Annotated in this window: 61 protein-coding genes and 4 tRNA genes; 53 read left to right on the forward strand and 12 right to left on the reverse strand. The window is 65.4% G+C overall.

Translation table 11 applies throughout. The features are described from left to right. Positions 1-306 precede the first annotated feature (306 nt). The 48 genes from istA to rplQ all read left to right on the forward strand — a co-directional run bounded on the left by istA (position 307) and on the right by rplQ (position 35,789). Positions 307-1,830 carry an IS21 family transposase gene (gene istA, locus GRB96_RS01690; protein WP_161430162.1) on the forward strand — a complete coding sequence of 508 codons (1,524 nt, stop codon included), beginning with the start codon at positions 307-309 and terminating at the stop codon, positions 1,828-1,830. Then, entirely contained in the window at positions 1,823-2,596 is a 774-nt protein-coding gene (gene istB, locus GRB96_RS01695; RefSeq protein WP_161430163.1) for an IS21-like element helper ATPase IstB, read from the forward strand. Before istA ends, istB begins: the two co-directional genes overlap by 8 nt. Before the next feature lie 217 nt (positions 2,597-2,813). Further along, on the forward strand, positions 2,814-3,797 hold the full coding sequence (locus GRB96_RS01700) for a biotin--[acetyl-CoA-carboxylase] ligase (RefSeq protein ID WP_161430164.1): 984 nt from the start codon (positions 2,814-2,816) through the stop codon (positions 3,795-3,797). Continuing rightward, entirely contained in the window at positions 3,794-4,633 is an 840-nt protein-coding gene (locus GRB96_RS01705; RefSeq protein ID WP_161430165.1) for a type III pantothenate kinase, read from the forward strand. The genes GRB96_RS01700 and GRB96_RS01705 overlap by 4 nt, the downstream gene beginning before the upstream one ends. A 122-nt stretch (positions 4,634-4,755) precedes the next feature. Next, positions 4,756-4,839 (forward strand) — tRNA-Tyr (locus GRB96_RS01710). 51 nt (positions 4,840-4,890) lie between these two features. Beyond that, a tRNA-Gly gene (locus GRB96_RS01715) sits at positions 4,891-4,964 on the forward strand. 23 nt (positions 4,965-4,987) lie between these two features. Then, positions 4,988-5,062 (forward strand) — tRNA-Thr (locus GRB96_RS01720). 149 nt (positions 5,063-5,211) lie between these two features. Beyond that, positions 5,212-5,287, forward strand: a tRNA-Trp gene (locus GRB96_RS01725). Positions 5,288-5,359: 72 nt separating this feature from the next. Continuing rightward, positions 5,360-5,728, forward strand: coding sequence for a preprotein translocase subunit SecE (secE, locus tag GRB96_RS01730; RefSeq protein ID WP_161430166.1), 369 nt, complete (start codon positions 5,360-5,362; stop codon positions 5,726-5,728). A gap of 8 nt (positions 5,729-5,736) precedes the next feature. Next, a complete protein-coding gene (gene nusG / locus GRB96_RS01735) occupies positions 5,737-6,270 on the forward strand; it encodes a transcription termination/antitermination protein NusG (RefSeq protein ID WP_161430167.1) in 534 nt (177 codons plus the stop codon). Between the two features lie 84 nt (positions 6,271-6,354). Then, a complete protein-coding gene (rplK, locus tag GRB96_RS01740) occupies positions 6,355-6,786 on the forward strand; it encodes a 50S ribosomal protein L11 (protein ID WP_132044070.1) in 432 nt (143 codons plus the stop codon). 2 nt (positions 6,787-6,788) lie between these two features. After that, positions 6,789-7,481, forward strand: coding sequence for a 50S ribosomal protein L1 (gene rplA, locus GRB96_RS01745; RefSeq protein WP_161430168.1), 693 nt, complete (start codon positions 6,789-6,791; stop codon positions 7,479-7,481). Between the two features lie 273 nt (positions 7,482-7,754). Then, positions 7,755-8,258, forward strand: coding sequence for a 50S ribosomal protein L10 (gene rplJ / locus GRB96_RS01750; protein ID WP_161430169.1), 504 nt, complete (start codon positions 7,755-7,757; stop codon positions 8,256-8,258). Positions 8,259-8,347: 89 nt separating this feature from the next. Further along, positions 8,348-8,719, forward strand: a complete 372-nt coding sequence (rplL, locus tag GRB96_RS01755) for a 50S ribosomal protein L7/L12 (RefSeq protein WP_161430170.1) — start codon at positions 8,348-8,350, stop codon at positions 8,717-8,719. Positions 8,720-8,954: 235 nt separating this feature from the next. Then, positions 8,955-13,034 (forward strand): DNA-directed RNA polymerase subunit beta, encoded by a 4,080-nt coding sequence (rpoB, locus tag GRB96_RS01760; RefSeq protein ID WP_161430171.1) that lies wholly within the window; start codon positions 8,955-8,957, stop codon positions 13,032-13,034. An 85-nt stretch (positions 13,035-13,119) separates the two neighbouring features. Further along, a complete protein-coding gene (gene rpoC, locus GRB96_RS01765; RefSeq protein WP_161430172.1) occupies positions 13,120-17,337 on the forward strand; it encodes a DNA-directed RNA polymerase subunit beta' in 4,218 nt (1,405 codons plus the stop codon). 181 nt (positions 17,338-17,518) lie between these two features. Continuing rightward, complete coding sequence (gene rpsL / locus GRB96_RS01770; RefSeq protein WP_161430173.1) at positions 17,519-17,893, forward strand: 30S ribosomal protein S12; 375 nt, start codon at positions 17,519-17,521, stop codon at positions 17,891-17,893. A gap of 130 nt (positions 17,894-18,023) precedes the next feature. Next, positions 18,024-18,494 (forward strand): 30S ribosomal protein S7, encoded by a 471-nt coding sequence (gene rpsG, locus GRB96_RS01775; RefSeq protein WP_161430174.1) that lies wholly within the window; start codon positions 18,024-18,026, stop codon positions 18,492-18,494. Positions 18,495-18,537: 43 nt separating this feature from the next. Further along, on the forward strand, positions 18,538-20,658 hold the full coding sequence (fusA, locus tag GRB96_RS01780; protein ID WP_161430175.1) for an elongation factor G: 2,121 nt from the start codon (positions 18,538-18,540) through the stop codon (positions 20,656-20,658). A 29-nt stretch (positions 20,659-20,687) separates the two neighbouring features. Then, positions 20,688-21,881, forward strand: a complete 1,194-nt coding sequence (gene tuf / locus GRB96_RS01785; protein WP_161430176.1) for an elongation factor Tu — start codon at positions 20,688-20,690, stop codon at positions 21,879-21,881. A gap of 162 nt (positions 21,882-22,043) precedes the next feature. Next, positions 22,044-22,355: a 30S ribosomal protein S10 gene (rpsJ, locus tag GRB96_RS01790; protein ID WP_021819602.1), complete on the forward strand. Its 312-nt coding sequence runs from the start codon at positions 22,044-22,046 to the stop codon at positions 22,353-22,355. A gap of 148 nt (positions 22,356-22,503) precedes the next feature. Further along, positions 22,504-23,142: a 50S ribosomal protein L3 gene (gene rplC, locus GRB96_RS01795; protein WP_161430177.1), complete on the forward strand. Its 639-nt coding sequence runs from the start codon at positions 22,504-22,506 to the stop codon at positions 23,140-23,142. Between the two features lie 14 nt (positions 23,143-23,156). Continuing rightward, complete coding sequence (rplD, locus tag GRB96_RS01800; protein WP_161430178.1) at positions 23,157-23,762, forward strand: 50S ribosomal protein L4; 606 nt, start codon at positions 23,157-23,159, stop codon at positions 23,760-23,762. Beyond that, positions 23,759-24,055, forward strand: a complete 297-nt coding sequence (gene rplW, locus GRB96_RS01805; protein WP_027962352.1) for a 50S ribosomal protein L23 — start codon at positions 23,759-23,761, stop codon at positions 24,053-24,055. The genes rplD and rplW overlap by 4 nt, the downstream gene beginning before the upstream one ends. 17 nt (positions 24,056-24,072) lie before the next feature. Next, positions 24,073-24,900 carry a 50S ribosomal protein L2 gene (rplB, locus tag GRB96_RS01810; RefSeq protein ID WP_161430179.1) on the forward strand — a complete coding sequence of 276 codons (828 nt, stop codon included), beginning with the start codon at positions 24,073-24,075 and terminating at the stop codon, positions 24,898-24,900. A 22-nt stretch (positions 24,901-24,922) separates the two neighbouring features. Then, complete coding sequence (rpsS, locus tag GRB96_RS01815) at positions 24,923-25,198, forward strand: 30S ribosomal protein S19 (RefSeq protein WP_084286553.1); 276 nt, start codon at positions 24,923-24,925, stop codon at positions 25,196-25,198. Positions 25,199-25,216: 18 nt separating this feature from the next. Then, positions 25,217-25,549 (forward strand): 50S ribosomal protein L22, encoded by a 333-nt coding sequence (gene rplV / locus GRB96_RS01820; protein ID WP_010626471.1) that lies wholly within the window; start codon positions 25,217-25,219, stop codon positions 25,547-25,549. 11 nt (positions 25,550-25,560) lie between these two features. Then, on the forward strand, positions 25,561-26,259 hold the full coding sequence (gene rpsC, locus GRB96_RS01825) for a 30S ribosomal protein S3 (RefSeq protein WP_161430180.1): 699 nt from the start codon (positions 25,561-25,563) through the stop codon (positions 26,257-26,259). A gap of 15 nt (positions 26,260-26,274) precedes the next feature. Next, positions 26,275-26,688, forward strand: a complete 414-nt coding sequence (rplP, locus tag GRB96_RS01830) for a 50S ribosomal protein L16 (RefSeq protein ID WP_023007545.1) — start codon at positions 26,275-26,277, stop codon at positions 26,686-26,688. Continuing rightward, positions 26,688-26,879: a 50S ribosomal protein L29 gene (gene rpmC, locus GRB96_RS01835; protein ID WP_161430181.1), complete on the forward strand. Its 192-nt coding sequence runs from the start codon at positions 26,688-26,690 to the stop codon at positions 26,877-26,879. Before rplP ends, rpmC begins: the two co-directional genes overlap by 1 nt. 1 nt (position 26,880) lies before the next feature. Beyond that, entirely contained in the window at positions 26,881-27,141 is a 261-nt protein-coding gene (gene rpsQ / locus GRB96_RS01840) for a 30S ribosomal protein S17 (protein WP_023007543.1), read from the forward strand. Positions 27,142-27,180: 39 nt separating this feature from the next. Continuing rightward, positions 27,181-27,552 carry a 50S ribosomal protein L14 gene (rplN, locus tag GRB96_RS01845; protein ID WP_027962358.1) on the forward strand — a complete coding sequence of 124 codons (372 nt, stop codon included), beginning with the start codon at positions 27,181-27,183 and terminating at the stop codon, positions 27,550-27,552. A 14-nt stretch (positions 27,553-27,566) separates the two neighbouring features. Beyond that, on the forward strand, positions 27,567-27,881 hold the full coding sequence (gene rplX / locus GRB96_RS01850) for a 50S ribosomal protein L24 (protein ID WP_161430182.1): 315 nt from the start codon (positions 27,567-27,569) through the stop codon (positions 27,879-27,881). 18 nt (positions 27,882-27,899) lie between these two features. Next, positions 27,900-28,439: a 50S ribosomal protein L5 gene (gene rplE / locus GRB96_RS01855; protein ID WP_161430183.1), complete on the forward strand. Its 540-nt coding sequence runs from the start codon at positions 27,900-27,902 to the stop codon at positions 28,437-28,439. An 11-nt stretch (positions 28,440-28,450) separates the two neighbouring features. Continuing rightward, positions 28,451-28,756, forward strand: a complete 306-nt coding sequence (rpsN, locus tag GRB96_RS01860) for a 30S ribosomal protein S14 (RefSeq protein WP_161430184.1) — start codon at positions 28,451-28,453, stop codon at positions 28,754-28,756. A 29-nt stretch (positions 28,757-28,785) separates the two neighbouring features. After that, positions 28,786-29,178, forward strand: coding sequence for a 30S ribosomal protein S8 (rpsH, locus tag GRB96_RS01865; RefSeq protein WP_161430185.1), 393 nt, complete (start codon positions 28,786-28,788; stop codon positions 29,176-29,178). Between the two features lie 9 nt (positions 29,179-29,187). Then, positions 29,188-29,718, forward strand: coding sequence for a 50S ribosomal protein L6 (gene rplF / locus GRB96_RS01870; RefSeq protein WP_161430186.1), 531 nt, complete (start codon positions 29,188-29,190; stop codon positions 29,716-29,718). Positions 29,719-29,727: 9 nt separating this feature from the next. Next, positions 29,728-30,078, forward strand: a complete 351-nt coding sequence (gene rplR / locus GRB96_RS01875) for a 50S ribosomal protein L18 (RefSeq protein WP_161430187.1) — start codon at positions 29,728-29,730, stop codon at positions 30,076-30,078. Between the two features lie 11 nt (positions 30,079-30,089). Beyond that, positions 30,090-30,590: a 30S ribosomal protein S5 gene (gene rpsE / locus GRB96_RS01880; protein WP_161430188.1), complete on the forward strand. Its 501-nt coding sequence runs from the start codon at positions 30,090-30,092 to the stop codon at positions 30,588-30,590. Between the two features lie 5 nt (positions 30,591-30,595). Continuing rightward, positions 30,596-30,778 carry a 50S ribosomal protein L30 gene (gene rpmD / locus GRB96_RS01885; protein ID WP_132044109.1) on the forward strand — a complete coding sequence of 61 codons (183 nt, stop codon included), beginning with the start codon at positions 30,596-30,598 and terminating at the stop codon, positions 30,776-30,778. 3 nt (positions 30,779-30,781) lie between these two features. Next, positions 30,782-31,216: a 50S ribosomal protein L15 gene (rplO, locus tag GRB96_RS01890; protein WP_161430189.1), complete on the forward strand. Its 435-nt coding sequence runs from the start codon at positions 30,782-30,784 to the stop codon at positions 31,214-31,216. Further along, the gene (gene secY, locus GRB96_RS01895; protein WP_132044113.1) at positions 31,217-32,548 is read left to right on the forward strand and encodes a preprotein translocase subunit SecY; all 1,332 of its coding nucleotides are present in this window, start codon (positions 31,217-31,219) and stop codon (positions 32,546-32,548) included. A 72-nt stretch (positions 32,549-32,620) separates the two neighbouring features. Beyond that, positions 32,621-32,734 (forward strand): 50S ribosomal protein L36, encoded by a 114-nt coding sequence (gene rpmJ / locus GRB96_RS01900; protein WP_031384759.1) that lies wholly within the window; start codon positions 32,621-32,623, stop codon positions 32,732-32,734. Positions 32,735-32,859: 125 nt separating this feature from the next. Continuing rightward, positions 32,860-33,216, forward strand: a complete 357-nt coding sequence (rpsM, locus tag GRB96_RS01905; RefSeq protein WP_161430190.1) for a 30S ribosomal protein S13 — start codon at positions 32,860-32,862, stop codon at positions 33,214-33,216. A gap of 39 nt (positions 33,217-33,255) precedes the next feature. Next, entirely contained in the window at positions 33,256-33,642 is a 387-nt protein-coding gene (gene rpsK / locus GRB96_RS01910) for a 30S ribosomal protein S11 (protein ID WP_132044117.1), read from the forward strand. A gap of 12 nt (positions 33,643-33,654) precedes the next feature. Then, on the forward strand, positions 33,655-34,275 hold the full coding sequence (gene rpsD, locus GRB96_RS01915) for a 30S ribosomal protein S4 (protein WP_161430191.1): 621 nt from the start codon (positions 33,655-33,657) through the stop codon (positions 34,273-34,275). Between the two features lie 86 nt (positions 34,276-34,361). Next, positions 34,362-35,360 carry a DNA-directed RNA polymerase subunit alpha gene (locus GRB96_RS01920; RefSeq protein ID WP_161430192.1) on the forward strand — a complete coding sequence of 333 codons (999 nt, stop codon included), beginning with the start codon at positions 34,362-34,364 and terminating at the stop codon, positions 35,358-35,360. 39 nt (positions 35,361-35,399) lie between these two features. Beyond that, positions 35,400-35,789 (forward strand): 50S ribosomal protein L17, encoded by a 390-nt coding sequence (gene rplQ, locus GRB96_RS01925; RefSeq protein WP_161430193.1) that lies wholly within the window; start codon positions 35,400-35,402, stop codon positions 35,787-35,789. 237 nt (positions 35,790-36,026) lie between these two features. Here the strand turns inward: rplQ and uvrA are convergent, their stop codons facing one another. Further along, positions 36,027-38,888, reverse strand: a complete 2,862-nt coding sequence (gene uvrA, locus GRB96_RS01930) for an excinuclease ABC subunit UvrA (protein WP_161430194.1) — start codon at positions 38,886-38,888, stop codon at positions 36,027-36,029. Between the two features lie 175 nt (positions 38,889-39,063). On the opposite strand from uvrA, the gene GRB96_RS01935 reads away from it, so the two are divergent. The 4 genes from GRB96_RS01935 (at position 39,064) to GRB96_RS01950 (ending at position 42,917) form a co-directional block, all read left to right on the forward strand. After that, a complete protein-coding gene (locus GRB96_RS01935) occupies positions 39,064-40,452 on the forward strand; it encodes an MFS transporter (protein ID WP_161430195.1) in 1,389 nt (462 codons plus the stop codon). Between the two features lie 143 nt (positions 40,453-40,595). Next, positions 40,596-41,243, forward strand: a complete 648-nt coding sequence (ssb, locus tag GRB96_RS01940) for a single-stranded DNA-binding protein (protein ID WP_161430196.1) — start codon at positions 40,596-40,598, stop codon at positions 41,241-41,243. 40 nt (positions 41,244-41,283) lie between these two features. Beyond that, complete coding sequence (locus tag GRB96_RS01945) at positions 41,284-42,171, forward strand: sugar nucleotide-binding protein (RefSeq protein ID WP_161430197.1); 888 nt, start codon at positions 41,284-41,286, stop codon at positions 42,169-42,171. Further along, complete coding sequence (locus tag GRB96_RS01950; protein ID WP_161430198.1) at positions 42,168-42,917, forward strand: lysophospholipid acyltransferase family protein; 750 nt, start codon at positions 42,168-42,170, stop codon at positions 42,915-42,917. The genes GRB96_RS01945 and GRB96_RS01950 overlap by 4 nt, the downstream gene beginning before the upstream one ends. A 116-nt stretch (positions 42,918-43,033) precedes the next feature. On the opposite strand, the gene fabB is transcribed toward GRB96_RS01950, so the two are convergent. From fabB to GRB96_RS02005, 11 genes are all read right to left on the reverse strand, one after another. After that, positions 43,034-44,251 (reverse strand): beta-ketoacyl-ACP synthase I, encoded by a 1,218-nt coding sequence (gene fabB, locus GRB96_RS01955; protein ID WP_161430199.1) that lies wholly within the window; start codon positions 44,249-44,251, stop codon positions 43,034-43,036. Positions 44,252-44,264: 13 nt separating this feature from the next. Beyond that, a complete protein-coding gene (fabA, locus tag GRB96_RS01960) occupies positions 44,265-44,780 on the reverse strand; it encodes a 3-hydroxyacyl-[acyl-carrier-protein] dehydratase FabA (protein ID WP_161430200.1) in 516 nt (171 codons plus the stop codon). A 96-nt stretch (positions 44,781-44,876) separates the two neighbouring features. Then, positions 44,877-45,401: a DUF2878 domain-containing protein gene (locus tag GRB96_RS01965; RefSeq protein ID WP_161430201.1), complete on the reverse strand. Its 525-nt coding sequence runs from the start codon at positions 45,399-45,401 to the stop codon at positions 44,877-44,879. Then, positions 45,394-46,665, reverse strand: a complete 1,272-nt coding sequence (locus tag GRB96_RS01970) for a class I SAM-dependent methyltransferase (RefSeq protein WP_338073998.1) — start codon at positions 46,663-46,665, stop codon at positions 45,394-45,396. The genes GRB96_RS01965 and GRB96_RS01970 overlap by 8 nt, the downstream gene beginning before the upstream one ends. Positions 46,666-46,676: 11 nt before the next feature. After that, positions 46,677-47,441: a DUF1365 domain-containing protein gene (locus GRB96_RS01975; protein WP_161430202.1), complete on the reverse strand. Its 765-nt coding sequence runs from the start codon at positions 47,439-47,441 to the stop codon at positions 46,677-46,679. Next, a complete protein-coding gene (locus GRB96_RS01980; protein WP_420841780.1) occupies positions 47,438-48,760 on the reverse strand; it encodes an NAD(P)/FAD-dependent oxidoreductase in 1,323 nt (440 codons plus the stop codon). The genes GRB96_RS01975 and GRB96_RS01980 overlap by 4 nt, the downstream gene beginning before the upstream one ends. Before the next feature lie 62 nt (positions 48,761-48,822). Then, a complete protein-coding gene (locus tag GRB96_RS01985; RefSeq protein WP_161430203.1) occupies positions 48,823-49,608 on the reverse strand; it encodes an SDR family NAD(P)-dependent oxidoreductase in 786 nt (261 codons plus the stop codon). A gap of 42 nt (positions 49,609-49,650) precedes the next feature. Further along, a complete protein-coding gene (locus GRB96_RS01990; RefSeq protein ID WP_161430204.1) occupies positions 49,651-50,091 on the reverse strand; it encodes a nuclear transport factor 2 family protein in 441 nt (146 codons plus the stop codon). A 22-nt stretch (positions 50,092-50,113) separates the two neighbouring features. Next, the gene (gene phrB, locus GRB96_RS01995) at positions 50,114-51,529 is read right to left on the reverse strand and encodes a deoxyribodipyrimidine photo-lyase (RefSeq protein WP_161430205.1); all 1,416 of its coding nucleotides are present in this window, start codon (positions 51,527-51,529) and stop codon (positions 50,114-50,116) included. A gap of 23 nt (positions 51,530-51,552) precedes the next feature. After that, positions 51,553-52,473 carry a MerR family transcriptional regulator gene (locus tag GRB96_RS02000; RefSeq protein WP_161430206.1) on the reverse strand — a complete coding sequence of 307 codons (921 nt, stop codon included), beginning with the start codon at positions 52,471-52,473 and terminating at the stop codon, positions 51,553-51,555. Then, positions 52,470-53,558: an NAD(P)/FAD-dependent oxidoreductase gene (locus GRB96_RS02005; protein ID WP_161430207.1), complete on the reverse strand. Its 1,089-nt coding sequence runs from the start codon at positions 53,556-53,558 to the stop codon at positions 52,470-52,472. Before GRB96_RS02005 ends, GRB96_RS02000 begins: the two co-directional genes overlap by 4 nt. 83 nt (positions 53,559-53,641) lie before the next feature. Between GRB96_RS02005 and GRB96_RS02010 the strand changes: the two genes are divergently transcribed. Continuing rightward, positions 53,642-54,547: a TIGR01777 family oxidoreductase gene (locus GRB96_RS02010; RefSeq protein ID WP_161430208.1), complete on the forward strand. Its 906-nt coding sequence runs from the start codon at positions 53,642-53,644 to the stop codon at positions 54,545-54,547. Positions 54,548-54,550: the final 3 nt, after the last annotated feature.

Raw genomic sequence — 54,550 nt, forward strand, 5'->3', positions numbered from 1 at the left:
GTAGGTCATCGTCAGGCACTTATTCAGAAACCCCAGCCCATGGCTGGGGTTTCGTCGTTCCAGGGGTCTCCCCATGGCCCGTTTGTCGGGAACAAACGGGAACCGCTTCAGCGGGCCCGAAGGGCGAGTCTCAGGATGAGACGAGTAAAGTCCCGGAGTGCCGGCCCCCGGAGCGCCGGCCGGATCATCCTCAGGCACTTATTCAGAAAAGCTATAGAGCGACAATTACTCTGGCCGGCCGACGACAACTATTGTGGCCGGTTGCCCTAAGCTTGACCGCTTGTCCCGACCCACCAGGGAGCCGGTATGGCGGTCACCAGCCAACAGGTCACGCTCTATATGTCGCAACGCCAACAAGGCCAGACCCAGGAGGTCGCCGCCGCCAAGGCCGGCCTCTCCGTCAGAACCGCTCGCCGCCTCGAACGCCGGGCCGAGTCCTCTGAGCTGCCGGCACCACGGCACTGGCGAACCCGATCCGACCCCTTCGCCGATGTGTGGGAGACCACGCTCATCCCCCAGTTGGCCGCTGCCCCGGGCTTGCAGGCACTGACCCTGCTGGAGTGGCTGCAGGAGCAGCACCCCGGCCAGTATCCGGACAGCCTGCTGCGCACCCTGCAGCGCCGGGTCAAGGGCTGGCGGGCCGCGCACGGCCCGGAGAAAGAGGTGATGTTCCCGCAAACCCATGGCCCCGGGCTGCGCGGCCTCTCCGACTTCACCGAACTCAAGGGGATCGTCATTACCGTGGCAGGGGAGCCGCTTGATCACCGGCTCTACCACTTCCGCTTGGCCTACAGCGGCTGGTGTGATGTGCGGGTGGTGCTCGGTGGAGAGAGCTACCCGGCGCTGGCCGAAGGCCTGACCCGCGCGCTGGAGCGTCTTGGCGGTGTCCCCGCGGAGCACCGCACCGACAGCCTGTCGGCGGCCTTCCGCAACCTGGGCCGGGAGACGGAAGCCGACCTCACCGTGCGTTATGCCGCCCTGTGCGCTCACTACGGCATGACGGCCACCCGCAACAACCCGGGGCGCGGCCATGAAAACGCCAGCATCGAGTCGCCGCATGGTCACTTCAAGCGGCGCCTGCAGCAGCGCCTGGCGCTGCGTGGCTCCCAGGACTTCGCCAGCCTCGATGACTATCAGGCGTTCCTCGATGAGGTGGCCGCCGCGATCAACCGCCGCAACGCGGCCCGCATCACCGTCGAGCGTGGCGCGCTGCAGCCACTGCCCAGCCGGCCCGGTACCGACTACAGCGAGGTGACGGTGCGCGTCACCACCTCCAGCACTATCCAGGTGCGCAAGGTGCTCTACTCGGTGCCGTCCCGGTTGATCGGCGAGCGGCTGCGTGTACACCTCTACGACGATCGCTTGGTGCTGCATCACGCACAGCAAGCATTGCTGACGCTGAGGCGGCTGCATGCCACGCCGGAGAGCGGCCGGCTGCGGGTCATCGACTACCGCCATGTGATCGGCTGGCTGGTCCGCAAGCCCCGGGCGCTGGCGGGGCTGACGTTCCGCGACGACCTGTTGCCGAGCGCGGACTGGCGCGAGCTGTACGCCCGGCTGATCGCCGCCTTGCCGGTCGCCGAGGCCTGCAAGCGCATCGTCGGCGCCTTGGCGCTGGCCGCCGAGCAGGACCAGGCCGAGGCGATCGCCCGCTACTGGCTGGGCGCCCTGGCGCGCGGGAAGAGCCCAACGCTGGCTGAGCTTCAGGCCCGCTTCGCCGCCACCCCGAGCCACACGATCGCGTTCCCCCAGGTGACTCAGCATGAGATCGCCAGCTACGACCATCTGGTGCCCAGCGTGCCGGCCACGGAGGTGCGCTGCCATGCCTGATGCCCAGACCCTGCCACTGCTGCTGCGACAGCTCCGCCTACCCACCATGGCCGCCTGCTGGACCCAGCTGGAGACCCGCGCCCGGGCCGAGAACTGGAGCCTGCCACAAACGCTGGCCGCCCTGTGCGAGCACGAACTGGCCGAGCGTGAGCGACGCCGGCTGGCCCGGCACCTCAAGGAGGCTCGGCTGCCGGTGGGCAAAACGCTGGAGACCTTTGAGTTCGCTGCCATCGCGGCGGAGCAGCGCCGGCAGCTGAGCACCCTCGCGGGCGACACGCAGTGGGTCGACCAGGCCCACAACCTGCTGCTGTTCGGGCCCTCCGGCGTCGGCAAGAGCCACGTGGCGGCCGGGCTCGGCCATGCGCTGGTCGACCAGGGCTACCGGGTGCGCTACGCCACCGCCTCAAGCCTGGTCCAGGAGCTCCAGGCTGCCAAGCAGGCACTGCGCCTGAGCGACGCCCTGATCAAGCTCGACAAGTACGCCGTGCTGGTGATCGACGATATCGGCTACGTCCAACGCAGCGAGGCCGAGACGTCAGTGCTGTTCGAGCTGATCGCCCATCGCTACGAGTCGGCCAGCCTGATCATCACCGCCAACCAGCCGTTCAGCGCCTGGGACAGTATCTTCCCCGACAGCATGATGGCAGTGGCTGCCATCGACCGGTTGGTGCACCACGCCACGCTGATGGAGCTGAGCGGGGAGAGCTACCGTAAGCGTGCTTATCAACGACAATTACAAGGAGGAAAAGCTGGGTCGTCGGACTGACGACAACTACCCCACCCAACCGGCCATTTTAATTGTCGCCAAGCGGCCAAAGTAGTTGACGTCGCATAAAAGCCCCGATCATCGTGAGATGGTCGGGGCTTTTTGCGTTCGGGGTGTGCAGAAACGGGGCCGCGGGGCGCGGTTTCTGGGCAGTTACGTTTCCGGGGTGGCGCCGCATCCGATAGAATGAGGGCTTTTCCGGTCCGGGATCCCACGCATGACCATTGGTGACCTCATCCGCCTGCTCGGCGACGGCGAGTTCCACTCGGGCGAGCAGCTCGGTGAACAGCTCGGCGTGTCCCGTGCTGCGGTATGGAAGCAGCTACGCAAGCTCGAGTCCCTGGGGATCACCATGGAGGCGGTCAAGGGACAGGGCTATCGACTCGCCGAGCCCCTGGAGCTCCTCGACGGCCCGCGCATCATCGCGGACCTCTCGCACCAGGCGCGCACTCATCTGACTCGGCTCTTCGTCGAGGAGACCCTGCCATCCTCCAATGCCTTCCTGCGCGAGCGCTTCGAGCAGGGAGCGGGGCACGGCGAGGTATGCCTGGTGGAGCAGCAGAGCGCCGGGCGTGGCCGCCGTGGACGCGTCTGGTCCACCCCCTGGGGCCGCAGCCTGATGCTCTCCATGGGGTGGCGGGTGGAGTCTGGCATCGCGGCCCTGGAGGGGCTGAGCCTTGCCGTGGGGGTGGTGTTGGCCCGGGTACTGGAGAGTCATGGGGTGTCGCCGCTGCTCAAGTGGCCCAACGACGTCCTCCTGGCGTTGCCCGACGGAGGGTACGGCAAGCTGGCGGGTATCCTGGTAGAGGTCAGCGGTGACGCCTCGGGTCCCTGCGAAGTGGTGATCGGCATGGGGATCAATGTCTCCCTGCCCGAGAGCTTTCGCAGCACCCTGGAGCAGCCGGCCGCTGCCATCGAGGATCAGGCTGCCGGCGTGTCCCGCAATGCCCTGGCGGTCGACCTGCTGGAGGCGCTCCTGCCGCTGGTGGCGGAATTCGAACGCGATGGCTTTGCACCCTGGCGCGACGCCTGGAACGCGCGGCACGCCTTCGCCGGACGCGAGGTGGATGTGCTGAGCGGCGCTGCACAAGAGGTGGCGGTGGCCGACGGTGTCGATAGCTCCGGCAACCTGGTGGTGACCCAGGAGGGGCGGCGTCGCTGCCTGGCGGGTGGTGAAATCAGCCTGCGTGTGCGCTCATGATCCTCGATCTCGATATCGGCAATACCCTCTCCAAGTGGCGTCTCAAGGATGTCGACAGCAGCGAGATCCGCTCACGTGGTGCGGTGTGGACCCGGGAGGAGTGGCGGCCGGGTGCCGATATTCCCAACCTCGATGTGGTCGAGTCGGTGCGTATCTCCAGCGTGGCGCGACGCAGCGTGCTCGAGGAGACCGTTCAGCTACTACGTCAGCGTGTGGGTGCCGTGCACGTGGCCCGCTCTAGCCCCGAAGCGCTGGGTGTCACCAACGGGTATGAAGAGCCCGAGCGGCTGGGTGTCGATCGCTGGCTGGGGGTGCTGGCCGGTTACCAGCTGGTGGGAGGCTGCTGTGCGGTGGATTGCGGCAGTGCCATTACCATCGATTTCGTGCTGCCCGGCGGTCGCCACCTGGGGGGGTATATCCTGCCGGGGCTACGCCTGATGAAGGAGAGTCTGAAACTCGGCACGCGCAACGTGGCTATCGATCCCGACAGCGAGCCGGAGGAGCTGCTGGTTCCCGGCCGACGGACGGTGGAGGCGGTGAATCATGGCATCTACATGGCGGCGGTCAGCGCCATCAATCGTGTCTACGCCGAAGTCTGCGACAGTGAGGGGGTCGCGCTGCCGTTGATGCTGACCGGTGGTGATGCCCGTGTCGTCTCCCGGGGGCTACAGGTCCCCCACGCGGTCTGGTCCGACATGGTCTACGGGGGGTTGGAGGCCAGTTTTCCGTTGACTGCCGCTGAGCGGGCAGGGCGAATGGCAGGGGCTCCCCGCGTGCCGACACCTGTGGCACTGGAAAAGATTCGCGCCGGGCTTGCATTCTCCATGCTGCTTTGACACAATGCGCCGCGTTCCGAGGCGAAGGGCGGCGCTGCGAGTGGTGCTCCTTCGAGGCTGAAGAAGCTGATAAAACAGCGACTTGACAACCGGAGCAGCGGTGTTAAGATATGCCGCCAGTTGGAGGGGTTCCCGAGTGGCCAAAGGGAGCAGACTGTAAATCTGCCGCGAAAGCTTCGAAGGTTCGAATCCTTCCCCCTCCACCAGAATCAGATCGCGATGATCGATTTATCATCGGGGTCGCAATGAGTGGGTAGGCGGGCATAGTTCAATGGTAGAACCTCAGCCTTCCAAGCTGATGATGCGGGTTCGATCCCCGCTGCCCGCTCCAGCATCTCAGGATGCACAGGTTAGGCTCATGTAGCTCAGGGGTAGAGCACACCCTTGGTAAGGGTGAGGTCGACGGTTCAAATCCGTCCATGAGCTCCACATTGAAAAGGCGAGCCTAGGCTCGCCTTTTCTCTTTCTCGCCGCTGGGTCGATCATGGTGGCGAGAGGGGTTGCCAGGCGAAGCGGCTTTCGCTATGATGGCGCCCGCTGTTGAAGGCCGCCTGCAAAGGGCGGAGCAAGGCAGATACAGGCCAGTAGCTCAATTGGCAGAGCAGCGGTCTCCAAAACCGCAGGTTGGGGGTTCGATTCCCTCCTGGCCTGCCAGCCTTCCCCAGGCTGGTGCGTTCCCAGAAGATTTCACGTTTCGATTGCCGCGCCCTGAGGAGTCTCGTTTTCATGAAACATAACGCCGAGGTGCAGGAGTCGCGCCACGACGGGCTCAAGTGGGCGGTTGTCGTCACTCTGCTGGTCCTGGCCGTGGTAGGCAACACCTACTTTGCCGATCAGGCCCTGCTCTACCGTGTGCTGGGTGTCGTGGCGCTGAGTGCGCTGGCCGCTGTGGTGGCGTTTACCACTACCAAGGGCCGCGAACTCGCCGAACTGGCCCGTGCCGCCAAGAAAGAGATTCAGCGCGTGGTATGGCCGACTCGGCCCGAGACCATCCAGACCACGGTCATCGTGCTGGTCGCCGTGCTGGTGGTCGGCCTGATGCTGTGGCTGATCGACACCCTTCTTGGCTGGGCGATGTCCGGCGTTATCGGTTAGGAGCCCCCATGTCCAAGCGTTGGTATGTCGTTCACGCCTACTCCGGCTTCGAGAAGCATGTCATGCGCTCCCTCAAGGAGCGCGTGAAGATGTATGGCATGGAGGATCGCTTCGGCGAGATCCTGGTGCCGACCGAGGAAGTCGTCGAGATGCGTGACGGCAAGCGCCGCAAGAGCGAGCGCAAGTTCTATCCCGGCTATGTGCTGGTCGAGATGGAGATGGACGACGAGACCTGGCACCTGGTCAACGAGACCCCCCGCGTGATGGGGTTCATCGGTGGTACCAAGGAGAAGCCGGCGCCCATCACCCAGAAAGAGGCTGACGCCATCCTGCGCCGTGTCCAGGATGGGACCGACAAGCCCAAGCCCAAGACCCTGTTCGAGCCGGGTCAGTCGGTGCGCGTCATCGATGGCCCCTTCGCCGACTTCAACGGCGTCGTCGAGGAGGTCAACTACGACAAGAGTCGCGTTCAGGTCAGTGTGCTGATCTTCGGGCGCTCGACACCTGTCGAACTGGAATTCGCTCAGGTCGAGAAAGAGTAACGCTCGACCGATGCAGGCAGGGCCGCTGCGGCGGCCGCAACACCGGGGAGCCGCAAGGCGTTATTACCCAACTGGAGTCCTATCATGGCCAAGAAAGTACAGGCTTACATCAAGCTGCAGGTCGCAGCTGGTAAGGCTAACCCGAGTCCCCCCGTGGGCCCCGCGCTGGGTCAGCACGGCGTGAACATCATGGAGTTCTGCAAGGCGTTCAACGCCGCGACCCAGGAGATCGAGCCGGGTCTGCCCACTCCCGTGGTGATCACCGTCTATTCCGACCGCAGCTTCACCTTCATCACCAAGACCCCGCCCGCGGCGGTCCTGCTGAAGAAGGCGGCTGGTATCAAGTCCGGCTCCGGTGAGCCGAACAAGAACAAGGTCGGTACCGTGACCCGTGAGCAGCTCGAAGAGATCGCCAAGACCAAGGAGCCGGATCTGACGGCTGCCGATCTCGACGCCGCGGTGCGTACCATTGCCGGTAGTGCCCGCAGCATGGGCCTGAACGTGGAGGGTCTCTGATCATGGCCAAGCTGTCCAAGCGCGCACAGATGATTAGCGAGAAGGTCGACTCCACCAAGGTCTACTCTCTCGAGGAAGCCGTGGCCCTGCTCGCCGAGCTGTCCACGGTCAAGTTCAAGGAGTCCCTGGACGTCGCCATCAACCTGGGCGTCGATCCGCGGAAATCCGACCAGGTGGTTCGCGGTGCGACCGTGATGCCCAACGGCACCGGCAAGGACGTTCGCGTCGCCGTGTTCACCCAGGGTGCCAACGCCGACGCCGCCAAGGAAGCCGGTGCCGATATCGTCGGCATGGACGATCTGGCCGAGCAGGTCAAGAAGGGCCAGCTCGACTTCGACGTGGTGATCGCCTCGCCGGACGCCATGCGCGTCGTCGGCCAGCTGGGTCAGATCCTCGGTCCGCGCGGCCTGATGCCGAACCCCAAGGTCGGCACCGTGACTCCGGACGTCGCCACCGCGGTCAAGAACGCCAAGGCCGGTCAGGTGCGCTTCCGTACCGACAAGAACGGCATCATCCATACCACCCTTGGCAAGGTCGACTTCGACGCTTCCGCCATTCAGGGCAACCTGGATGCACTGGTCGCCGACCTGAAGAAGCTCAAGCCGAGCACCTCCAAGGGCATCTATTTCAAGAAGGTCACCCTGTCCACGACCATGGGCCCGGGTGTGACCATCGACCACTCTGGCCTGGTCTGACCGGTCAGCGGGTCGAGCAACTAGCAGTAACTTTGCGGTCCCCGTGTCGAGTCACGACTCGCCGGCGGGGCACCGTCAAAGACCGCAGGCGCCGCCTCTCTTCGGAAGGGCGGCTTAATCATCCCTTCGGGGCTGGCCTGCGCAGATGGTGTTGCCGCCAGGCTTCTGGTGAGCACCATCACCCAGGACTTCCGGCTCGCCCTCGGGCGGTCGGAAGAGATGGTAACCACCGGAACCCTCATCGCGAGGTTCCGGCACGAAGGAGTGATCACTGTGCCACTAGCACTCGAAGGCAAGAAGGCGATTGTTGCCGAGGTCAGTGAAGCGGCCAAGGATGCTCTCTCCGTCGTAGTTGCCGATTCTCGCGGCGTTACGGTCAGCAAGATGACCGACCTGCGCAAGCAGGCCCGCGAGAATGGCGTCCAGATCCGTGTTGTCCGCAACACCCTGGCACGCCGCGCCCTGTCCGGAACTCCCTGGGAGATCCTGGACGAGACCTTCTCGGGTCCGACCCTGCTGGCCTTCTCCTATGAGCACCCGGGCGCCGCTGCCCGCCTGTTCAAGGAGTTCGCCAAGGAGGAGAAGAACTTCGAGGTCAAGGCGCTGGCCTACGAAGGTGAGCTGATCCCGGCCACCGATCTCGACCGTCTGGCGACGCTGCCGACCTACGACGAGGCGATTGCCAAGCTGATGTCCGTCATGAAAGAGGCATCCGCCGGCAAGCTGGTCCGTACCCTGGCCGCCCTGCGCGACCAGAAGCAGGAAGAAGCCGCCTGAACGGCGAACTCCTGCAGGCAGCCTGAATCGAATATTGAATCCCGAGTCGACGCTCAAGTTCGACTCCCGCAAAGTTAGGAAACGTGACAATGGCACTGACCAAAGAAGACATCATCAACGCCGTCTCCGACATGTCCGTCATGGAAGTGGTCGAGCTGATCGAGGCCATGGAAGAGAAGTTCGGCGTGTCTGCCGCTGCCGCCGTCGTGGCCGGCCCGGCTGCCGGTGGTGAAGCCGCTGCCGAAGAGCAGACCGAGTTCGACCTGGTGCTGACCAGCGCCGGCGACAAGAAGGTCAACGTGATCAAGGTTGTCCGCGAGATCACCGGCCTGGGCCTGAAGGAAGCCAAGGGTGCCGTCGACGGCGCGCCGGCGACCATCAAGGAAGGCATGTCCAAGGAAGACGCAGAAGCGGCCAAGGCCAAGCTGGAAGAAGCCGGCGCGGGCGTGGAGCTCAAGTAAGTCCTTGAGCGACATGGCTTCACGCGCTGCGTAAGCTTCCACGGCTGGTGGCGGGACACCCGCTGCCGGCCTTTTTCTGTTGTCACTGGCCGCTGCCACGGCAGCCCGGCCAGCCGAATTCCAGAAGGCGAGCGACCCTCGAGGCGCTTGCCTTCATCGCCTGACGGAGCCGCATCCCGTCGGGTGGCGCCGACCACGCATCGGTCACCCATGGTGAACAAGCTGGGGAATACAGATGGCTTACTCATACACTGAGAAAAAACGCATCCGCAAGGATTTCGGCAAACTGCCCCAAGTGATGGATGTGCCCTACCTGCTGGCGATCCAGCTTGATTCCTATTACGACTTCCTCCAGCAGGACCGTGCGCCCGAGGAGCGTCTCGAGGTCGGCCTTCACGCCGCCTTCCGGTCGGTGTTCCCGATCGAGAGCTTCTCCGGCAATGCCGCCCTGGAGTACGTCAGCTACCGCTTCGGCACTCCGGCCTTCGACGTCAAGGAGTGCCAGCTGCGTGGCGTCACCTACTCGGCTCCCCTGCGCGTCAAGGTTCGCCTGATCATCTATGACAAGGAGTCATCCAACAAGGCGATCAAGGACATCAAGGAGCAGGAAGTCTACATGGGGGAGATCCCCCTGATGACCGAGAACGGTACCTTCGTGGTTAACGGTACCGAGCGTGTCATCGTCTCCCAGCTGCATCGTTCGCCCGGCGTGTTCTTCGACCATGACAAGGGCAAGAGCCACTCCTCAGGCAAGCTGCTCTACTCCGCCCGGGTGATCCCCTACCGTGGCTCCTGGCTCGACTTCGAGTTCGATCCGAAGGACAACGTCTTCGTCCGTATCGACCGTCGCCGCAAGCTGCCGGCCACGGTGCTGCTGCGCGCACTGGGCATGAGCGCCGAGGAAGTTCTCGACGAGTTCTTCGCGACCAGCACCTTCCACATCGAGAAGAACGGCTTCTCTGTGGAGCTGGTGCCGTCACGCCTGCGCGGCGAGACCGCCACCTTCGACATCAAGGATGCCGATGGTGGCATCATCGTCGAGGAAGGGCGTCGCATCACCCAGAAGCATATCCGCCAGCTGGAGAAGGTCGGCCTCGAGCGTCTCGAGGTGCCGATGGAGTACCTGTTCGGCAAGACCCTGGCCAAGGACCAGGTCGATCCCAACACCGGCGAGCTGATCTGCCCCTGCAACACCGAGATCACCCCGGAGCTGCTCGAGCGCGTCGGTCAGGCCGGTATCACCAGCCTCGAGACCCTCTACACCAACGACCTCGATTGCGGGCCCTTCGTCTCCGATACCCTGAAGCTAGATACCACCGGTTCCCAGCTCGAGGCGCTGGTCGAGATCTACCGCATGATGCGTCCCGGCGAGCCGCCCACCAAGGAGGCCGCCGAGACCCTGTTCAACAACCTGTTCTTCAGCGAGGACCGCTACGACCTCTCCGGCGTCGGTCGCATGAAGTTCAACCGCCGCCTGCGTCGCGACAGCGACACCGGTGCCGGCGTGCTCGACCGTCGCGATATCCTCGACGTGCTCAAGGAGCTGATCTACATCCGTAACGGCTACGGCGAGGTGGACGATATCGACCACCTGGGCAACCGTCGTATCCGCTGCGTGGGCGAGATGGCCGAGAACCAGTTCCGTGTCGGCCTGGTGCGCGTCGAGCGTGCGGTCAAGGAGCGTCTCTCCATGGCCGAGAGCGAGGGCCTGATGCCCCAGGACCTGATCAACGCCAAGCCCGTCGCCGCGGCGGTCAAGGAGTTCTTCGGTTCCAGCCAGCTCTCCCAGTTCATGGACCAGAACAACCCGCTCTCCGAGGTCACCCACAAGCGCCGCGTCTCCGCGCTCGGCCCGGGCGGCCTGACCCGTGAGCGGGCCGGCTTCGAGGTGCGTGACGTCCACGTCACCCACTACGGCCGTCTGTGCCCGATCGAGACCCCGGAAGGTCCCAACATCGGCCTGATCAACTCCCTGGCCACCTACAGCCACACCAACAGCTACGGCTTCCTCGAGACGCCGTACCGCAAGGTCGTGGATCGCAAGGTGACCGACGATGTGGTCCACCTCTCGGCCATCGAGGAGGGCGACTTCGTCATCGCCCAGGCCTCCGCCACCGTGGACGAGGCCGGCCAGCTGATCGATGACCTGGTGCAGGTGCGTCACAAGGGCGAGACCACCTTCATGCGTCCCGAGCAGGTGACGCTGATGGACGTCTCGCCGCGCCAGGTGGTCTCCGTGGCCGCGGCGCTGATCCCGTTCCTCGAGCACGATGACGCCAACCGCGCCCTGATGGGTGCCAACATGCAGCGTCAGGCGGTACCCACCCTGCGCGCCGACAAGCCGCTGGTCGGCACCGGCATGGAGCGTTTCGTGGCCCGCGACTCCGGCGTCTGCGCCGTGGCACGTCGTGGCGGCGTGATCGACTCCGTGGATGCCAAGCGCATCGTGGTGCGCATCAACGAGGACGAGATCATCGGCGGCGAGGCCGGCGTTGATATCTACAACCTCACCAAGTACGTGCGCTCCAACCAGAACACCTGTCAGAACCAGCGTCCGATCGTGCGTCCCGGCGACTCCGTGGCCCGTGGCGACATCCTGGCCGACGGTCCTTCGGTGGACATGGGCGACCTGGCCCTGGGCCAGAACATGCGCATCGCCTTCATGCCGTGGAACGGCTACAACTTCGAGGACTCCATCCTGCTCTCCGAGCGGGTCGTCCAGGAGGACCGTTTCACCACCATCCATATCCAGGAGCTGACCTGCGTCTCCCGCGACACCAAGCTGGGGCCGGAGGAGATCACCTCCGACATCCCCAACGTGGGCGAGTCGGCGCTCTCCAAGCTGGATGAGGCCGGTGTGGTCTACATCGGTGCCGAGGTCGGTCCGGGCGATATCCTGGTCGGCAAGGTCACGCCCAAGGGTGAGACCCAGCTGACGCCGGAAGAGAAGCTGCTGCGCGCCATCTTCGGCGAGAAGGCCAGCGACGTTAAGGACACCTCCCTGCGTGCCCCCACCGGCATGAAGGGTACCGTCATCGACGTCCAGGTGTTCACCCGCGACGGCGTGGAGAAGGACTCGCGTGCGCTCTCCATCGAGCAGATGCAGCTCGACGAGGTCCGCAAGGACCTCCAGGAGACCTACCGCATCGCCGAGGACGCCACCTTCGAGCGCCTCAAGCGGACCCTGAGCGGCCAGGCCGTCAACGGCGGGCCCCAGCTCAAGAAGGGTGATGTGCTCTCCACGAGCTACCTCGAGGAGCTGCCGCGTCAGCAGTGGTTCAAGCTGCGCCTGCAGGACGAGGCCCTCAACGAGCTGCTGGCCCAGGCCGACGAGCAGCTGGAGACGCGTCGCAAGGAGATGGACGAGCGCTTCGAGGACAAGAAGCGCAAGCTGACCCAGGGCGACGACCTGGCGCCCGGCGTGCTCAAGATCGTCAAGGTCTACATGGCGGTGAAGCGTCGCCTGCAGCCGGGCGACAAGATGGCCGGCCGCCACGGTAACAAGGGTGTCATCTCGGCGATCATGCCCATTGAGGACATGCCCTTCGACGACCAGGGTGAGCCGGTGGACGTGGTGTTGAACCCGCTGGGCGTGCCGTCGCGCATGAACGTGGGGCAGATACTGGAGACCCACCTGGGCCTCGCCGCCTGGGGGCTGGGTCGCAAGATCGACGGCCTGCTGCGCGATGCCCGCGAACAGCAGGTGGCCGAGATCCGCGACTTCCTGGGGCAGGTCTACAACTCCACCCCGGGCACCCGTGTCGAGGAGCTCGAGTCGCTCTCCGATGACGAGGTGATCGCCCTGGCCAAGAACCTGAAGGCGGGCGTGCCGATGTCCACGCCGGTGTTCGATGGTGCCGACGAGCACGAGATCAAGCACCTGCTGCGGCTGGCCGAGCTGCCGGATTCCGGTCAGATGACGCTCTACGACGGCCGTACCGGTGACGCCTTCGATCGTCCGGTGACCGTCGGCTACATGTACATGCTCAAGCTCAACCACCTGGTGGACGACAAGATGCACGCGCGCTCCACCGGCTCCTACTCGCTGGTCACCCAGCAGCCGCTGGGCGGCAAGGCGCAGTTCGGTGGTCAGCGCTTCGGTGAGATGGAGGTCTGGGCCCTGGAGGCGTACGGCGCCGCCTACACCCTCCAGGAGATGCTCACCGTCAAGTCCGACGACGTGGAGGGTCGCACCAAGATGTACAAGAACATCGTGGATGGCGACCACGCCATGCAGGCGGGCATGCCGGAATCCTTCAACGTGCTGGTGAAGGAGATCCGCTCGCTGGGCATCGACATCGAGCTCGAGAGCTGAGGCGGCCGACGCTTCACATTATGACGGTCCGCGGGGGCGGCAGCAGTGCCCCCGCCCATGACAACTCCGCAGCGGAGCCGACCCCATGAAAGATTTGGTGAAAGTCCTCAAATCGCAGTCTCAGTCCGACGAGTTCGACGCGATCAAGATTACCCTGGCGTCCCCGGACATGATCCGCTCCTGGTCGTTCGGCGAGGTCAAGAAGCCCGAGACCATCAACTACCGTACCTTCAAGCCGGAGCGGGACGGCCTTTTCTGCGCCAAGATCTTCGGCCCGGTGAAGGACTACGAGTGCCTGTGCGGCAAGTACAAGCGCATGAAGCACCGTGGGATCATCTGCGAGAAGTGCGGCGTCGAGGTGACCAAGGCCGCCGTGCGTCGCGAGCGCATGGGCCACATCGAGCTGGCAAGCCCGGTCGCCCATATCTGGTTCCTGAAGTCGCTGCCCTCGCGCATCGGCATGTTCCTGGACATGACCCTGCGTGATATCGAGCGCGTGCTCTACTTCGAGAGCTTCGTGGTCATCGATCCGGGCATGACCACGCTGGAGCGTGGCCAGCTGCTCAACGACGAGCAGTACTTCGAGGCCCTCGAGGAGTTCGGTGACGACTTCGACGCCCGCATGGGTGCCGAGGCGGTCCAGGCGCTGCTCAAGGACATCGACATGCTCGAGGAGATCGAGCGCCTGCGCGAGGAGATCCCGCAGACCAACTCCGAGACCAAGATCAAGAAGCTCTCCAAGCGGCTCAAGCTGCTGGAGGCCTTCCAGGGCTCCGGCAACGACCCGGCGTGGATGGTCATGGAGGTGCTGCCGGTACTGCCGCCGGACCTGCGTCCGCTGGTGCCGCTGGACGGTGGCCGCTTCGCCACCTCGGATCTCAACGACCTCTACCGTCGTGTGATCAACCGCAACAACCGCCTCAAGCGGCTGCTCGACCTCAATGCGCCCGACATCATCGTGCGCAACGAGAAGCGCATGCTGCAGGAGGCGGTGGATGCACTGCTGGACAACGGCCGTCGCGGCCGGGCCATCACCGGCTCCAACAAGCGCCCGTTGAAGTCCCTGGCCGACATGATCAAGGGCAAGCAGGGTCGCTTCCGCCAGAACCTGCTGGGCAAGCGCGTCGACTACTCCGGCCGCTCGGTCATCACCGTGGGCCCGACCCTGCGCCTGCACCAGTGCGGCCTGCCCAAGAAGATGGCGCTGGAGCTGTTCAAGCCGTTCATCTACTCCAAGCTGCAGTCGCTGGGGCATGCCTCCACGATCAAGGCCGCCAAGAAGATGGTCGAGCGCGAGACGGCGGAGGTGTGGGACATCCTCGCCGACGTCATCCGCGAGCACCCGGTGCTGCTCAACCGCGCCCCGACCCTGCACCGCCTCGGCATCCAGGCCTTCGAGCCGCTGCTGATCGAGGGCAAGGCGATCCAGCTGCACCCGCTGGTGTGTGCCGCCTACAACGCCGACTTCGACGGTGACCAGATGGCGGTCCACGTGCCGCTGACCCTGGAGGCCCAGCTCGAGGCGCGCACGCTGATGATGGCGACCAACAACGTGCTGTCGCCGGCCAACGGCGAGCCGATCATCGTGCCCTCCCAGGACGTGGTGCTGGGTCTCTACTACATGACCCGCGAGAAGATCAACGCCAAGGGCGAGGGCATGGTGTTCTCCGACCTCAACGAGGTGGAGCGTGCCTTCAACACCCAGCATGTGGCGCTGCATGCCCGCATCAAGGTGCGCCTGGACGAGGTGCTGATCGACGAGGAGAGCGGCGAGAAGACCCACCAGCGCGTGCTGCGCGACACCACCGTGGGTCGTGCGCTGCTGTTCCGCATCCTGCCGGAGGGCGTGCCCTTCGAGCTGGTCGACCAGCCGATGAAGAAGAAGGCGATCTCGGGCCTGCTCAACGAGGTGTATCGCCGCGCCGGCCTCAAGCCGACGGTGATCTTTGCCGACCAGCTGATGTACACCGGCTTCCGCCTGGCCACCTGGTCCGGCGCCTCCATCGGCGTCAACGACTTCGTCATCCCGGACGCCAAGGCCGAGATCGTCGAGGGTGCCGAGGAGGAGGTGAAGGAGATCGAGGACCAGTTCTCCTCGGGCCTCGTCACCGCCGGCGAGAAGTACAACAAGGTGATCGACATCTGGTCCAAGGCCAACGACAAGGTGGCCAAGGCGATGATGGCGGGCATCTCCAAGGAGACCGTGGTCGACCGCGAAGGCAAGGAGGTCGAACAGGACTCCTTCAACAGCGTGTTCATCATGGCCGACTCCGGTGCCCGGGGTAGCGCCGCCCAGATCCGTCAGCTGGCCGGCATGCGTGGCCTGATGGCCAAGCCGGATGGCTCGATCATCGAGACGCCGATCGTCGCCAACTTCCGTGAGGGCCTGAACGTACTCCAGTACTTCATCTCCACCCACGGTGCCCGTAAGGGTCTAGCGGACACGGCACTCAAGACCGCCAACTCCGGTTACCTGACCCGTCGCCTGGTCGACGTGGCCCAGGACATGGTGATCACCGAGAAGGACTGCGGCACCGAGCGTGGCCTGACCCTGCACCCGGTCATCGAGGGCGGCGATATCATCGTCTCCTTGGCCCAGCGCGTGCTGGGTCGTGTGGTCGCCCAGGACGTCATCGACCCGGCCAGCGACGAGGTGCTGATTCCGCGCGGCACGCTGCTCGACGAGAAGTGGTGCGCCGAGCTCGACACCATGGGCGTCGACGAGATCGTGGTGCGCAGCGCGATCAGCTGCCAGACCGCCCATGGCGTCTGTTCGGCCTGCTACGGCCGCGACCTGGCGCGTGGCCACGAGGTCAACATCGGCGAGTCCGTGGGCGTCATCGCCGCCCAGTCCATCGGTGAGCCGGGTACCCAGCTGACCATGCGGACCTTCCACATCGGTGGTGCGGCCTCGCGGGCCTCCGCGGTGGACAGCGTCCAGGTCAAGCACGGCGGCAAGGTGCGTCTGCACAACATCAAGTACGTGGAGCGCGCCGACGGCAAGCTGGTGGTGGTTTCCCGCTCCAGCGCCCTGGCCGTCGCCGACGACCATGGTCGTGAGCGCGAGTACTACAAGCTGCCCTACGGCGCGGAGCTCTCCGTGCGCGACGGCGACAGCGTCGAGGCCGGCCAGGCGGTGGCCAAGTGGGACCCGCACACCCACCCCATCGTCGCCGAGGCCGAGGGTGCCGTGCAGTACGCCGACATGGACGAGGGCGTCACCATCCACCGCAGCGTGGACGAGATGACTGGCCTCTCCTCCATCGAGGTGATCGAGGCGGCGGCGCGTCCCATGGCCGGTCGCGACAAGCGCCCGATGATCCTGCTCAACGACGAGACCGGCCAGCCGGTCACCGTCACCGGCTCCGACACCCCGGTACAGTACCCGCTGCCCGGCAAGTCGATCGTCACCGCCGACAACGGCGCGAAGATCGGTGTCGGTGAGGTGGTCGCACGCATCCCGGTGGAGGCGTCCGGCAACAAGGACATCACCGGTGGTCTGCCGCGGGTTGCCGACCTGTTCGAGGCGCGCAAGCCCAAGGAACCGTCGATCCTCGCCGAGATCAGCGGCGTGATCAGCTTCGGCAAGGAGACCAAGGGCAAGCGTCGCCTGACCATCACCCCGCAGGACGGCGACCCCTACGAGGCGCTGATCCCGAAGTGGCGTCAGATCGCCGTCTTCGAGGGTGAGTCGGTGGAGAAGGGCGAGGTCATCTCCGATGGCCCCAGCAACCCCCACGATATCCTGCGTCTGCTGGGTGTGGAGGAGCTGGCCAAGTACATCAGCGCCGAGATCCAGGAGGTCTACCGCCTCCAGGGCGTGGGCATCAACGACAAGCACATCGAGGTGATCGTGCGTCAGATGCTGCGCAAGGTGGAGATCACCGATGCCGGTGATTCCGACTTCATTCCCGGCGACCAGGCCGAGCTGGTCCGCGTGCTCGAGCAGAATGCGCGCCTCGAGAAGGAAGAGAAGTTCCCGGCCAAGTACCAGCGCGTGCTGCTGGGTATCACCAAGGCCAGCCTGGCCACCGAGTCGTTCATCTCCGCGGCCTCCTTCCAGGAGACCACGCGAGTGCTGACCGAGGCGGCGGTGACCGGCAAGCGCGACTACCTGCGCGGCCTGAAGGAAAACGTGGTGGTGGGACGTCTGATCCCGGCCGGTACCGGCCTGACCCACCACGCCGAGCGGCGCCGCCGGCGCGATGGCGTGGTGGAGCCCGCCGCGCCCTCGGCCCACGATGTCGAGCAGGAGCTGGGCGCCCAGCTCACCGCGCTGGACTCGGACGACGACGAGATCTGACATCCACCGACCCGGGTCCGGCCGCCATGGCGGTCGGGCTTGACGGTCGGGGGCGTCAGCCAGTAGAATGCGCAGCCTTTAACAGTGGGGCGGGTGCGCCCGCACCCGCTGGTGAGGCAGCGCAGTACAGGAAAGCGAGCGGCTACCTCGCTTCCGCCAAGGCAACCCATTGGAGCAATAGATGGCAACGATCAATCAGCTGGTGCGCAAGCCGCGCAAGCGCCCCGTCACCAAGAGTGACGTGCCGGCGCTGCAGGCCTGCCCGCAGAAGCGCGGCGTCTGCACCCGCGTCTACACGACCACCCCTAAGAAGCCGAACTCCGCACTGCGTAAGGTGTGCCGTGTTCGTCTGACCAACGGCTACGAGGTCTCCTCGTACATCGGTGGTGAGGGTCACAACCTCCAGGAGCACTCCGTGGTGCTGATCCGCGGCGGTCGAGTCAAGGACCTTCCCGGTGTGCGTTATCACACCGTGCGTGGCGCCCTGGACACCTCCGGCGTTCAGAACCGTAAGCAGGGCCGTTCCAAGTACGGTGCCAAGCGTCCCAAGGCCTGATCGGCCCGGATCGCGATTAGACCACCAATTGATACCGGTCTGATAAGAGTAAGGTCGGGCGTCGCGGCTTCGAGAGGAGTGTGCGGGAGTCCCGGGTTTACCTGAAGGACCCTTCAACAGAGGGCTTATCATGCCTAGAAGAAGAGTTGCGGCCAAGCGCGAGATCCTGCCGGATCCCAAGTTCGGAAGCGAGCGCCTGGCGAAGTTCATGAACCACCTGATGATCGGCGGCAAGAAGTCCGTAGCTGAGCGCATCGTCTATGGTGCGCTGGACAGGGTTGCCGAGCGCAGTAACGAAGAGCCGCTGGAGATCTTCGACAAGGCGCTGGAAAGCATCCAGCCCATGGTCGAGGTGAAGTCTCGCCGCGTTGGCGGTGCGACCTATCAGGTGCCGGTCGAGGTGCGCCCGTCGCGCCGTCAGGCGCTGGCCATGCGTTGGCTGGCCGATGCGGCGCGTCGCCGTGGTGAGAAGACCATGGTGCTGCGTCTCGCCGGCGAGATGCTCGACGCCGCCGAGGGCAAGGGTTCTGCGGTCAAGAAGCGTGAAGACGTGCACCGTATGGCAGAAGCCAACAAGGCCTTCTCTCACTACCGGTTCTGATCAGCGCTTCCAAACGCATCGCCAACCAACGGGGAGTTCCACCGTGGCTCGCAAAACTCCGCTAAAACGCTATCGCAACATCGGGATCGTCGCCCACGTCGATGCCGGCAAGACCACCACGACCGAGCGCGTGCTGTTCTACACCGGTATCAACCACAAGCTGGGCGAGACCCACGAAGGTGCCTCCACCACCGACTGGATGGAGCAGGAGCAGGAGCGTGGTATCACCATCACCTCCGCTGCCGTGACCACCTTCTGGAAGGGCATGAACCACCAGTTCGATGAGCACCGCGTCAACATCATCGACACCCCCGGACACGTCGACTTCACCATCGAGGTGGAGCGCTCGCTGCGCGTACTCGACGGTGCGGTAGTGGTGCTGTGTGGCTCTTCCGGTGTGCAGCCGCAGACCGAGACCGTCTGGCGTCAGGCCAACAAGTACGAAGTCCCGCGCATGGTGTTCGTCAACAAGATGGACCGCACCGGTGCCGACTTCTTCATGGTCGTCGACCAGCTCAAGGATCGCCTGGGTGCCAACGCCGTGCCGATCCAGATCAACTGGGGCACCGAGGAAGACTTCAAGGGCGTCATCGACCTGATCGAGATGAAGGCCATCCTGTGGAACGAGGCCGACCTCGGTGCCACCTATGACCTGGTCGATATTCCCGCCGAGCTTCAGGAGACCGCGGAGAAGTACCGCGAGGAGATGGTCGAGGCCGCCGCCGAAGCCTCCGAAGAGCTGATGGACAAGTACCTCGAGGGCGGTGAGCTCACCAAGGAAGAGATCAAGGCCGGTCTGCGTCGTCGTACCCTCGACAACGAGATCGTGCTGGTCACCTGTGGCTCCGCGTTCAAGAACAAGGGCGTGCAGGCCGTACTGGACGCCGTGGTCGAGTACCTGCCGTCGCCCACCGAGGTCAAGGCCATCGAGGGTGAGCTGGACGACAAGGAAGGCACTATCGAGACCCGCGAGGCGGACGATAGCGCTCCCTTCGCTGCCCTGGCGTTCAAGATCGCCACCGACCCCTTCGTCGGCACCCTGACCTTCATCCGCGTCTACTCCGGCGTCCTCAACTCCGGCGACAGCGTCTACAACTCCGTCAAGCAGAAGAAGGAGCGTGTGGGTCGTATCGTCCAGATGCACGCCAACTCCCGCGAGGAGATCAAGGAAGTGCGCGCCGGCGATATCGCCGCCTGTATCGGCCTCAAGGACGTCACCACCGGTGACACCCTGTGCGACCTGAACGACAAGATCGTTCTCGAGCGCATGGAGTTCCCGGATCCGGTCATCTCCGTGGCCGTCGAGCCGAAGTCCAAGGCCGACCAGGAGAAGATGGGTGTCGCACTGGGCAAGCTGGCCCAGGAAGATCCCTCCTTCCAGGTGCGCACCGACGAGGAGACCGGGCAGACGATCATCTCCGGCATGGGCGAGTTGCACCTCGATATCCTCGTCGACCGCATGCGTCGCGAGTTCAAGGTCGAGGCCAACATCGGCAAGCCGCAGGTGGCCTACCGCGAGACCATTCGCGGCAAGGTGGAGCAGGAAGGCAAGTTCGTGCGCCAGTCCGGTGGTCGCGGCCAGTACGGCCACGTCTGGCTGCGCATCGAGCCGCTCACCGCGGAAGACAAGGGCGAAGATGAAGACATGCACTTCAAATTCGCTTCAGAAATCGTCGGCGGCGTGGTTCCCAAGGAATACGTGCCGGCCGTCGAGAAAGGGGCCTACGAGCAGCTGCAGAACGGTGTCATCGCGGGCTACCCGATGATCGACGTCAAGGTTACGCTGTACGATGGTTCCTACCACGACGTGGACTCCAACGAGACCGCGTTCAAGGTCGCTTCTTCCATGGCGGTCAAGGAAGGCGCCAAGAAGGCCAAGGCGGTACTGCTCGAGCCGGTGATGAAGGTCGAGGTCGTGACTCCCGAGGACTTCATGGGTGATGTCATGGGCGACCTGAACCGCCGTCGCGGTCTGGTATCAGGCATGGATGACTCGTCCATGGGCAAGATCATCCGCGCCAGGGTTCCGTTGGCTGAGATGTTCGGTTACGCGACCGATCTGCGTTCTCAGACCCAGGGACGCGCAAGCTACGTCATGGAGTTTGCGGATTACGAAGAGGCGCCGTCCAGCGTCGTTGAAGCCGTCATCAACCAAAACGGTTAACCGTTAGCTAACGTAAAGAGGTTATAGCAGTGGCTAAGGAAAAATTTGAGCGTTCCAAACCGCACGTCAACGTCGGCACCATCGGTCACGTCGACCACGGCAAGACCACTCTGACTGCGGCCCTGACCCGTGTCTCCGCCGAGGTGTTCGGTGGCGACTGGAGCGAGTTCGACGCCATCGATAACGCTCCGGAAGAGCGTGAGCGTGGTATCACCATCGCCACCTCCCACGTGGAGTACCAGTCCGAGACGCGTCACTACGCCCACGTCGACTGCCCGGGACACGCCGACTACGTCAAGAACATGATCACCGGTGCTGCCCAGATGGACGGCGCTATCCTGGTCGTGTCCGCCGCCGACGGCCCCATGCCGCAGACCCGCGAGCACATCCTGCTGTCGCGTCAGGTCGGCGTGCCGTACATCGTCGTGTTCCTGAACAAGGCCGACATGGTCGACGACGAAGAGCTGCTCGAGCTGGTCGAGATGGAAGTTCGTGAGCTCCTCGACGAGTACGACTTCCCGGGCGACGACACCCCGATCATCACCGGTTCCGCCCTGATGGCCCTGGAAGGCAAGGACGACAACGGCATGGGTACCACCGCCGTTGCCAACCTGATCAAGGCCCTGGACGACTACATCCCGGAGCCGGAGCGTGCCATCGATCAGCCGTTCCTGATGCCGATCGAGGACGTGTTCTCCATCTCCGGTCGCGGCACCGTGGTTACCGGTCGTGTCGAGCGCGGCATCGTCAAGGCTGGCGAGGAAGTCGAGATCGTCGGTATCAAGGACACCGTCAAGACCGTCGTCACCGGCGTCGAGATGTTCCGCAAGCTGCTCGACGAAGGTCGTGCCGGTGAGAACGTCGGCGCCCTGCTGCGTGGCACCAAGCGTGACGACGTCGAGCGTGGTCAGGTCCTGGCCAAGCCGGGCACCATCACCCCGCACACCAAGTTCGAGGCCGAGGTGTACGTGCTGAGCAAGGACGAGGGTGGTCGTCACACTCCGTTCTTCAAGGGCTACCGTCCGCAGTTCTACTTCCGTACCACCGACATCACCGGTACCTGTGAACTGCCGGAAGGCGTCGAGATGGTCATGCCGGGCGACAACGTCAAGATGGTTGTCACCCTGATCGCGCCGATCGCCATGGATGATGGCCTGCGCTTCGCCATCCGCGAAGGCGGCCGCACCGTCGGCGCCGGCGTCGTGGCCAAGATCATCGAGTAAGCGTTTCGCTGCTTGAACGATCGAAGGGGGCTCCGCGAGGAGCCCCCTTCTGCGCACCGGTAACGAGTGTTTGACTCTCGTCGCCGGCGTGCCTATAATGCGCATCCTTTGAATGCGTGGGTTGACGGCTCGCGCCGTCAGAATCCATTGGAGTTAGGGCAAATGCAGAACCAGAAGATTCGCATTCGGTTGAAGGCCTTCGACCATCGCCTGATCGACCAGTCCGCCGCGGAGATTGTCGAAACCGCCAAGCGTACCGGCGCCCAGGTTCGTGGTCCGATTCCTCTGCCGACCAACCGCGAGCGCTACACCGTGCTGATCTCGCCGCACGTCAACAAGGACGCGCGCGACCAGTACGAGATCCGCACGCACAAGCGCGTGCTCGATATCGTCGAGCCGACGGAGAAGACCGTCGATGCCCTGATGAAGCTCGATCTCGCCGCCGGCGTGGACGTGCAGATCAAGCTCGACTGATTTTTACACTAGACACGCGGCCCAGCGCTCGGCAAGCCGTTCGAGCAGCAGCCGCCGCGCCGTGAGGCGCCACACAACGTGCTAGTGGAATGCTCTGGAAAGGGCAGCCATAGCGGGTGATAGCCCCGTACACTATAGGAGACTGAGAATGACTATCGGTTTAGTCGGCAAGAAGGCCGGGATGACCCGTGTCTTCACCGAAGATGGCGCCTCCGTGCCCGTGACCGTGATCGAGGTTGAGCCTAACCGCGTCACTCGCGTCAAGACCGTCGAGAGCGACGGCTACGCAGCGGTTCAGGTCACAACCGGCTCCCGCAAGGCCAAGCACCTGTCGAAGGCCCAGGCTGGGCAGTTCGCCAAGGCAGGTATCGAGGCCGGTCGTTCACTGATGGAGTTCCGCCTGACAGAAGGCGACGAGGCTCCGGAAGTGGGCGGCGAACTCACCGTATCCCTCTTCGAAGCTGGTCAGATTATCGATGTGACCGGCAGCTCCAAGGGCAAGGGCTTCCAGGGCGCAGTCAAGCGCTGGAACTTCCGCACCCAGGACAACAGCCACGGTAACTCCCTGTCGCACCGCGCGCCGGGTTCCATCGGCATGTGCCAGACCCCTGGACGAGTGTTCAAGGGCAAGAAGATGGCCGGCCAGATGGGCAACGTGCGTTGCACCGTCCAGAGTCTCGAAGTCGTCCGCGTCGATGCCGAACGTAACCTGCTGCTGGTCAAGGGCGCCGTGCCCGGTGCCACTGGCAGTGACGTCATCGTGCGCAGCGCCGTGAAAGCTGGCTGAAGGGGAACTTACCGATGAATCTGAATCTTGCTGCCGGCGCCGGCACCGTCGATGTGTCCGACGCCACCTTTGGCAAAGAATTCAATGAGGCGCTCGTGCACCAGGTCGTCACCGCCTATCTGGCCGGTGGTCGTCAGGGTACTCGCGCTCAGAAGAACCGCTCCGACGTGCGTGGCGGCGGCAAGAAGCCGTGGCGTCAGAAGGGCACCGGTCGCGCTCGCGCCGGCACCATCCGCTCTCCGCTGTGGCGCAGCGGCGGCGTGACCTTTGCGGCTCGTCCCCAGGACTACACCCAGAAGGTCAACCGCAAGATGTACCGCGCGGCGATGCGCTCCATCCTCTCCGAGCTGGTGCGTCAGGATCGTCTGGTGGCCGTCGAGGAGATCACCGTCGACGCTCCCAAGACCAAGCAGCTGGTCGCCAAACTCAACGAGCTGGGCCTGGACAAGGTGCTGATCGTCACCGAGGAAGTCGACGAGAAGCTCTACCTGGCCGCCCGCAACATCCCCAACGTGGATGTGGTCGATGTGGCCGCCGCCGATCCGGTGAGCCTGGTCGCCTTCGACAAGGTGCTGGCCACCGTCTCCGCCCTGCGTAAATTCGAGGAGAAGCTGGCATGAACCAGGAGCGTGTATTCAAGGTGCTGCTCGGTCCGCACGTGACCGAAAAGGCCGCCATGGCTGCCGAACGCAACCAGTACGTGTTCAAGGTGGCCGGCGACGCGACCAAGCCCGAGATCAAGAAGGCCGTCGAGGCCCTGTTCGGCAAGAAGGTCGACCGCGTTCAGGCGTTGAACGTCAAGGGCAAGACCAAGCGCACCGCGCAGGGTCTGGGTCACCGCAAGGGGTATCGCAAGGCCTACGTTACGCTGGCCGCCGGCGAGACCCTTGAAGACTTCTCTGGCGCCGAATAAGGGCAGGAGTACGGATAATGGCAATCGTCAAGACCAAACCCACATCCGCCGGTCGTCGCCACCTTGTCAAGGTCGTGAACGACGAGCTGCACAAGGGTGCTCCCTATGCGCCCCTGCTCGAGAAGCAGTCGCGCAGCGGTGGACGTAACAACAACGGTCGCATCACCACCCGCCACGTGGGCGGTGGTCACCGTCAGCACTACCGGATCATCGACTTCAAGCGCACCAAGGATGGCGTTCCGGCCATCGTCGAGCGTCTTGAGTACGATCCGAACCGCAGCGCCAACATCGCGCTGCTCAAGTACCTGGACGGCGAGCGCCGCTACATCATTGCCCCCAAGGGCGTGAGTGCAGGCGACCGTCTTGAGTCCGGCGTCAACGCGGCGATCAAGAAGGGCAATGCGCTTCCGCTGCGTAACATCCCGCTGGGTTCCACCGTGCACTGCATCGAGCTCAAGCCCGGCAAGGGCGCCCAGATCGCTCGCAGCGCCGGTACCAGCGCCCAGCTGGTCGCCCGTGAAGGCAACTACGCTACCCTGCGCCTGCGCTCCGGCGAGATGCGCAAGGTGCTCAGCGAGTGCCGCGCGACCCTGGGGGAAGTGGGCAATTCAGAGCACAGCCTGCGTCAGCTTGGCAAGGCCGGTGCGAAGCGCTGGAAAGGTGTGCGTCCGACCGTTCGCGGCGTGGCCATGAACCCGGTGGATCACCCGCACGGTGGCGGTGAAGGCCGCACCAGCGGTGGTCGTCATCCGGTGTCTCCGTGGGGTATCCCCACCAAGGGCCACAAGACCCGCAAGAACAAGCGCACCGACAAGCTGATCGTTCGTCGCCGCAAGGCCAAGTAACACACTTTAAGAGGTAACGGCTGTGCCACGTTCACTGAAGAAAGGTCCCTTTATTGACCTTCATCTGTTGAAGAAGGTTGAGGCTGCAGTGGAGAAGAGCGACCGCAAACCGATCAAGACCTGGTCGCGTCGCTCCATGATCCTGCCCAACATGGTCGGGCTCACCATTGCGGTCCATAACGGTCGCCAGCACGTCCCGGTGCACGTCTCCGAGGAAATGGTTGGCCACAAGCTGGGCGAATTCGCTGCTACCCGCCTTTATCGCGGTCATGCGGCGGACAAGAAAGCCAAACGGTAAGCCAGAGAGGATTGAGAGATGGAAGTCACAGCTAAGCTGCGTGGCGCTCGTTTATCCGCCCAGAAGGCCCGTTTGGTGGCTGACCAGGTGCGCGGTAAACCGGTCGCCGAGGCACTGGACCTGCTGACCTTCTCACCGAAGAAGGCTGCCAAGCTGGTCAAGAAGGTGCTGCAGTCCGCCATCGCGAATGCGGAAGAAAATAACGGCATGGATATCGACGAGCTGCGTGTCTCGACCATCTGCGTCGATGAGGGCATGACGCTCAAGCGTATCAAGCCGCGTGCCAAGGGGCGCGCGGATCGTATCTTGAAGCGCACCTGCCACATCACCGTCAAGGTAGCCGAGAAGTAGGAGTCGACCAGATGGGTCAGAAAGTCAATCCAACAGGCATCCGCCTGGGTATCGTCAAGGACCATACCTCGGTGTGGTACGCCGAGCGCGGCGCCTATGCCGACAAGCTCAACAGCGACCTCGAGGTGCGCCGCTTCCTGGAAGAGCGTCTGAAGAACGCTTCCGTAAGCCGCATCACCATCGAGCGTCCGGCCAACAACGCCCGTATTACCATTCACACCGCCCGTCCGGGCATCGTGATCGGCAAGAAGGGCGAGGACGTTGACCGGCTGCGTCGCGAGGTCACCGCGATGATGGGCGTGCCCGTGCACGTCAACATCGAGGAAGTTCGCAAGCCCGAGCTGGACGCCATGCTCGTGGCCCAGAACATCGCTGGCCAGCTCGAGCGCCGTGTGATGTTCCGTCGTGCCATGAAGCGTTCCGTGCAGAACGCCATGCGCCTGGGCGCCGGCGGCATCAAGGTGATGCTCTCCGGTCGTCTCGGCGGCGCGGAAATCGCCCGCACCGAGTGGTATCGGGAAGGTCGTGTTCCGCTGCACACGCTGCGTGCGGACATCGACTACGCCACCTACGAGGCCAAGACCACCTACGGCATCATCGGTGTCAAGGTGTGGGTCTTCAAGGGTGAAATCCTCGGGGGCATCGAGGAGGTCCGCGCCAAGGCTAAACAGCCGCAGGCAGCGCCCTCCAAGAAGAAAGGTTCCAGGTAAGGGGAGAGCGAGTCGATGTTACAACCCAAGCGTATGAAGTTCCGCAAGATGCAGAAGGGCCGCAACCGTGGCCTGGCGCATCGCGGAAGCAAGGTCAGCTTCGGCGAATATGGCCTCAAGGCCACAGGCCGTGGCCGCATCACCGCCCGTCAGATCGAGGCCGGTCGTCGTGCGATCACCCGTCACGTCAAGCGTGGCGGCAAGATCTGGATCCGGGTGTTCCCGGACAAGCCGATCTCCAAGAAGCCCCTCGAAGTCCGTATGGGTAAGGGGAAGGGCTCCGTCGAGTACTGGGTCGCACAGATCCAGCCCGGCCGGATCCTCTACGAGATCGAAGGCGTGTCCGAGGAGCTCGCCCGCGAGGCCTTCGGCCTGGCGGCGCAGAAGTTCCCGGTCTCCACCACCTTTGTGAAACGGACGGTGATGTGATGAAAGCCCAGGAAATCCGTGAAAAGTCAGTCGACGAGCTGAACAATCAGCTCCTCGAACTCCTCCGCGAGCAGTTCAACCTGCGCATGCAGAAGGCCACCGGCCAGCTCAGCCAGACGCACTTGCTCAAGCAGGTTCGTCGGGACATCGCCCGGGTGAAGACTGTGCTCAACGAGAAGGCAGGTGACTGAGATGGCCGAAGAGAAGAAAACCCGTACGCTCACCGGCAAGGTGGTGAGCGACAAGATGGACAAGTCCATCGTCGTGATGATCGAGCGCCGTGTGCGTCATCCGATCTACGGCAAGTACGTTAAGCGCTCCACCAAGCTGCACGCCCATGACGAGGCTAACCAGGCGAAGGCCGGTGATACGGTCTCCATCCAGGAGTGCCGTCCGCTGTCCAAGACCAAGTCCTGGACGCTGGTCGAGGTGGTCGAGCAGGCCAAGGGCTAAGCCCCACACCTGCTGTCAGATTAGGTTTGGAGAAAACCGATGATTCAGACTCAGACAATGCTGGATGTCGCCGACAACAGCGGGGCGCGCCGGGTGCAGTGCATCAAGGTGCTGGGCGGTTCACACCGTCGCTACGCCCATGTTGGTGACATCATCAAGGTCACGGTGAAGGAAGCCATCCCGCGCGGCAAGGTCAAGAAGGGCCAGGTCCTCAAGGCGGTGGTGGTACGTACCCGCAGCGGTGTCCGTCGTTCCGACGGCTCGCTGATCCGCTTCGACGGAAATGCGGCTGTTCTGTTGAACAACACCAACGATCAGCCGATCGGCACCCGTATCTTCGGGCCAGTGACCCGTGAGCTTCGCAACGAGAAGTTCATGAAGATCATTTCCTTGGCGCCTGAAGTGCTGTAAGGAGCGAGGCGGTTATGCAAAAGATCAAACGTGACGATGAAGTGATCGTCATCGCCGGCAAGGACAAGGGCAAGCGTGGCACGGTGAAGCGGGTTCTCGAAAACCGCTTCGTGGTGTCCGGTGTGAACATGATCAAGCGTCACACCAAGCCCAACCCCATGGCGGGTAATCAAGGCGGTATCGTCGAGCGCGAGGCTCCGATTCACGCGTCCAACGTGGCCATCTTCAACCAGGAGACCGGAAAGGCGGATCGCGTCGGCTTCCAGGTGCAGGAAGACGGTACCAAGGTACGTATCTACAAGTCGACGCAGACGCAGATCGACGCCTAACGCGAGTCGGGTAGCAAAATGGCGAACTTGAAAGAACGTTATCAGAACGAGGTGGTGGCTCAACTCAAAGAGCAGTTCAGCTACGCCAACGTGATGCAGGTGCCACGGATCACCAAGGTGACTCTGAACATGGGCATCGGCGAAGCGACCAGCGACAAGAAGCTGATCGACAATGCCATCGGTGACCTGGAGAAGCTCTCCGGTCAGAAGCCGATGGTGACCAAGGCACGCAAGTCCATCGCGGGCTTCAAGGTGCGTGAAGGCTGGCCGATCGGGATCAAGGTGACCCTGCGCTCCGAGCGCATGTGGGACTTCCTCGATCGCCTGGTGAATATCGCGATCCCCCGCGTTCGTGACTTCCGTGGTCTCAACCCGAAGTCCTTCGACGGTCGTGGCAACTACTCGATGGGGGTGCGTGAGCAGATCATCTTTCCGGAGCTCGAGTATGATAAGATCGACCGGATTCGTGGTCTGGATGTCACCATCACCACCACCGCCAACACCGATGATGAAGGTCGTGCGCTGCTGAGCGCGCTGAACTTCCCGTTCAAGAAATAAGGGGTGGGATCATGGCAAAGAAAAGCATGGTAGAGCGTGAGCTCAAGCGCACCAAGCTGGTGGAGAAGTACGCCGCCAAGCGCAGCCAGCTCAAGGCGATCATCCAGGACGTGAACGCTTCCGACGAAGAGCGCTTCGAGGCAACGCTGAAGCTGCAGCAGCTGCCGCGTGACTCCAGCCCGGTGCGTCAGCGTAACCGCTGCCGCATCACCGGCCGTCCGCACGGCTTCTACAACAAGTTCGGCCTCGGCCGCAACAAGCTGCGTGAAGCCGCCATGCGTGGCGATGTCCCCGGGCTCAAGAAGTCCAGCTGGTAAGCCACGCAAGAATCAGGAGCGCAACGTAAATGAGCATGCAAGACACTCTGGCGGATATGTTCACCCGTATCCGCAATGCGCAGATGGCCACCAAGGAGACGGTCACCATGCCGTCCTCCCGCCTCAAGGTCGAGGTGGCCCGCGTATTGAAGGAAGAGGGTTACATCAACGACTTCGTGGTGTCCGAAAGCGCCAAGCCCGAGCTGACCGTGACCCTCAAGTACTTCGAGGGCAAGCCGGTCATCGAGCACATTCAGCGAGTTTCCAAGCCGTCCCTGCGCCAGTACAAGGGCAAGGACGAGCTGCCGAAGGTCGCCGATGGCCTGGGTATCGCTATCGTCACCACCTCCAACGGGGTGATGACCGATCGCGCGGCTCGCAAGGCCGGTGTCGGTGGCGAAGTCATCTGCACCGTATTCTAGGAGTTTGGAATGTCCCGCGTAGCCAAATATCCAGTTAAAGTGCCCGCTGGCGTCGAGATCAAGCTCGACGGTGACCAGCTGACCGCCAAGGGCGGCCAGGGCACACTGTCACTGACCATTCACCGCGATGTGGTGGTGGGTCAGGAAGAGGGTCAGCTGACCTTCGCCCCCAGCGAGTCTGCCAAGAGCTGGGCCATGGCCGGTACTACCCGTGCCCTGGTTCAGAACCTGGTGACCGGCGTGAGCGAAGGATTCACTCGTTCCCTCGAAATCATCGGCGTCGGTTATCGTGCCCAGGCCAAGGGCCAGACGCTCAATCTGTCACTGGGCTTCTCGCACCCGGTCGAGTACACACTGCCTGAGGGTGTCACGGCGGAAACGCCGAAGAACACCCAGATCGTGCTGAAGAGCGCGGACAAGCAGGCGCTCGGTCAGGTCGCCGCGGAAATCCGCGCCTTCCGTCCGCCCGAGCCCTACAAGGGCAAGGGTGTCAGGTACGCCGACGAGCAGGTGCGTCGCAAAGAAGCCAAGAAGAAGTAAGGCAGGGTTATGAACGCGAAGAAAGAATCTCGTCTCCGTCGTGCCCGCCGCGCTCGCGCCAAGATCCGCGAGCTGGGCGTGTATCGCCTGTGCGTCAACCGTACCCCGCGTCACATCTACGCGCAGATCATCTCGCCGGATGGTGGCAAGGTCCTGGCCAGCGCTTCCACGCTGGACAAGGATCTGCGTGAGGGTGCGACCGGCAACGCCGACGCCGCCGCCAAGGTTGGCGCGCTGATTGCCGAGCGCGCCAAGGAAGCGGGCATCACCCAGGTAGCCTTCGATCGCGCCGGTTTCAAGTACCACGGCCGCGTCAAGGCCCTGGCCGACGCCGCTCGTGAAGGCGGCCTGGAATTCTAAAGGGTTTTACGATGGCGAAGAACGAACAGCAAAGCGGCGACCTCCAGGAGAAACTGGTTCAGGTCAACCGTGTTGCCAAGGTGGTCAAGGGTGGCCGTATCTTCGGTTTCACCGCCCTGACCGTCGTGGGTGACGGCAAGGGTCGTGTCGGCTTCGGCCGCGGCAAGGCGCGTGAAGTGCCGGTCGCGATCCAGAAGGCGATGGACCAGGCGCGTCGCAACATGGTCAAGGTGCACCTCTCCGGCGGCACCCTGCAGTACCCGGTCAAGGCCCGTCACGGTGCCTCCAAGGTGTACATGCAGCCCGCCTCCGAGGGTACCGGCATCATCGCCGGCGGCGCCATGCGCTCCGTGCTGGAGCTGGCCGGTGTCCATGACGTACTGGCCAAGTGCTACGGCTCCACCAATCCGGTGAACGTGGTGCGGGCGACCGTCAGGGGCCTGTCCGCCATGCAGTCGCCGGAAGACATTGCCGCCAAGCGCGGTATGCCTGTCGAAGCGATCACGGGGTGAGCACCATGGCAGCAACGATCAAGGTTACCCAGACCCGCAGCACCATCGGCGTGCTGGCCAAGCACAAGGCCACCATTCAGGGCCTCGGCCTGCGTCGCATCGGTCATACGGTTGAACTGGAAGATACCCCCGCCGTGCGCGGCATGATCCACAAGGTGAACTACCTTGTGCGCGTTGAGGGAGAGTAATCCATGAAACTCAATAGCCTGAGCCCGGCACCGGGCTCCAAGCACGCCGAGAAGCGCGTCGGTCGTGGCATCGGCTCCGGTCTGGGCAAGACCGGCGGCCGCGGCCACAAGGGCCAGAAGTCGCGCAGCGGCGGCAGCGTCAAGCCCGGCTTCGAGGGCGGTCAGATGCCGCTGCAGCGGCGTCTGCCGAAGTTCGGCTTCACTTCCGCGAAGTCGCTGGTCTCCGAGGAAGTGCGCCTGGCAGAACTGGCCAAGGTGGCCGGTGACGAGGTCACCCTCGAGACCCTCAAGCAGGCCAACGTGCTGAAGGACGCCACGCTGCATGCGAAGGTGATCCTCTCCGGCGATCTGAACAAGGCGGTTACCGTCCGCGGCCTCAAGGTCACCCAGGGTGCCCGTGCCGCGATCGAAGCCGCCGGTGGCAAGGTAGAGGACTAAATGGCGAAGTCAGGAAAAATGCCGGCGATGGGCAGCGGTCTGGGTGAACTGTGGGCGCGTCTGCGCTTCGTGCTCCTCGCCATCGTGGTGTACCGCATCGGTGCCCACATCCCCGTGCCCGGTATGAATCCTGACCAGCTCGCTGCCTTGTTCAGGGAGCAGCAGGGCACCATCCTCGGCATGTTCAACATGTTCTCGGGTGGCGCTCTGGAGCGCATGAGTATCTTCGCCCTGGGCATCATGCCCTACATCTCGGCGTCGATCATCATGCAGCTGCTGACCGCGGTCTCGCCCCATCTTGAGCAGCTCAAGAAGGAAGGCGAGGCCGGGCGGCGCAAGATCAGCCAGTACACCCGCTACGGTACCGTGGCCCTGGCCCTGGTCCAGGCCACCGGCATGTCGGTGGGACTGGCCAGCCAGGGCATCGCCTATACGGCCGACTTCAGCTTCTATTTCACCGCCATCGTCACCTTCGTGGGCGGTGCGGTGTTCCTGATGTGGCTGGGCGAGCAGATCACCGAGAAGGGAATCGGCAACGGCATCTCGCTGCTGATCTTCGCCGGTATCGTGGCGGGCCTGCCCGGCGCCGTCGGCCAGGCCTTCGAGCTGGCCCGCAACGAAGGGGCGTGGAACGTCCTGCCGCTGCTGGCCCTTACGGCCCTGGGCGTAGCCACCGTGGCCTTCGTGGTGTTCATCGAGCGCGGCCAGCGCCGCATCACCGTGAACTATCCGCGTCGTCAGGTCGGCAACAAGATGTACGCCGGCCAGAGCAGTTACCTGCCGCTGAAGGTGAACATGGCGGGTGTCATTCCGCCCATCTTCGCCTCCAGTATCCTGTTGTTCCCGGCGTCGCTGGGGCAGTGGGTGGGTGCCGGTGACGGACTCGACTGGCTGCAGCGCGCGTCCCAGGCCCTCGGCCCGGGGCAGCCGCTGTACATCTTGCTTTTTGCCGCGGCGGTGGTATTCTTCTGCTTCTTTTACACAGCGCTGGTCTTCAATCCCAAGGATGTGGCCGACAACCTCAAGAAGTCGGGCGCCTTCCTGCCGGGGATTCGTCCTGGTGAGCAGACCGCTCGCTACGTCGACAAGGTCATGACCCGTCTGACCCTGTTTGGCGCCTTGTACATCACTGCGGTTTCCCTGATGCCCCAGTTCCTGATCGTGGCCTGGAATGTGCCGTTCTTCTTTGGCGGTACCTCGCTGCTGATCGTGGTGGTGGTCATAATGGACTTCATGGGGCAGGTGCAGTCGCACCTCATGTCGCATCAGTACGAGTCGGTGATGAAGAAGTCCAACCTGAAAGGCTACGGCGGCGGCGGCATCATGCGCTGAGGCGCCGCCCGTCGAACTGGCGCGTTGCGGCCCGCAGGGGTCGCCTCGCTAGCCGACTTTGGAGATGGAACGATGAAAGTTCGAGCTTCCGTGAAGAAAATGTGCCGCAACTGCAAGATCATCCGTCGCAATGGCGCCGTCCGCGTCATCTGCACGGAGCCGCGGCACAAGCAGCGCCAGGGCTGATACCTGGTACTGCACTGAACCGGGTGCCGGCATGCCCCTTGCCCTCTGCAGGGTAAAGGGGTATGCTGTTGCGCCTTTTGTAGTAGACCCAACGAGCAAGCCGCTCACATATTCGGAGTAAGCTGATGGCCCGTATTGCAGGCGTCAATATCCCGGACAACAAGCATGCGGCGATCTCGCTGACCTATATCTTCGGGATTGGCCGCACTCGTGCACAGGACATCTGTGCCGCGTCCGGCATCGCGCCGACCACCAAGATCCAGGAACTGTCATCTGAAGAGATCGACACCCTGCGTTCCGAGGTTGGCAAGTACACCGTTGAGGGTGACCTTCGTCGTGATGTGACGCTGAATATCAAGCGTCTCATGGACCTGGGTTGCTACCGTGGTCTGCGTCATCGTCGTGGTCTTCCGCTGCGTGGTCAGCGTACCAAGACCAATGCGCGTACCCGCAAGGGCCCGCGCAAGCCGATCCGCAAATAACACGCACGTTCTGGCGTAAAGACAGGAAGAATCATCAACATGGCTAACCCGCGTAGCAATCGCAAGAAGGTTAAAAAGCAGGTAGTGGATGCCGTTGCGCATATCCACGCCTCTTTTAACAACACGATCATTACGATCACAGACCGCCAGGGCAATGCCCTTTCCTGGGCAACTGCCGGTGGTTCGGGTTTTCGTGGTTCTCGCAAGAGCACCCCGTTCGCTGCTCAAGTAGCAAGCGAGCGTGCAGCGACCGCTGCAGCCGAGTATGGTGTGAAAAACGTCGACGTGCTGGTCAAGGGCCCCGGTCCTGGCCGTGAATCCGCCGTGCGTGCTCTGAACGCCGCCGGCTTCCGCGTGCAGAGCATCATTGACGCGACGCCCATTCCCCACAATGGCTGCCGTCCGCCGAAGAAACGCCGCGTTTAAGGAGACAGATTCATGGCTCGTTACATTGGACCGAAGTGCAAACTGTCTCGTCGTGAGGGGACCGACCTCTTCCTGAAGAGCGGTGTCACTCCCTTCGAGAAGAAGTGCAAATCCGAGCAGATTCCGGGTGTGCACGGCCAGCGCCGTCAGCGTATTTCCGAATACGGCTTGCAGCTTCGCGAGAAGCAGAAAGTGCGCCGCATGTATGGCGTACTCGAGAAGCAGTTCCGCAACTACTACAAGGAAGCGGCCCGTCTCAAGGGCGCGACCGGTGAGGTGTTGCTGCAGCTTCTCGAATCCCGACTGGACAACGTCGTCTATCGCATGGGCTACGGCTCGACCCGCTCCGAGGCTCGGCAGCTGGTCAGCCACAAGGCCATCGCCGTGAATGGCAAGAGCGTCAACGTGGCTTCCTACCAGGTCAAGCCCGGTGATGTGGTCTCCGTTCGCGAGAAGGCGAAGAATCAGGCGCGCATCCAGAACGCCCTGGCCCTGGCCGCCAACCGCGGCGACGTGGCCTGGATCGAGGTCGATGCCAAGAAGATGGAAGGCACCTTCAAGGCGCTGCCCGAGCGCGGCGACCTGTCTGCCGACATCAACGAGGCCCTGATCGTCGAGCTGTACTCCAAGTAAGCGGTGCCAAGCGCCGTGCCTGCCTCCGTTGACGGGGGCAGGCCAAGAGTACCCAGTATCCGTTTGGCAGCCTGAAAGGTGTTCATATGCAGCGTTCAGTGACAGAGTTTCTTCGCCCGCGCGACATCAAGGTCGAAGAGATCAGCGCACACCACGCGAAGATCGTGCTCGAGCCCTTCGAGCGTGGCTTCGGCCACACGCTGGGCAACGCCCTGCGTCGCATCCTGCTCTCGTCCATGCCCGGCTGTGCCGTGGTGGAGACCGAGATCAGCGGCGTCGAGCATGAGTACAGCGCGATCGAGGGCGTCCAGGAAGATGTCATCGAGATCCTCCTGAACCTCAAGGACGTGGCGATCAAGATGCATAGCCGCGACGAGGCGGTGCTCTCGCTGAACAAGCAGGGCCCGGCCGTCGTGACTGCGGGCGACATCGCCCTCGACCATGACGTCGAGATCGTCAACCCCGACCACGTCATCGCCCACGTCAACGAGGGTGCCGAGCTGAAGATGCAGCTCAAGGTGGCGCGTGGCCGCGGCTATGAGCCGGCGGATGCACGTGTCGGTGCCGACGACGAATCTCGCGCCATCGGCCGCCTGCAGCTGGATGCGACCTTCAGCCCCGTGCGTCGTGTTTCCTACAGCGTCGAGGCCGCGCGTGTCGAACAGCGCACCGACCTCGACAAGCTGATCATTGACCTAGAAACCGACGGCACACTGGATCCCGAAGAGGCGATCCGTCGCAGCGCGACCATCCTGCAGGATCAGCTGGCCGCGTTCGTCGACCTGGAAGCCGACAAGGAACAGGAAGTGGAGGAGGAAGAGGATCATATCGATCCGATCCTGCTGCGCCCCGTAGACGATCTCGAGTTGACCGTTCGCAGCGCCAACTGCCTGAAGGCCGAGAATATCTACTACATCGGCGATCTGATCCAGCGCACCGAGGTGGAGCTGCTGAAGACGCCGAACCTCGGCAAGAAGTCCCTGAATGAAATCAAGGACGTTCTGGCAGCACGCGGTCTTTCCCTGGGCATGCGGCTGGAGAACTGGCCGCCGGCTAGCCTGAAGGACGACAAGGCCTCCGCGTGAGCGCCGACTCGAGTCCCAGTTTGGTAAGGAATCACAACCATGCGTCATCGTAAGAGTGGTCGTCACCTCAATCGTACGAGCTCGCATCGCCAGGCCATGTTCAAGAACATGAGCGTGTCGCTGATCGAGCATGAGGTCATCAAGACAACCCTGCCCAAGGCCAAGGAGCTGCGTCGCGTCATCGAGCCGCTGATCACCCTGGCCAAGCAGGACAGCGTCGCCAACCGTCGTCTGGCCTTCAGCCGCACCCGCTCGAAGGAAGCGGTCGGCAAGCTCTTCAATGAGCTGGGTCCGCGTTACGTCGAGCGTCCGGGCGGTTACGTCCGTATCCTCAAGTGCGGCTTCCGCACCGGCGACAACGCCCCCATGGCCTTCGTCGAGCTCGTCGACCGTCCGGTCGTCGAGGACGAGGAAGCCGCCGAGGAGTGATCCTCGGCCGGTCTTCCGGCGATACGGCAAGCGCTGTAAAGAAAAACCGGCTCCCGCAAGGGGCCGGTTTTTTTCATGGGGCGTCTGACTATTCTGTTGGAGTCCCTGAGTCGCGGCTCCTTCGGCGACAGGCCTGAGCGGGGGCGCTGTGAACCCCTCCCTGGGCGCTACCGACGCCGTCCCTGGCGTAGGACCCCCTCCAGGCCTGTCCCCGACGCCGCTCGCTTCGGTGTCGCGTCAAGTCGTGCCTGCTGTCTCTTTTCGTGAGTTTTTGGCCCGCTCCAGCAGCGGCTTGAGGAAGCGCCCGGTGTGGGAGGCCTCGTTGCGCGCCACCTGCTCCGGGGTGCCCTCGGCGATGATTCGCCCACCGCCGCCGCCGCCCTCGGGGCCCAGGTCGACGATCCAGTCGGCGGTCTTGATCACGTCCAGGTTGTGCTCGATCACCACGATGGTGTTGCCGTGGTCGCGCAGGCGGTGCAGCACGGTAAGCAGCTGGCGGATGTCCTCGAAGTGCAGCCCTGTGGTGGGCTCGTCGAGGATATAGAGGGTCTTGCCGGTGTCGCGCTTGGCCAGTTCCCGGGCCAGTTTGACGCGCTGGGCCTCGCCGCCCGAGAGGGTGGTGGCGCTCTGTCCCAGGCGGATGTAGGAGAGGCCCACGTCGAGCAGGGTCTGCAGGCGCCGGGCGATGGCCGGTACCGGCGAGAAGAACTCCAGGGCCTCCTCCACGGTCATCCCCAGTACCTCGTCGATGCTCTTGCCCTTGTAGGCGATCTCCAGGGTCTCGCGGTTGTAGCGCTTGCCCTTGCAGACGTCGCAGGGCACGTAGATGTCGGGCAGGAAGTGCATCTCCACCTTGATCATGCCCTCGCCCTGGCACGCCTCGCAGCGCCCGCCCTTGACGTTGAAGGAGAAGCGACCGGGCTTGTAGCCCCGCGAGCGCGCCTCCTGGGTGCCGGCGAAGAGCTCGCGGATCGGCGTGAAGATGCCGGTATAGGTAGCCGGGTTGGAGCGCGGCGTGCGCCCGATGGGGCTCTGGTCGATGTCGATCACCTTGTCGAGCTGATCGAGGCCCTCGATGCCATCGTGGGTCGCCGGCGTCAGGCTGGTGGCGTGGTTGAGCTCGCGGGCGGCGATCGGCATCAGGGTCGAGTTGATCAGTGTCGACTTGCCGGAGCCGGAGACACCGGTGACGCACACGAACAGCCCCAGCGGCAGTTCGAGGGTGACATCCTGGAGGTTGTTGCCGCGGGCACCGGTCAGGCGCACCAGCTTCTCCGGGTTGCCGGGGATGCGCCAGGGTGGCACCTCGATGCGCCGGGTCCCGGCGAGGTACTGACCGGTGAGCGACTCGGGGTTGGCGATGACCTCCGTGGGGGTCCCCTGGGCGATGACCCGGCCGCCGTGGACCCCGGCGCCGGGGCCGATGTCGAGCACGTGGTCGGCGGCGCGGATGGCGTCCTCGTCGTGCTCTACCACGATCACGGTGTTGCCCAGGTCGCGCAGGCGCTCGAGGGTCTGCAGCAGGCGGTCATTGTCGCGCTGGTGCAGGCCGATGGAGGGCTCGTCGAGGATATACATGACCCCAACCAGGCCGGCACCGATCTGGCTGGCCAGGCGGATGCGCTGGGCCTCGCCACCGGAGAGGGTCTCGGCGCTGCGCTCCAGGTTGAGGTAGTCGAGGCCCACGTTGACCAGGAACTCCAGCCGGGCATGGATCTCGTTGACGATCTTCACCGCAATCTCGCCGCGACGCCCAGGTAGCTCGAGCTCCTTGAAGTAGCGCCAGGCCTCGCCGATGGGCAGGCGGACCATCTCCGGCAGCGTGTGCTCGTCGATGTAGACGTGGCGTGACTCCTTGCGCAGGCGGCTGCCCTCGCAGGCCGGGCAGGGCTGCACGGCGATGTAGCGGGCGAGCTCCTCGCGCACCATGCTCGACTCGGTCTCGCGGTAGCGGCGCTGCAGGTTGGGCAGCACGCCCTCGAAGGGGTGCTCCCGGGTCACCTTGCGGCCGCGATCGTTGACGTAGTGGAAGGCGATGTTGTCGTGGCCACTGCCGTGGAGGATCACCTCACGCTCGTGACGAGCCAGCTCCTGCCAGGGTGTCTCCAGGGTGAAGCGGTAGTGGTCGGCTACCGCCTGGAGCTGGTTGAAGTAGAAGACGCTGCGCCGGTCCCAGCCCTTGATCACGCCTTCGGCCAGGGAGAGCTCCGGGTGGCTGATCAGCTTGTCGGGGTCGAACACCTGCTGTACCCCCAGGCCGTCGCAGGTCGGGCAGGCGCCGGCGGGGTTGTTGAAGGAGAACATGCGCGGCTCGAGCTCGGCGATGGAGTAGCCGCACACCGGGCAGGCGAAGCGTGCCGAGAAGGCGATGTCCTCCTGTTCGCCGTCCATGAAGTGGACCATGGCGACGCCGTCGGCGAGGCCCAGCGCCGTCTCGAAGGACTCCGCCAGGCGCTGCTGCAGCCCCTCGCGCACCTTGATGCGATCCACCACCACGCTGATGTCGTGCTTGCGGGTCTTCTCCAGCGGGGCAATGTCGTCGAGCTCCAGCACCTGGCCGTCGATCATGGCGCGCACGAAGCCCTGGGCGCGCAGCTCGGCGAGCAGCTGCAGGTGCTCCCCTTTGCGTCCCTTGACCACCGGGGCCAGCAGCATCAGCTTGCTGCCCTCGGGCAGTGCCAGCACCTGGTCGACCATCTGGGAGACGGTCTGGGCCTCGAGGTCCTCGCCGTGCTCGGGGCAGCGCGGGGTGCCGGCGCGGGCGAACAGCAGGCGCAGGTAGTCGTAGATCTCGGTGATGGTGCCCACGGTGGAGCGTGGGTTGTGGGAGGTGGATTTCTGCTCGATGGAGATCGCCGGCGAGAGTCCCTCGATATGGTCGACGTCGGGCTTCTCCATCATCGACAGGAACTGGCGGGCATAGGTGGAGAGCGACTCCACATAGCGACGCTGCCCCTCGGCGTAGAGCGTGTCGAAGGCCAGCGATGACTTGCCCGAGCCGGAGAGCCCGGTGACCACGATCAGCCTGTCGCGGGGCAGCTCGACGTCGATATTCTTCAGGTTGTGGGTGCGCGCACCCCTGACCAGAATCCTGTCCATTCCCACCTCATGAGCTCGGCAAAAGAGCGCGGCAAAAGATCGATTATACGGGCCGGCTCCCGGCGGCGGCAAAGCGGTCGTGGATGCCGGCTTTCCCCGGCAGGTGGCAAACCGCTAGAATAGGCGGTCCACTCCTGGGCGCTTGGCGCCCCTCCAGGGAAGATTCGCTACGTCTATGCGCAAGGTCTCCGGGCTGCTGCTCCCCGCCGAACGGCGCGCCATCACCGGTCTGGCCGGTCTCTACGCCACCCGCATGCTGGGCCTGTTCATGGTGCTGCCGGTCCTGGCGCTGTATGCCGACGACCTGGCCGGTGCCACGCCACTGCTGGTGGGGCTGGCGCTGGGTATCTATGGCCTGACCCAGGCCACCCTGCAGATCCCCTTCGGGCTGCTCTCCGACCGCCTGGGACGCAAGCCGGTGATCGCGGGCGGCCTCCTGCTGTTCCTGCTGGGCAGCGTGGTGGCGGCAATGGCCGACACCATCGGCGGGGTGATCCTCGGCCGCTGCCTGCAGGGCAGCGGCGCGGTGGCCGCAGCGATCATGGCGCTGCTTGCCGACCAGACCCGTGAACAGGTGCGCACCGCGGCCATGGCCACCATCGGCCTCTCCATCGGCGTAGCCTTCGCCGTGGCCATGGTGCTGGGGCCGCTGGTGGCGAGCCACTTCGGCCTCTCCGGGGTGTTCTGGTTCACCGCTGCTCTGGCTGCCCTGGGGCTGCCGGTATTGTGGCGGCTGGTGCCCCCTGCGCCGCGTCGCCTGCGTCACCGCGACGTGGGCATCGACCGCGCTCAGCTGGGCCGCACCCTGGGTCGGCCCGACCTGCTGCGTCTGGACCTCTCGATCTTCGCCCTGCATCTGGTGCTGATGGCGATCTTCGTCGCGGTGCCGTTCCGGCTGCTCGACGCGGGGCTCCCCACCGAGCGTCACGGCCTGGCCTACCTGGGGGTGATGCTGCTGGCCTTCGTCGGCATGGTGCCGCTGGTGGTGGTCGCCGAGAAGCGTCGGCAGATGAAGGCGATGTGCCTGCTGGCCATCACGGCGATGCTGGCCAGCCTGCTGGGCATGACCTGGGCCGGCGCCGGGCTATGGGGCCTGCTCGGCTGGCTGCTGCTCTACTTCATCGGTTTCAACCTGCTCGAGGCCACGCTGCCGTCGATGATCAGTAAGCTGGCCCCGGCCGGGGCCAAGGGCACCGCCATGGGGGTCTACTCGACCAGCCAGTTCCTGGGGGCCTTTCTGGGCGGCGTGCTCGGCGGGGCGCTCTCCCAGCAGTGGGGGCTGCCGGCGGTGTTCCTGGGTGCCGCCGCGTTGACCGCGGCCTGGCTGGCGGTAATGGTGGGCATGCGTCAGCCGCCGCATCTGGTCAGCGAGGTGGTGGCACTCGACGACGATCACGGCGATGATGCCCTGGAGACCCAGATGGCCAGGTTCGCCGAGGTGGCCGGCGTGGAGGACGTGCTGATCGTCCCCGAGGAGCGCCTGGCCTATCTCAAGGTGGATCGCCAACGCCTCGACGAGGAGGCGCTGGCAAGACTGATCGATACGGGAAGGGAGCACGCCTGACGGCGTGCCCTTCACTTCATGGCGCGGGGCGCCAGGCGGCGGCCCCGGCCCGCGACACGATGCATGCATGACAGCGCATCCATGGCGCTGTGCTCAAGACAACGTACTCAAGACATCGTATTCAAGATCACAAGGAGTCCCTCATGGCCCGTGGCATCAACAAGGTCATCCTCATCGGCAATCTGGGGCAGGATCCCGAGGTGCGCTTCAGCCCCTCCGGCACTGCCATCGCCAACCTCAACCTGGCCACCACCGATACCTGGATGGACCGCCAGAGTGGCCAGCGCCAGGAGCGTACCGAGTGGCACCGCCTGGTGCTGTTCAACAAGACCGCCGAGATCGCCCAGCAGTATCTCAAGAAGGGCAGCAAGATCTATGTCGAAGGCCGCCTACAGACCCGCAAGTGGCAGGGGCAGGACGGGCAGGATCGCTACACCACCGAGATCGTGGTCAACGACATGCAGATGCTCGACTCCCGCGGCGGCGGCGGTGACTTCCAGGGCGGCGGCTTTGCGGGTGGTCAGCCCCAGCAGGGTGGCTATGGCGGCCAGCCTCAGCAGGGCGGCTATGGTGGCCAGCCCCAGGGAGGTGGGCAGCCGGGCGGGGCACCCCAGCAGGGCGGTGGCTTCGGTGGTGGAGCGCCGCAGGGTCCCCCGCAGCAGCCTGCCCAGCAGCCCCCGCAGCGTCCTGCCCAGGGCGGCCAGCCCGGCGGCGGCCAGCAGCAGGGCGGCAACTTCGGGGCGCCCGACCCGGGCAGCTTCGACGACTTCGACGACGAGATCCCGTTCTGATTCGTCGTTTCGCTGACGGCATGCCGAGGGAGGTGCGCGCGTGAAGCTGCTGGTACTGGATGCCGGCCACTGCCTGAGCCTGGCCCTGGCCCGGGAGGCCAACCGCCGCTCGGATACCGAGCTCACCATCGAGGAGGGCTTGGAGCTGGATCCCGCCTGGCTGGCGGAGGTGGCGCCGGATGCCCTGGTGATTCCGCCGCTGTCGCGGCCGATCGTCGCCGCGCCGGCGGAGGTGACGGCCCACGCCGAGGCGGTGGAGCGTTGCCTGGAGGCGTGCCGCCAGGCGGATATCCCGCTGGTGTGGTGCGTCTCCGACCAGCTCTACGAGGATGGTTTCGCCGAGCCCATCGACGAGCACGTGATTCCGCGGCCCCGTGACGAGAGCCTGCGGCGGCTGGTGGCCACCGGCGACCGGATCCGCGCCGAGCATCCGCATCACCTGATCGTCCGGCTGGGGCCGCTGTTCGCCCTGGAGGGGAGTCACGCCTGGCTCAACGAGCTGATCGATACCCTGATCACCGCCGGGGAGGTACGCGGCGAGGCCGACGTGACCTGCTGCCCGACCTCGGCGGATGCGGTGGCCCTGGCGCTGATCGGCATGCTGCAGCAGCAGCAGTGTGGTGCCGATGCCTGGGGAAGTTACCACCTGGCCGGCACCGAGCCGGTGAGCGTCTATACCTTCGTCTCGGTGGTGCGTACCCAACTGGCCACTCGCCTCGAGGGGCGCGGCGATCATCGCGAACTGGGCACGCTGCGCGCATTGCACCACCATCACGACCATCCGCTGCGCCGCGTGCTCAACTGTCGGCGGGTGCTGGAGGTGTTCGGCGTGCACCAGAAGCCCTGGCGGCTGGAGCTGAGCAACATGCTGGACGCCTGGTGCCGGGCCAACACCCCGGCATGTGGCGAGGAGGAGAGCGGGTCATGAACGTGCTGCGCAGCCTGCTCTTCTACCTGGGCTATTTCACCGCCATGCTGGTGTGCGGCGTGCTCTTCCTGCCGCCTGCGCCCTTCCTGCCGCTCGGTTCCCGCTATCGGCTGCTCAACCTCTACAACCACTTCATCATCAGTTGGTTCCACCTGGTGGTCGGGGTGCGCTATGAATTTCGCGGGCGAGAGCATCTGCCCGCCGGGCCCTGCGTGATACTGGCCAACCACCAGTCCGAGTGGGAGACCGTCTACCTGCAGTTGCTGCATCCGCCGGTGTGCACGGTGCTCAAGAAGGAACTGCTGAATCTGCCGATCTTCGGCTGGGGCCTGCGGCTGCTGCACCCCATCGCCCTGGATCGTTCACGCCCCTCCCGGGCCATCAAGCAGGTGCTCACCCAGGGCAAGCGGCGCCTGGAGGAGGGGCTGTCGGTGCTGATCTTCCCCGAGGGCACTCGGGTCGCTCCTGGCAGCCGCAAGCGTTACAACAAGAGCGGGGCGGTGATCGCCTGTCGTGCCGGGGTGCCGGTGGTGCCGGTGGCCCACAACGCCGGCGAGCGCTGGCCGGGCCGCCATTGGGTGAAGAATCCGGGACGCTTGACGCTGGTGGTGGGCGAGCCCATCGAGACCGCAGGGCGAACGCCGGAGGAGGTGCTGGCCGAGACCGAGGCGTGGATCGAGGCGACCCTGGCGGAGATCTCCGAGGTACCGCGTCCGGTGCGTGACGAGGCGCGGGAGCCGGCCTGAGTTCATCAGGGCACCGCGCGTGGTGGTTCGTACCCGAGGCGCAGGTCCAGGCCCACCAACGCAAGAGGCGCCCCGATGGGCGCCTCTTGCGTTACGACTCGAGCTGACGCGAGTGGTCAGTCCCGGAGCTTTTCCAGCACCAGGCAGGCGTTGGTGCCGCCGAAGCCGAAGCTGTTGGAGAGCACGCGCTCGATCTTCACCCCGTCGCGACGCTGGGCCACGATATCGAAGCCGTCGGCCTGCTCGTCGAGGGTCTCGATATTGGCCGAGGCGGCGATGAAGTCGTTCTCCATCATCAGCAGCGAGTAGATCGCTTCCTGCACGCCGGTGGCGCCCAGGGAGTGGCCGGTCAGCGACTTGGTGGAGCTCATCGCCGGAGTGGTATCGCCGAATACCTCGCGGATCGCCTTGAGCTCGGCTACATCGCCTACCGGCGTCGAGGTGCCGTGGGTGTTGATGTAGTCGATCTTGCCGTCCACGGTGGCCATGGCCTGGCGCATGCAGCGCATCGCGCCCTCGCCCGAGGGGGCGACCATGTCGTGGCCGTCGGAAGTGGCGCCGTAGCCGGTCACCTCGGCGTAGATCTTGGCGCCGCGGGCCCGGGCGTGCTCCAGCTCCTCGAGCACCAGCATGCCGCCACCGCCGGCGATGACGAAGCCGTCGCGGGCCTGGTCATAGGGGCGCGAGGCCTTGTCCGGGGTATCGTTGTAGTGGGTGGAGAGGGCGCCCATGGCGTCGAACAGGCAGGAGAGGGTCCAGTGCTCCTCCTCGCCGCCACCGGCGAAGACCACGTCCTGCTTGCCCATCTGGATCTGCTCCACGGCGTTACCGATGCAGTGCGCCGAGGTGGCGCAGGCCGAGGAGATCGAGTAGTTCACGCCCTTGATCTTGAATGGCGTGGCCAGGCAGGCGGAGACGGTACTGCCCATGGTGCGGGTGACCCGGTAGGGTCCCACGCGGCGCAGCCCCTTCTCGCGCATCACGTCGGCGGCCTCCACCTGATTGGCGCTGGAGGCGCCACCAGAGCCTGCAATCAGGCCGGTGCGCTCGTTGGAGACCATCTCCGGGGCCAGGCCCGAGTCCTCGATGGCCTGGGCCATGCTGACATAGGCGTAGGCCGCGGCGTCGCCCATGAAGCGGCGCAGCTTGCGGTCGACCAGGGCGTCGAGGTCGATATCGACCACGCCGGCCACCTGGCTGCGGAAGCCCCGCTCGGCGTACTCCTCCTTGAAGCGAATGCCGGAGCGCCCTTCCTTGAGCGCCTCTAGAACCTGCTGTCGGTCGTTGCCCAGGCAGGAGACGATGCCCAGGCCGGTGACTACCACTCGTCGCATGGAAGCCTCCTGGTCAGAAGTTCGCGGTGGAGGTGAACAGGCCGACGCGAAGGTCGTTGGCCTGGTAGATGTCGCGGCCATCGACGGCAACGGTGCCGTCGGCCATGCCGAGTATCAGGCGCCGGGTGATGATGCGCTTGATATTGATACGGTAGGTGACCTTCGAGGCGTCCGGCAGGATCTGGCCGGTGAACTTCACCTCGCCACAGCCCAGGGCACGGCCCCGGCCGGGATGGCCGAGCCAGCCCAGGTAGAAGCCCACCAGCTGCCACATGGCATCCAGGCCCAGGCAGCCGGGCATCACCGGGTCGCCGGGGAAGTGGCAGTCGAAGAACCACAGCTCGGGGGTGATATCGAGCTCGGCGAGCAGCTCGCCCTTGCCGTGCTCACCGCCCTCCTCGGTGATGGAGGTGATGCGGTCGAGCATCAGCATGTTGGGGGCCGGCAGCTGGGCATTGCCGGGGCCGAACAGCTCGCCTCGCGAGCAGGCCAGCAGTTCATCGCGGTCGAAGGAGTGTTGCTTGATCACTGAGTCTTTCCGAGAGTCGAATGTTGTTAGTGGCCTAGTCTACTGTCCGTGCAGGGGGAATGCACGCCAGCTGGCAGTGTCCAGGCCTTCATGACCTCAGCGTTGGTAGGGGAGGCGGCCGCTCAGGCGTCGGCATAGCCACAGGCAGAGGCCGGCCCAGACCAGCGCCTGGGCCGGCAGCAGCCAGGGGGCGAGGGTCACGCCGGCGAGCGCCGCGCCGGCGTAGTAGGAGGCCGGGCCACTGATGGCGCCACCCAGGGCGGCGAGCCAGGGGCGTGACCAGAGCCATGCCAGGGAGTGGTGCAGCAGGGTAGCGAACAGTGGCCACAGCAGCCATAGCCAGGGCGGCAGCAGTCCCAGGGCGAGGGTGTCGGTGTGGAATTGAAAGCCGCCGGCCAGGGTCAGGCCGCCGTCCACTGCCAGGCCCAGCAGCGCAAAACCGACGAGCCAGCGCCACTCGCCTGGCCAGGCCTGCCAGCGCAGGTGGGCGGCAAGAATCAGGCCGGCCGCGGCGGCGCCCACCAGGCTGCCGCCCAGCACGCAGGCCAGCCAGCCCGCCTCGAAGGCGAGCAGGTTGGCCACCAGGCGCGGCGTCGAGCGCCGTCGATCCGCCTCAGGCATTGCCGGTGAGCGTCGCGGGGCGGGCGCCGGGCTTGGCCAGCAACAGGTGGCAGGTGCCGATGGTGCGCTCCAGGAAGCCCCCCTCGCAGTAGCAGAGATAGTATCGCCACATGCGGATGAAGCGTTCGTCGTAGCCCAGGTTGCGCACCCTCTCCAGGCTGGCCTCGAAACGCTGGCGCCACTCGCGCAGGGTGCGAGCGTAGTGCGGGCCGATCTCGTCGAGGGCCAGCACATTGAGCGAGGTGCTTCGGGTCAGGCCACGCAGGATGGCGTGATGGGAGGGCAGGAAGCCGCCCGGGAAGATATGGCGCTTGATGAAGTCCATCTCGCGCTTGGCGGCCTCGAAGCGCTGGTCGCGGATGGTGATCGCCTGCAGCATCGCCAGGCCGTCGTCGGTGAGCAGCCGGTCCAGGGTGGCGAGATAGGTCTCCAGATACTGATGGCCCACCGCCTCGATCATCTCCACGGAGATCAGTCGGTCGTAGCGCCCCTCCAGCTCGCGGTAGTCCTGCTTGAGCAGGGTGATGCGCTCGCCCAGGCCCTCCTCCTCGATGCGCTGCGCGGTATGGGCGTACTGTTCATCGGAGATGGTGGTGGTGGTGACCCGACAGCCGCGGGTCTTCGCCGCGTGGATGGCGAGTCCGCCCCAGCCGGTGCCGATCTCCAGCAGGTGGTGTTCGGCGCGCACGTCGAGCCGCTCGAGCATGATGTCCAGCTTGAAGGTGGAGGCCTCCTCCAGGCTCGCCTCGGGGTAGGGGAAGACGGCGCTGGAGTACATGCGGTGGTCGCGGTCCAGGAAGGTGGCAAACAGCTCGTTGCCGATATCGTAGTGAGCCGAGATGTTGCGCCGCGACCCCGAGAGGCTGTTGCGTTGCAGGCGGTAGAGGGCTGCCAGCAGCCAGCGACCCAGGCGGGCGGTGCCGGTCTCGATCTCGCCGTTGACCCGCTCCAGGTTGGCGGCGAACAGCCGCACCAGGGCGACCAGGTCATCGGCATCCCAGTCACCGTCCATGTAGGACTCCGCCGCCCCCACGGTGCCGCCCAGCGCCAGGCGTTTCCACGCCCGGCTGTCGCGCACCACCAGGGTGACCGTGAGTGGCCCGCCCTTGCCCAGGCGGTGCCGGCGGTGCCCCTCGATCAGGGTGACCGTGCCGCCCTCCAGGCGGTCCAGCTCGGCCAGCAGGCGCGGGCGTAGCCAGCGGGTCAGGCGGTCGGCATCGTCCGTCAGGGGACGGGGGGCGGTGGCTGAGCGCAGCGTGTTCACGTCGGTCTCTCCTACGAACGGTCGGCGTCGGCGCCGGGATGGTCATGGATCGGCACGCGCTTGGCCCACAGGCGCAGCGCCTCGAAATGGATGCCGGCCAGGGTCTTGGCGCTCATCCACGGCTGGCGGGCCAGGGTGCCCAGCAACACGCGACGGGTAGCGGGACTGGCCGTCAGGGTCAGGGTGGCATCGAAGTGGCATTCGCCCTCGCGCCAGTTCTCCATATGCATCAGCAGGCGCTCGCCGGGGGTGTTGAAGCGCCAGCGGTAGATCATGTCCATGGGATTGAAGGGCGAGACGTGCATCGCCTTGGCGAACTCGGCCCCGTGGGAGTGGCGGGCCGGGTCCACCGCGCAGGCGTAGCGGGTGCGCTCCCCCCAGGGCGTGTTGCTCACCTCACCCAGCACCGCGCGCAGCGCGCCCGCGGCGTCGAAGGCGTAGTAGAGCGAGATGGGATTGAAGCCCAGGCCCAGGGTGCGCAGCTGGGTCAGCAGGCAGATGCGGCCGTCGGGGGCGTCGCCCAGCTGCCGCACGAGCTCCTCGCGCACCGCCTGCTTCAATGGCCGGTTGTGGGGAGCCAGGTAGTCCTCGCGACGGAAGCGCGCCAGCGCGGGGCGCCGGGCACTGAAACCGGGTACCCCGTCGAACAGTTCAGGCAGCTCGTCGAGGTCGAGCCAGGCCATCCACACCCCATAGCTGAAGGCGTGCTCGCGCGGCAGGAAGCGGCGATGGCGCAGTTCTCCGCGGTAGATGCGTGAGCGGGGCGTGGCGATCATGCGTGCTCGGCCTCCCTTGCCACCGGGCTCAGCAACTCCGCGACTCCCTCGGGCCCCGCCTCGTCACCACCCAGGGCATGGGCCACGCGCAGGGCGCTCCAGACGCCGTCCTCGTGGAAGCCGTTGCGCCAGTAGGCGCCGCAGTAGTGAGTGCGAAAGGCGGCGCCGGAGATCTCGGCGTGGCGCGCCTTGGCCGCCTCGCCGGCCAGGGTGAACTGGGGGTGGGCGTAGGTGAAGCGGCCCAGCACCTTCTCCGGCGCGATGGCGTCGCTGTCATTGAGCGTGACGCAGAAGGTGTGGGGCGCCTCCAGGCGCTGCAGGATGTTCATGTCGTAGGTCACCGAGACCCTGGCCGCCTCGTCGCGGCCGTCGAGGCGGTAGTTCCAGCTCGCCCAGGCGCGAGGCCGCCGCGGCAGCAGGCGGGTGTCGGTATGCAACACCACCTCGTTGTCCTGGTAGGGCAGGGCGCCGAGGATCTCGTGCTCGGCGGGGCTCGGGTCCTCCAGCAGCGCCAGCGCCTGGTCGGCGTGGCAGGCCAGCACCACCTCGTCGAAGTGCTCCACGCCGAGGTCGCTGCGCAGCGCCACGCCGTCGGCCAGCCGGCGGATGCCGCGCACCGGTGTCGACAGGCGGATGCGGCTCGCATAGGGCGCGGTGAGCAGCGGAATATAACTGCGCGAACCGCCGACCAGGGTGTGCCACTGGGGCCTGTCGTTGACCGAAAGCAGGCCGTGGTGGCGGAAGAAGCGCACGAAGAACTGCAGCGGGAAGTCGCGCAGGTCGCTCAGGCTCGCCGACCAGATCGCCGCCCCCATGGGCAGCAGGTAGCGGCGCTGGAAGGCCTCGCCGAAGGCGTTGCTCTCGAGCCACTCACCCAGCGTCATGGCGGGGTCGAGCGTGCCGTCATCCATGGCCCGTATCGCCTCGCGATTGAAGCGCAGGATCTCGCGCAGCAGGCCGTAGAAGCTGGGGCGCAACAGGTTGCGGCGCTGGGCGAACAGGCTGGTCAGGGTATGGCCGTTGTACTCGAAGTCTCGGCTCGTCTCGTGTACCGAGAAGCTCATCTCGGTGGGCTGGGTGAGTACTCCGAGGCGCTGCATCAGCCGCTGGAAGTGCGGATAGGTCCAGTCGTTGAAGACGATGAAGCCGGTATCGATGGCGTAGTGGCGACCCTCGAGCTCCACATCCACGGTGGCGGTATGGCCACCCAGGCGGGTATCAGCCTCGAACAGCGTCACCTCATGTCGACCCGACAGGTACCAGGCGGCGGCCATGCCGGCGATGCCGCTGCCGACCACGGCAACGCGCCGCTTGGACATGGTGGCCTGCCGGCTATCCATGGCGATACGCTGGCGGGCCATGGCATGGGGAGAGCGAGCATTCATGGGCGGGTCTCTGTGGCGGTCTCGGGCCGCGCCAGGCGCCGCCCCAGTCGATAGCGCAGGGGAGCGGGCAGGATGCCCGCCAGCTTGACCAGCAGGGTGAAGCGGCGCGGGAAGTGGATGTCCAGGCGGTGCCGGGCCAGGCCCGCGAGGATCGCTTCAGCGGCCTGGTCGACCTCGATCCGCATCGGCATGGCGAAGTCGTTGCGGTCGGTGAGCGGAGTCCTGACGAAGCCGGGATGGATCACGCTGACGTCGATCCCCTCGGCGTCCAGGTCCAGGCGCAGCGCTTCCAGGAAGTGGCTCAACGCGGCCTTGGAGGCGCCGTAGGCCTCGGACCGGGGCAGCGGCAGGTAGGCTGCGGCACTTGAGGTGGCGGCGAGCAGCGGCCGGCCCCCCTGGGTCCGGGCGCGGCGCAGCAGCGGCAGGGCGGTATCGATGCAGTGGATCGCCCCATGGAAGTTGGCGGCGAAGACCCGCTCCACCAGGTCGGTGTCGAAGTCGCGGGCGTCGAGGTACTCGCAGGTGCCGGCGTTGAGGATCACCAGGTCGAGTCCGCCGAAGGCCGCCTCGAGTTGCTGGCCCGCATTGCGCACCGCGGCACGGTCGGTGACGTCCAGGGGCAGCGCCAGGGCGTTGTCGTGGCCGGCGGCCAGTTCGTCGAGGGCCGCCGCGTCGCGTCCGCTGAGCGCCACACGGTCGCCGCGGGCCAGCAGGCGTTCGGCCAGGGCGCGGCCGATGCCCGAGGTGGCGCCGGTGAGCCAGATGCGCTGGGGGTCGGACATGGAGCCTCCGGGTGGTGGTTGCCGCGCCCGAGGCCGCTGCCTTCAGGCGTCGAGTTGGCGCTTGATCAGTCGTATGGTGCCGCCCAACAGGGGCAGCCGTTCGTAGAGCAGGGCGCCGGCATCGAAGTAGTCGCGATGGCGGGCGATCCGGCCGCTGCCGTCCTCCGCGAAGGTGAGGTGAGAACACCCCTCCACCGCGATTGCACGCCCCTTGTCCAGCCGGGGATGCTCCAGGTGCATGGTCCAGGTGGCGAAGGCTTCCCTACCGCTACGTTGCCGCTCGTGGAAGTCGAATCGGCACGATGTAACGTTTCTGTACAAGGTGGCGAAGTAGCGTTCCAGCGACTCCGCGCCCTCGATACGGTGCAGCGGATCCTGAAAGACGACATCTGGAGTATAGAACTCGTAGAGCCTTTCTGTACAGCTCTTGTCGAGCTTATTGAAGAAACTGCAGAAGGCTTCCAGCTGGGCATCGTCCGACATGGCATCTCTCCGCGGGGTGGTGTCAGTCGGCCTTGAGGGCCTTGAAGGCATCCAGGGCCCGGGCCCGTGCCGCCTTGTGATCGACGATGGGGGGCGGATAGCCGCTGCTTCCCAGCAGGTCCCGGGGCGGAGCGTGGCGCGCCTTGGCGGGCAGCGCGGCGAGTTCCGGCAGCCACTCGGCGATGAAGCGGCCCTCGGGGTCGAAGCGCTGAGACTGGGTGGTGGGGTTGAAGATGCGGAAGTAGGGAGCCGCATCGGTTCCGGTGGAAGCGGCCCACTGCCAGCCACCGTTGTTGGCGCAGAACTCGCCATCCACCAGGTGGCGCAGGAAGAAAGCCTCGCCGCGGCGCCAGTCGACCAGCAGGTGCTTCGAGAGGAACATGGCGGTGATCATGCGCAGGCGATTGTGCATCCAGCCGGTAGCGACGAGCTGACGCATGGCGGCATCGACGACGGGATAGCCGGTGCGCCCCTCGCACCAGGCGGCGAAGCCCGACTCGTCGTCGCGCCAGGCCAGCGCCTCGGTATGGCGCTGGAAGGGGCGGTGGCGGCAGACCCGCGGGAAGCCCACCGCCACATGGCGGTAGAACTCCCGCCACACCAGTTCGTTGACCCAGGCGGCCAGGCCCGCATCGCCCTCGCCCAGGCTGCCGTCATTCTCGGCAAGCACCGCCTGCAGGCACTGGCGGTGGGAGATCATGCCCAGCGCCAGGTAGGGAGAGAGTTCGCTGGTACCGCGGATGGCGGGGAAGTCGCGCTGGCTGGCGTAATGGCGGCCACGGAAGCGCAGGAAGCGTTCCAGGCGGTCGGCGGCCGGCGCCTCTCCGGCGGGCCACTGGCGGCCATCGATGGGGGTGTCGGCGAGTTCGGGCAGTGCGGGCAGCGGGTCGCTCTCGATACCGGTGGGTGCCTGGGGGACAGGGGTGTCGCTGAGCGCCAGGCGCTCGGCGTCGAGGCGGCGGTGCCAGGCTCGGGAGAAGGGGGTGAAGACACCGTAGTAGTCCCCCTTGCCGGTAAGCAGTTCCCCCGGCGCAAAGGCCACGGCGTCGTGATGGCCATGGGCCTCGAGTCCCGCCGCCTGGAGGGCCTCGATCACCGCGGCGTCCCGGGCGAGTTCGTCCACCGGGTACTCGCGGTTGAAGTGCAGCCCGCTGGCGCCGGTCTCCCGGGCGATGGCCAACAGCGTCTCGGGGGCCTCGGCGAAGTCGTCGATATCGCGGTGCAGCAGCGGGATATTGAGCCCCTCTAGGTCCTCCTTCAGGGCGGCCACGCCCCGGGCGCGGAAGTCGAGCTGATTGGCGCCGTGGCCGTGGCGCTGCCAGTGGGGCAGGGCGCGTAGATACACCGCCACTACCGGGCCGCGCCGGGACGCCGCTGCCAGGGCGCGGTTGTCATGCAGGCGCAAGTCGCTGCGAAACCACATCAGGGTCGGCGTCATGGTCGCTCCGTCAGTCGTCCTTGTCAGGCAATGGGAAGCAGGGTCTGCAGCCGGGTGATCGCTTCGCCGAGGTCATCTCCCAGCACCGCCACACCGCTGTCGTCGAGGTCGGCCTGTCGAATGCGTGCCACCGGGCCACACAGCCCGAGGGGGACCGCCAGCTGTTCCGCCAGACGCGGCAACTGGCGGCGGATCAGGTCGGTGCGCCCGGCATGGCTGCCGGCCAGCAGAACGCCGCTGGCGCTCAGGCGCTCCACCGCCAGGGGCAGTTCGCCCAGCGGTGGCGCGACGTCGAGCAGCCGCACGTTCAGGCCACGGTCGCCGGCCACCAGCGCGGCCAGCAGCAGCCACAGGGTACCGGGGTCGTCGGGCAGCGGCATGGCCAACAGGGTGGGCCCCTCGACGAGGGCATTGCCGTGATAGAGGCGCATGCCGATGCGCGTGCGCAGGAAGGACTCCAGGGTGCGGCGCTGCAGCTCGTCACCCAGCCGCTCGCCCCAGCGTTCCTCCAGCTCGCGTATTGCCGGCGCCCACAGCTCGACCACGCAGGTGGTCACCGGATAGAGCGCCAGCGACTCGGCATAGAGGGTCTCGAGTCGCGTGATATCCAGTGCCTCCACGGCGACGACCAGGCGGCTGCGCTGTGCGGGCCAGTCGCCTGGGGCGGGGGGCGCTGCCTCGGGCTCGGCGATGTCGGGACGGTCGAGCAGCTCACGTACCTGACTCACCGGCACCCCGCGGTTGAGCCACTGCAGGATCTGCTCCACCCGCTCGATATCCTCGCGAGCATAGAGGCGATGCCCCTTGGGTGTGCGGCGTGGCTTGATCAGCCCGTAACGGCGCTCCCAGGCGCGCAGGGTCACGGAATTGACGCCGGTGAGGCGCGACACCTCTCGAATGGGGTAGAGCGGAGTCTCGCCGCCGTGCTGGGTCGGCTCAGTCATGGCGCAAGATGTCCTTTGCGGCGTGATGCATCAGGGGTGGATAAAGGGGATCGGTTTGGCTCGCTGGCCAGGACCTCGCCCAGGTGGTGGCCGGAGAGCCAGGCGTCCTCGATGCGGGGGCCGCGCCAGCTATCCCCGCACAGCGCCAGGCCGTTGCCGGAGATGCGGTAGTCGAGGTTGACCGCCTCGCCCGTGGCGAAGACATCGGGCTGGGCGTAGCGCCAGCGGTGGGCGCCCATGGCGCTGGGCTCGGGCAGGGTGACATCGCCGGGCAGGCCACGCTGGAAGGCGTCGAGTAGTGCCTCGGCGATGGTCTCGGGGCCATCCTCGAGGCGTGCCTCGCTCCATTCGAGGTTGGCCAGCAGGGTCAGGCTCTCCCCCTGGTCGTGGCGGCCAGGCTTGAGATGGTTGCGAACCACGAAGCGTAGCGCCGGATCCGCCAGGCGCACCGCCTGCCAGTCGTGGTCCACCTCGGGCAGCCCTGGCAACGGCGCATCGAACAGCACCCAGGCGGCCCAGCAGGGGCGTTGGATCACCGCCGCGCAGGCCTCGGCCAGGGCCGCATCGTGAGGTGCCACCAGTGTCCGGGCCTGGGGCGTGGGGGTGGCGACGACTACCTGTGTGAAGGGGCCGTGACGCCTGCCTTCGGTGTCCACCAGCCACCACGACCGGGCGTCGCCTTCGAGTCGCTCGATATGGGTCCCGGCGTGAAGCTCGAGTCCCTCTGCCAGGTGGCGGGTGAGCGCGCTCATGCGCGGGGTGCCGCATAGCCGCAGCAGATCGTCACGATGGCGGTGCCAGCCATCCTCGGCGGCGGACCACAACGAAGTGGGCCATTCGGCCAGGCAGCCTGACGCCTGCCACCCCTCTAAGGCGTCGGCAAAGGTGGCGTCGCGCACGCTGAGGAACTGGGCGCCCAGGTCCAGGGTGGCCTCGGGCAGCCGGCGGCTGGACATGCGGCCTCCCGGGCCCCGGGCCTTGTCGAACAGGGTCACCGGCCGGCTGGCGGCAGCCAGCGCCCGGGCACAGGCCAGGCCGGCGATGCCGGCACCGATGATGGCGGTATTGTTCTGAGGCTGAGTCATGGCACCCTCGAGGATGGTTTTCCGCTAGACTAGCAGAAGTGTACAACAGCTGTATAACTCATCACGGATACGAGGAGACCCAGATGCGCGTGCTGATCACCGGAGGAAGCGGTTTCGTGGGCCAGCGTCTGTGCCAGCGGCTGGTGGAGGCGGGGCACCGGGTGCAGGTGGTCTCGCGGGATCCCGCCGCGGCGCGGGGTCGACTCCCCGAGGCGGTGGACGTGCGGCGCTCGGCGCTGGACTTCGTAGACACCCCGCCCGAGGCCCTGGTCAACCTGGCCGGCGAGTCCATCGCCGCCAAGCGCTGGAGCGACGACCAGAAGGAGAAGCTGCTCGACTCGCGGCTGAACGCCACCCGCGAGCTGGTGGGTCTCTGCGAGCAGCTGCAGCAGACCGGCGGGCGGCTGCCCCGCGCGCTGGTCTCCGCGTCGGCGATGGGTTACTACGGGGACCAGGGGAGCCGCGAGGTGACCGAGGAGACGCCGCCCCACGACGAGTTCGCCCACCGTCTCTGCCGGCGTTGGGAGGAGGCTGCCCGGGAGACCGAAGCCTTCGGTGTACGGGTCGTCCGGCTGCGCATCGGCCTGGTACTCGACCAGGGCGGCGGCAGCCTTCAGAAGATGCTGCCGCCCTTCAAGCTGGGGCTGGGTGGGCGCTTCGGCAGCGGCAAGCAGTTCATGCCCTGGGTGCACCGCGAGGACCTGGTGCGCGCCATCCTCTTCCTGCTCGAGCGTGATGATCTGGAGGGGCCCTTCAACGGCAGCGCACCGCACCCGGTCACCAACGCCGAGTTCACCCGCACCCTGGCGAAGCAGCTGGGGCGACCAGCGCTCTTTCCGGTACCTGCGATCGTGCTGGAGACCGCCTTCGGCGAGATGGCGCGGCTGCTGCTGACCGGCGCCGACATGCGTCCGAAGCGACTCCAGGAGGCCGGCTTCCGCTTCGAGTACCAGACCCTGGAAGCCGCCCTGGCCGATATTCTGGGGTAGTGG

The organism is Halomonas alimentaria, assembly GCF_009902005.1.
Taxonomy (GTDB): Bacteria; Pseudomonadota; Gammaproteobacteria; order Pseudomonadales; family Halomonadaceae; genus Halomonas; species Halomonas alimentaria.

Excerpts from the sequence above, each read along its gene's own strand:
- istA (WP_161430162.1), top strand. The coding sequence starts at position 307 with ATGGCGGTCACCAGCCAACAGGTCACGCTCTATATGTCGCAACGCCAA.
- istB (WP_161430163.1), top strand. The coding sequence starts at position 1,823 with ATGCCTGATGCCCAGACCCTGCCACTGCTGCTGCGACAGCTCCGCCTA.
- GRB96_RS01700 (WP_161430164.1), top strand. The coding sequence starts at position 2,814 with ATGACCATTGGTGACCTCATCCGCCTGCTCGGCGACGGCGAGTTCCAC.
- GRB96_RS01705 (WP_161430165.1), top strand. The coding sequence starts at position 3,794 with ATGATCCTCGATCTCGATATCGGCAATACCCTCTCCAAGTGGCGTCTC.
- secE (WP_161430166.1), top strand. The coding sequence starts at position 5,360 with ATGAAACATAACGCCGAGGTGCAGGAGTCGCGCCACGACGGGCTCAAG.
- nusG (WP_161430167.1), top strand. The coding sequence starts at position 5,737 with ATGTCCAAGCGTTGGTATGTCGTTCACGCCTACTCCGGCTTCGAGAAG.
- rplK (WP_132044070.1), top strand. The coding sequence starts at position 6,355 with ATGGCCAAGAAAGTACAGGCTTACATCAAGCTGCAGGTCGCAGCTGGT.
- rplA (WP_161430168.1), top strand. The coding sequence starts at position 6,789 with ATGGCCAAGCTGTCCAAGCGCGCACAGATGATTAGCGAGAAGGTCGAC.
- rplL (WP_161430170.1), top strand. The coding sequence starts at position 8,348 with ATGGCACTGACCAAAGAAGACATCATCAACGCCGTCTCCGACATGTCC.
- rpoB (WP_161430171.1), top strand. The coding sequence starts at position 8,955 with ATGGCTTACTCATACACTGAGAAAAAACGCATCCGCAAGGATTTCGGC.
- rpoC (WP_161430172.1), top strand. The coding sequence starts at position 13,120 with ATGAAAGATTTGGTGAAAGTCCTCAAATCGCAGTCTCAGTCCGACGAG.
- rpsL (WP_161430173.1), top strand. The coding sequence starts at position 17,519 with ATGGCAACGATCAATCAGCTGGTGCGCAAGCCGCGCAAGCGCCCCGTC.
- rpsG (WP_161430174.1), top strand. The coding sequence starts at position 18,024 with ATGCCTAGAAGAAGAGTTGCGGCCAAGCGCGAGATCCTGCCGGATCCC.
- rpsJ (WP_021819602.1), top strand. The coding sequence starts at position 22,044 with ATGCAGAACCAGAAGATTCGCATTCGGTTGAAGGCCTTCGACCATCGC.
- rplC (WP_161430177.1), top strand. The coding sequence starts at position 22,504 with ATGACTATCGGTTTAGTCGGCAAGAAGGCCGGGATGACCCGTGTCTTC.
- rplD (WP_161430178.1), top strand. The coding sequence starts at position 23,157 with ATGAATCTGAATCTTGCTGCCGGCGCCGGCACCGTCGATGTGTCCGAC.
- rplW (WP_027962352.1), top strand. The coding sequence starts at position 23,759 with ATGAACCAGGAGCGTGTATTCAAGGTGCTGCTCGGTCCGCACGTGACC.
- rplB (WP_161430179.1), top strand. The coding sequence starts at position 24,073 with ATGGCAATCGTCAAGACCAAACCCACATCCGCCGGTCGTCGCCACCTT.
- rplV (WP_010626471.1), top strand. The coding sequence starts at position 25,217 with ATGGAAGTCACAGCTAAGCTGCGTGGCGCTCGTTTATCCGCCCAGAAG.
- rpsC (WP_161430180.1), top strand. The coding sequence starts at position 25,561 with ATGGGTCAGAAAGTCAATCCAACAGGCATCCGCCTGGGTATCGTCAAG.
- rplP (WP_023007545.1), top strand. The coding sequence starts at position 26,275 with ATGTTACAACCCAAGCGTATGAAGTTCCGCAAGATGCAGAAGGGCCGC.
- rpmC (WP_161430181.1), top strand. The coding sequence starts at position 26,688 with ATGAAAGCCCAGGAAATCCGTGAAAAGTCAGTCGACGAGCTGAACAAT.
- rpsQ (WP_023007543.1), top strand. The coding sequence starts at position 26,881 with ATGGCCGAAGAGAAGAAAACCCGTACGCTCACCGGCAAGGTGGTGAGC.
- rplN (WP_027962358.1), top strand. The coding sequence starts at position 27,181 with ATGATTCAGACTCAGACAATGCTGGATGTCGCCGACAACAGCGGGGCG.
- rplX (WP_161430182.1), top strand. The coding sequence starts at position 27,567 with ATGCAAAAGATCAAACGTGACGATGAAGTGATCGTCATCGCCGGCAAG.
- rplE (WP_161430183.1), top strand. The coding sequence starts at position 27,900 with ATGGCGAACTTGAAAGAACGTTATCAGAACGAGGTGGTGGCTCAACTC.
- rpsN (WP_161430184.1), top strand. The coding sequence starts at position 28,451 with ATGGCAAAGAAAAGCATGGTAGAGCGTGAGCTCAAGCGCACCAAGCTG.
- rpsH (WP_161430185.1), top strand. The coding sequence starts at position 28,786 with ATGAGCATGCAAGACACTCTGGCGGATATGTTCACCCGTATCCGCAAT.
- rplF (WP_161430186.1), top strand. The coding sequence starts at position 29,188 with ATGTCCCGCGTAGCCAAATATCCAGTTAAAGTGCCCGCTGGCGTCGAG.
- rplR (WP_161430187.1), top strand. The coding sequence starts at position 29,728 with ATGAACGCGAAGAAAGAATCTCGTCTCCGTCGTGCCCGCCGCGCTCGC.
- rpsE (WP_161430188.1), top strand. The coding sequence starts at position 30,090 with ATGGCGAAGAACGAACAGCAAAGCGGCGACCTCCAGGAGAAACTGGTT.
- rpmD (WP_132044109.1), top strand. The coding sequence starts at position 30,596 with ATGGCAGCAACGATCAAGGTTACCCAGACCCGCAGCACCATCGGCGTG.
- rplO (WP_161430189.1), top strand. The coding sequence starts at position 30,782 with ATGAAACTCAATAGCCTGAGCCCGGCACCGGGCTCCAAGCACGCCGAG.
- secY (WP_132044113.1), top strand. The coding sequence starts at position 31,217 with ATGGCGAAGTCAGGAAAAATGCCGGCGATGGGCAGCGGTCTGGGTGAA.
- rpmJ (WP_031384759.1), top strand. The coding sequence starts at position 32,621 with ATGAAAGTTCGAGCTTCCGTGAAGAAAATGTGCCGCAACTGCAAGATC.
- rpsM (WP_161430190.1), top strand. The coding sequence starts at position 32,860 with ATGGCCCGTATTGCAGGCGTCAATATCCCGGACAACAAGCATGCGGCG.
- rpsK (WP_132044117.1), top strand. The coding sequence starts at position 33,256 with ATGGCTAACCCGCGTAGCAATCGCAAGAAGGTTAAAAAGCAGGTAGTG.
- rpsD (WP_161430191.1), top strand. The coding sequence starts at position 33,655 with ATGGCTCGTTACATTGGACCGAAGTGCAAACTGTCTCGTCGTGAGGGG.
- GRB96_RS01920 (WP_161430192.1), top strand. The coding sequence starts at position 34,362 with ATGCAGCGTTCAGTGACAGAGTTTCTTCGCCCGCGCGACATCAAGGTC.
- rplQ (WP_161430193.1), top strand. The coding sequence starts at position 35,400 with ATGCGTCATCGTAAGAGTGGTCGTCACCTCAATCGTACGAGCTCGCAT.
- uvrA (WP_161430194.1), bottom strand. The coding sequence starts at position 38,888 with ATGGACAGGATTCTGGTCAGGGGTGCGCGCACCCACAACCTGAAGAAT.
- GRB96_RS01935 (WP_161430195.1), top strand. The coding sequence starts at position 39,064 with ATGCGCAAGGTCTCCGGGCTGCTGCTCCCCGCCGAACGGCGCGCCATC.
- ssb (WP_161430196.1), top strand. The coding sequence starts at position 40,596 with ATGGCCCGTGGCATCAACAAGGTCATCCTCATCGGCAATCTGGGGCAG.
- GRB96_RS01950 (WP_161430198.1), top strand. The coding sequence starts at position 42,168 with ATGAACGTGCTGCGCAGCCTGCTCTTCTACCTGGGCTATTTCACCGCC.
- fabB (WP_161430199.1), bottom strand. The coding sequence starts at position 44,251 with ATGCGACGAGTGGTAGTCACCGGCCTGGGCATCGTCTCCTGCCTGGGC.
- GRB96_RS01965 (WP_161430201.1), bottom strand. The coding sequence starts at position 45,401 with ATGCCTGAGGCGGATCGACGGCGCTCGACGCCGCGCCTGGTGGCCAAC.
- GRB96_RS01975 (WP_161430202.1), bottom strand. The coding sequence starts at position 47,441 with ATGATCGCCACGCCCCGCTCACGCATCTACCGCGGAGAACTGCGCCAT.
- GRB96_RS01980 (WP_420841780.1), bottom strand. The coding sequence starts at position 48,760 with ATGTCCAAGCGGCGCGTTGCCGTGGTCGGCAGCGGCATCGCCGGCATG.
- GRB96_RS01985 (WP_161430203.1), bottom strand. The coding sequence starts at position 49,608 with ATGTCCGACCCCCAGCGCATCTGGCTCACCGGCGCCACCTCGGGCATC.
- GRB96_RS01990 (WP_161430204.1), bottom strand. The coding sequence starts at position 50,091 with ATGTCGGACGATGCCCAGCTGGAAGCCTTCTGCAGTTTCTTCAATAAG.
- phrB (WP_161430205.1), bottom strand. The coding sequence starts at position 51,529 with ATGACGCCGACCCTGATGTGGTTTCGCAGCGACTTGCGCCTGCATGAC.
- GRB96_RS02000 (WP_161430206.1), bottom strand. The coding sequence starts at position 52,473 with ATGACTGAGCCGACCCAGCACGGCGGCGAGACTCCGCTCTACCCCATT.
- GRB96_RS02005 (WP_161430207.1), bottom strand. The coding sequence starts at position 53,558 with ATGACTCAGCCTCAGAACAATACCGCCATCATCGGTGCCGGCATCGCC.
- GRB96_RS02010 (WP_161430208.1), top strand. The coding sequence starts at position 53,642 with ATGCGCGTGCTGATCACCGGAGGAAGCGGTTTCGTGGGCCAGCGTCTG.